This is a genomic window from Haloferax litoreum (assembly GCF_009674605.1).
Taxonomy (GTDB): domain Archaea; phylum Halobacteriota; class Halobacteria; order Halobacteriales; family Haloferacaceae; genus Haloferax; species Haloferax litoreum.
Genome location: NZ_WKJO01000003.1, coordinates 115,344 through 173,014 on the forward strand (window position 1 = coordinate 115,344; position 57,671 = coordinate 173,014).

Consider the following 57,671-nt stretch of genomic DNA (forward strand, 5'->3'; position numbering starts at 1 on the left):
ACCCGTCGGGTCGTCACGGTATTGTGACGAGGTCGTTCGAGTCCCAGCACCAAGAGACGACCTAGTCGCCTACAAAGACGCACTCGTGGAGATTGCCGCCCGACCAGACGTGAAGACGATCGTCCCAACCCGTGTCGAAGATGGGTACGTCCTTTCGAAGTACTACGACGAGTTCGACGAGTACGTCGACTTGGTCGTCCAACCGTTCGAGACGCTGCACGAGGCACACGATAGAATCCGACTCTTCGATGCCGCACAGGCGGCGGGCGTTCCGATGCCGCGCACACGACTGCTCAGTGACGTGGAGGAGTTCGACACACCGGCAATCATCAAGGCGCGGTTCAACGTACTCGTCGGTGAGTACGTCGAAGGATACGGCCCGGGTGAGTACGACATCATCAAGGGACTCCACCACGTCAAACCCGGAGATGTCCTGGACCGCGACGAAATTACTCGCGAGATGAAACACGACCCAATCGTCCAAGAGTACGTCCCGTCCGCGGGAAAGTACATGTTTGCCGCACTCTACGACCACGGCGTACCGGTCGCAACCTTCCAACACCGACAGATTCGCGGGAACTCGTACACCGGTGGCGGCGGCGTCTACCGCTCGTCCGTCTATATTCCAGAGCTCGAAGCAGTCGGACGGAAACTCCTCGAACACATGAACTGGCACGGCCTCGCGTGCATCGAGTACGTCAAAGACGCAGAGACGGGAGAGTTCAAACCGATTGAACTCAATCCACGAATCTGGCAGTCGATGCCGTCGACGGTTCGCGCCGGTGCCGACTTCCCGTACTACTACTGGTTACAGGCGACGGGGCAGAAAGAGCGCGTCGAACCCAAATACGAACTCGGTGTGGGAAGTCACTTCCTCTGGGGAGAACTTGGCTACTTGGCGAGTGTCGTCAAAGACGAGTCCCCGTTCGTTCCGCGTCCATCACTCGCGTCGGCCGTGAAAGAAGTCGTTTCGTCGATGATCTCCGAACCACGGTTCGATTTCGTCCGCCTCGACGACCCGTTGCCGTTCGTCCATTTCGTCTACCACATCTTCGTCTCGAAAGTGGTCACACTCCGGTTGCTGAGTACTGCGAAGGGAGCGTTCGTACGGAGTCGAAAGACCAACTGACCAACTGACCAACTGACCAACTGACCAACTGGCCAACGCTGTTACGAACGCCGTTCTACATCGTTACGTGTCGACATCTGGTTTCGAAACTGTCATAGTTACTACTCTATTTTGGAATTTTCAAGATTTTCGCGGGTTGTGACCACTCAGGAATCGTGTAGGAAATGTCGTGATAGTTCAGAAATAATATGTATCAGAGTTAAGTACATTCTGAATTAACTGATTGGTTTACTATACAATCAACTAATTGAGAACGTAGTATACAGACATTTATATATAAATATTCCAGATAGTAGAAATTCATTTGCTGTTTGTCGTGATTAACAAAGCATCCGACAGTCCAATAGAGAGGCGGAAGTATCGATGTCACTACGAACACAGCCCCTCGAGTCAGCGAGTCCCTCGCTGACTGATATTCGACGTACCTACCCACGATTACAGGAGGGCCACGATGTATCACGGTAAGACCGTCGGAGTCGTCGTCCCCGCCTACAACGAAGAGCGATTAGTTGGAGCAGTCATCGACACGATTCCAGCACTAGTCGATCGGACTTACGTCGTCGACGACCATTCGAGCGACGGGACGTGGGAGGAAATCAAGACCCACGCAGCACGAGCAAACAACCGAGCAGCAAACGCATACACAGAAGACGGTGTCAAGTTAATCTCCGCAGACGGTGGCGTTTCGCCGGAAATGCGGGTCGTCCCGATTCGTCACCCGGCTAATCGCGGCCGTGGCGCTGCGGTCAAAACCGGCTATCGGCACGCGCTCGAAGACGATATCGACATCATCGTCGTGATGGACGGAGATGGCCAGATGGACCCCGATATCCTCACACACATCATCGACCCAGTCGTCTACGGAACCGCAGATTACGCAGTCGGTGACCGATTGGCCGGGCCGTTGTACTGGCGTGGGATGCCCCCGTGGCGGTTGTTCGGAAACGGTCTCCTGTCGGGACTGACACGCATCGCCAGTGGCTACTGGCACATCCGCGACCCACAGAACGGGTACACGGCAATCTCGGCAGAGACCCTCGAAGACCTCGACTTCGACCGTCTGTACGACCAGTACGGGTTCCTGAACGACCTCCTCGTGAAGTTGAACGTCGCGGGGAAACGAGTCGCGACAGTGCCGATGTACGCCCGGTACGGTGACGAAGAAAGCGGCATCAGGTACTCGAGTTTCGTCCCGGGCCTCTCGTACCTCCTCCTGAAGAACTTCTTGTGGCGCCTGCGCGCCAAGTACCTCTCGGGACGTGCCCACCCCGCAGCGATCCTCTACATTCTCGGCGCTGTGAGCGTCTTTCTCAGTGTATTCCGTCCCGACCGGAAACAGACCTCACAGGCGCCGTACGGTCCGATATCGAAAATTGCCGTCGGTGTCGCTTCGCTCGTCGGTGCGATGCTCCTTGACAAGCGTTCGAACGAACACTTGCGGATAGAACTCGACGTCCCCGACTCATTCAAAACTGAACGGGACAACGCAGAAGCAGACGCACAGGAACAGGGTTAGTACGTATGTACCGCTCGAAAGCTGTGAGTGAGGAGCTCAATAACAACACCCCTAGCCAACACATGTAGCTACTGATGGGTTCCACTTCACACAATAAAAGTCTGTTAAACCGTACTCTCGGGGAACTTTCACTCGACGTCCCCATCGTGATGACAGTTGTCATTATGAGTTACGTGTTTGCGTACTTACAACCCGGCACCCTCGTCCGGACAATGGTTGGCGTTCCGATTCTCCTGTTCCTCCCGGGGTACTCGCTACTGCTCGCACTGTACCCAGGAAAAGAGGAAAAACATGAGAGAACCAGTCCCGACTTCCGACCTACCAGGAGGGGGTCTGGCGTCAGCGTCCTTGAACGTCTCGCACTCGCGTTCGGTATGAGCATCGCACTTCTCCCAATTGCGGGGCTTGTCCTCCTTTGGAGTGGGTTCGAGTTGAACCTCACAACTGTTCTCAGTTCCCTTTCAGCGATTATCGTCGTCGGAATCGCGGTTGGAGAGTTTAGGCGACTTCGACTAGATCCAAACGACAGATTCCACATCCCGCTTCGGTACTGGTACAATGAGGTCACCGAGTCGTTCAATCGCCCCTCGAAATTCGACTCGGTATTGAACGTCGCCCTTGCAATCGCGGTCGTCTTTGCAGTCGCGAGTGTGGGGTACACGGTCTTCACCCCGAGCGGGGGCGAAGCGTACTCAAGCATCACTCTGCTCACACAGGACGCGTCCGGCGAGTACGTTGCGTCCGGGTATCCCTCCTCGCTGTCGACAGACGAGTCGACAGAACTCTACGTGAGTGTCAGCAACTACGAGGGAGAAGAGACCACATACACCTTGGTCGCAGAGTTACAGCGCCTCAATTTAGATGGAGAGATGGCTGTTGTTGAGCGCCAACAGCTCGGTCAGCGCTCCGAGACCATCGGTGACGGTGAGACCTGGCAAACGCGGCATTCGTTCACACCACAACTAACCGGTGAGAACTTCCGTCTCACGTACTTCCTGTACAAAGGAGACGCACCAGAAGACCCGAGTGTCGAGACAGCATACCGTTCGACCTACATCTGGCTTTCCGTCTCAGACGCCTGATATTTACCCCACGCTAAAGCGCGAGGATTCCCGATTGAGTTGAGATATTGTGGTTTACGACGTTACTTGTTCTTGAGGTGCGAACGCACCGGTTCCCTTGTCAAACGAGAACGATGATGGGTGGGCCAACCAGCCGTTACTCCTATCCTCGAAAGGATTCGGAGATACTTTCTGCCGAAGGTTCTCAGCACCGTTCGCCACCGCTCCACACTCATCACACACATACAGCCCGCGTTCAACACGGTTCGCGTCACGCTTGCGCCACAACACGAACACGACTTCGACGTATCACGCTCGGACACCTGCTTGACCGTGATACCTTCCATCTCCGGTTTGTACTCAAGCAGCAAGGTGAACGGTCGAACACCCATCGATCAGTAGACGGGAGCCAGTCCGACTTCGCCCAAGGCGCCTAGAACAACCATTTCGGACACTGTGGTCAATTTCGGTGGCCGATACGACGACGTCCCCCGAGATGCACGCCATGGCCATACCGTTCGGATAGCACACAACTATCCGGTGGATTTGATCCGCTGGACGCGAGTCTCCGAACTCAATCAGCCAAGGGAACCCACCGAGGGACCTGCTCCGGGCATTAGGGGTTCTGGGTACTTCAAAGCCTTCACGCCTCGAAAGCTGACTCACCCAGATGCTACCATCGCCGCCTTTCGCCTCCAGAGAATTGCAGGATAGACGAGCAGCAAGACAGCGTGGTATACGTCTCTTATCAGCCAACCACCCAACTCGTGTGACCACCCTCTAGCAGTGATTTGTCAGTCCGTCGATTAGCGGCCTGTCGTGCAATCGGATATGTAGCAGTTAACAAAGTATTTGTCACCGGATAGTTCACTCGATGAAGAATCACAGGAGTCGAACAGATGGAAGAACGTTTGAAATGGAGGATTACTAACGTGTCAAAAGTAGGTAAGAACCGCCGACAGCGCCCACTTTCGGTGGGCATCCTCGGTATCGGGAACATTGGGATGGTTCACCTTCAGTCTGCGCTCGCAATGAGCGACGTCGAGGTCAGTGCCGTTGCTGATGCAGTCCCCGAGAATAGGGAACTGGCCCATCAGTGGGGAGTACCCACCAGTTACGATGACTACGGTGAGTTGCTGGAATCGGAGTCGCTCGACGCCGTCATCGTTGCCCTCCCGCCGTCTCTCCACCGCGATGCCGTCGAACAGGCCGCAGCGAACGGTTGCGACGTCTTCGTCGAAAAACCATTCGCACGCTCAGTCTCGGAAGCAGACGCCATGATCGCCGCCGCTGAGGCTGGGAATATCACACTGGGCGTCGACCACACCATCCGCTACATGCCGGACGTAAAGCAACTAAAAGACAGGTACGACAGCGGGAGGATCGGACACGTCCCATACGCTACGATTTCACGGGTCAACAGCGGTCCGTTCGACCGAGTACCAGTAGAAAATTCCCCGCCGTCGTGGCCACTCAACCCCGAAATCGCCGGGGGAGGCGTTCTGCTCGAACTTGGCGTCCACCTCTTCGACGTCCTCGAGTGGTTCTTCGGTGATTTGGAAGTCATAACGGCAGATATCGGGTCACAACTGTCAATTCCAGTCGAAGATGCCGCGACCGTTCTCCTTCGCTCTCAAGAGACAGGGACAGTCGTGACCATGCACTGTGGGTCGTATCAATGGGAAGAACTCCCGGAAATCAACATGTCGTTCCGACTCGATGGCGTCGCTGGCGTCCTCGATAACCGGGACTATGTTCCGAAGAACTTCTACGCGAATGCCGCGCGTTCAGCCACAGAAAACGTGTTCAAACGACTCCGTGGTGAACATCCGAACCACTACGGTCCAACGTACTATCTTCAGGCACACTACGAAGCGCTCGATGATTTCTTCGGCGCAATCCGTGCCGGTGAAAAACCGCCAGTCGATGGTGAGGTTGGTCGGCGTACCATCGAGTTAGCAGAGTCAGCGTACGAGGCGGCGAGCGCGGCGAGTACCGAACAGCCACTCTGGAGGGTTCGGCAGTGACGGATCGACGCCCCATCAGGGGTACCCGACCACCGTCCCTCAGCCACGACGATGTCCGCGAGACGGTTCGAGACCGAATCACGACTTACCGCGCTCAGCTCTCCGGGAGAGAGTCAATCATGGTTCTCCCCGACTCACACTATCCGCACCACCCGACAACCGGCATGGTGACACACCCGGCAGTGGTCGCAGGAGTGGTCGACGGACTCCGTGAGATTGGCATCGAATCCATCACAATCGCCATCGCGAGTGGGCGGCACGCGACTGGAACGCAGTGTGCCAACTACCTTGGATACGAATCCCTGGCCGAGGAGTTGGACGTTGAGACGCTAGTACTCGACGAGGCAGAGCAGGTCGATATCACGGCGACAGTCAACGGACAGCGTGTCCCGGGGTTGATGCCGAAAGCACTGCGGGACCATCCAATTGTGAACGTACCGACCGCACGATACGGGTTGAAGACGCCGTTTGCTGCAGCGGTGGCGAACCTCGCGAGGCCATGTTCGGTCGCAGAAAGACCCGCCATCGAACTCGCTGTCGCGGCGAAAGCAACCGACGTTCCAGTGACAGTCGTCGACGCCATATACACGTACACCGGAGTTCCAAACGCGACGGGTCTGCTACTAGACGGAGAGGGCGTCGTTGACGTCGATATCGCAGTAGCCACGTTATTCGGCGTCAATCCAGAAAGCGAAGAGTATCTCCGGATTCTGAGTCAAGGGGCACCGGCCGAGTGTCTGGTCGAAGGAGTCTCCCTCGCGGACGTCAGAGCGGAACTTCCGTTTAGACCGAGGCCAAAGTCGGACAAACCGCACCACCTCGTGACAGAGGCGTACAAGTTGTACACGCGTGTGAGCGGCGACGCGTTCCCCCCACAGCTGCTCGGGAATCAGACCTAAAATGAAAGATAATAACCAATACATCGAGGGGAAAACAGCGTTCGTTACGGGGGCGACAGGCTTCCTTGGCCAGCACCTCTGTACGATGTTATGCGAGCGAAACTGGACAGTTCACGCGCTCAGGCGCCAAAATTCTGACCTCGGTCGCCTCGAGACGCTCGATATCAGCTGGCACACCGGTGACGTCCTCGACGATTCGTCAGTTCGAGCGGCTATCTCCGATTCAGACCCTGACGTGGTGTTTCACCTCGCCGGTATCGGCCTCGCCTCTGCCGACCCAGAGACGGTCCACGAGGTGAACGTGGAAGGTACTCGAACGGTACTGAACGCCAGCCTCGACGCCGACGTCGACCGCGTCGTCTTCACGAGTACCGCCGGAAACCGACGCGCCCGAGGAGTCGCTGTCGAGCGTGACCTCGCGCCGGCGGTCGGTGCGTACCAGCAGTCGAAGACTGAAGCCGAACGCATTGTACACCAGTACGTCGATCGAGGCCTCGATGTCGTAACGGTTCACCCCACGTCTGTGTTCGGGCCCGGCGACACGACGTTCACCGCCCGTCTCATCAAACTCGCCACCGATCCGAAGTTGGTTGCGTACCTTCCGGGTGGTGCGAGCATCGTCAGCGTCGACGACTGCGTGAACGGAATTTGTCTCGCTGCAGAGCGGGGAAAGGCCGGCGAACACTACATACTCGGCGGGCAGAACCTCACGTATCGCGAGGTAGTGGCAATCATCGCCGAGGAAGCAAACGGCTACCGCCCCGTAGTTCCCCTCCCTCGTCCGGTCGTCCTCGCGATGGGTGTGGTCAGCAAAGGTATCGGAGAACTGCTCGGGATGCGTGTGTTCCCGTTCAGTCCAGAGATGGCGCGTCTCGCGACGAGTGAACTGTTCTACAGTTCGGCGAAAGCACAGACAGAACTAGGGTACACGTATCGTGGACTCCGAGAACATGTCGGAACTTCGATTTCCTGGTACGAACGAACCGGCACACCGGACGAAGACGTTATCCATGCCGATAGCACAGTGGGTGCAGAGCGTCGTGAAAAACAAACACAGAGGCTGCAGTAAGTCTCGTAATCGCCTTCTCGGTTTCTGTTCAGTCAATCTCCCTGGCATCGAGGGAGCCACCCAAACCGAGATGCGTAGGAACCGATGATACTTTCCTCAGAGTGCGTCCCTAAACGCACACCCCTCCGTGTATGACACGTTTTGAAGTGAAAGACTCCCTCCCCGTGTTCGCGTCGGAGTACCGCTCACGTTGATAGTAGAGTTGGCTATCGAGCACTCTTCGGCCCCCTCGACGAGGACACCGTCGACGTTTCCATTCGGAAGGTAAATGCAGCTGTCGACGATTTTCGACCCGTTACGATTTTCGCCGATGACAACTGCTGAGCCGAATGGTTGTTCGGAGCACTGGCCTGTGATAGTGACGTTCTCGAGGGTCATCCCCCACGGCGTGTCAGTTTCGCTTGTGTCGACGGAGTCGGCATGAATCGTCTGAATCGACGTATCGTTCTGGATGCGACAGTTGCGGAGCGTGAAGCTACCGTGGCCACCCCACGAGGGGGGTGACGTCGAGATGACGCCACGCCCCGCAGGACTCGACTTGTAGATGAAGTCACAGTCCTCGATGAGTAGTCCAGAGTATCCGTTGCCCGTCGAGTCGACCAGGAGACCCGAGGGACTGTGAAGTCTATCACCCGGTTGGGCGTGTTCGTTGAGGTTGTCGGCGTCGACGACCATCGTCGCACCCTTAATCCACGACTGCTTCGACGGGTGGTCACCGCCGGAGATTCGCATGTTGGTGTTGTCGTTGTTTTTGAACAACCCGCCCTCGACGCGGAGCACACCCCGCGTGTGCGTCGCGCGGAACGACGACGACCCACGCTGTTCGATGTGACAGTCGATCATCTTGACCTCGCCGATGGAACGTCCTGTGATGCGGATACCCGCGACACCGTCGGGGTACCCCGGTATTACTGCACCTTCACGCATGTACACGCGGCGAGCAATGTTGACGCCGTCGACTGAGGTACAATCGAACAACAACAGTTGGTCGCGCGCATTATCATCAGAGGGGGTTCGGCCGAGCCACTCGACGTCCTCGATGAGTGCCCCATCGTCGTTCGCGAGCCAAATGTCGGCACTCGTGGTGTCGTCGTCGGTCTGCTGGATGGAGAAGTTCTTCAGGACGTGGTGGTCCCCACTCGTGATTCGAAGCATCCGGAACTCCTCTCCGGGCCCATTGGGCGGGAAGACAAACTGCACATCCTTGTGAGAGTCGCCGAGCCCCACCAATTGGAAGTTCGAGACGCCACGGTCCCAATCGTGTTTGCGGGTGATGAGGTACTCACCTGGCGGAAACTGGACAATCGTGTCGTCCCCGTAGACGTCGTCCAATAGATCGTCGATGGGGTCTTGCCCGGTTGGGTCCATTCCGATGTCCTCGACCGCATCGTACACCGTTTCCCGCGGTTTTGGTTCGGGAGTTGTCGTCGTTTCTTGGGGTGTCGAGAGTGTCGACGTCTCTTCTTCCCTCGGTTGTCCACAGCCCGCGAGGGAGGCACCAACACCAACCGAACCAAGTGTTTTGAGGTAGGTTCGTCGATTCACCACTCGGTACCTCGTTTGGTGTGGGCCGAGGATATCGTTTGCCCCTGAATGCGTCGTCGTTCGCGTGAGCAGAACACGTCGCCGTGAGTTCGACTCCGGAACTCACGGGCACACCGGTCGTCACTACCGCCGGCGTTCACGGCGAGGAGACGACGGCATCGGAGGGGCGATAGACAAGGCCGCATAGACATTTACTCGTGAGATTGTACTCGCGTGGAGTTTAGTAAGTGGTGTGTAACCGTGGAAAGAGCGTTGTAACATCGTGTACAAACGTACAGGGGCCACCCGAGTCACCGGATGGGAAGCCAGTATGAACCACCACGAGGGACGTTCCCGCGACTATCTTCTCGTGAGTACCGAGAACTCGTACTGGGCACGCAGTCGATGAAACGTGGAGTGAAATCAAACACATCGCACGGGGACGAGAGCAATCTGTCGCCGCTCGAATCCCACAGAAGGGCGGTCTACGTGTCGGTCGCTCTCGTTGTTGTAGAATGAGTTCAGATTGATACGTCTTGAGTAGTCTATGCTGCCGTCGGTACGTAAGACGTGCTCGACACCAAACTGCCGAAAACCCGTCGAGCAAAGGAGAATCAGCCAGCACAGGTGTGCGACACCCCCGCTCAACGTGGTGAATTCAAGAATGGTGCTACGAGACTACTTGACGACCGGAGTCGTCACAGTAGCGGTCGAACGGGAATCGATGTTACCCGTCGTTGTCTTCGAACACGAGCGATGCGTCGCCAGCTAGAGTCAGTTGCGAGATGTCACCCGAGAAGCGGAATGCGTCGCTGTCTTCCGTGACAGTACCTCTGACTCTGTCGTCGGACACGGTGTCCGCACTCTCGATTGCGCCGACGAGGGGGTCGTTCATGATTTGACCCGACACCTTGAGGTTGTACTTCGTCTCTGTGCCATCTCCATTGACGACGAGGCGGTTCGGCAGGGAGAAAACTTCGGGGTCCACCTGCGTCCCGTTGACGTAGACATCAGCCTGACCTTCCAGGAACGAGAACGAGGTGACGTCGCCAGTGAAGTTGTAGACGTCGGCGACGCCGTCGGTGGTGACCCACCCCGTCGCCGAGGTGCTGGAGACGTCGTCCCACGACTCGATCGTGCTGTCGACCGCCTGCAGCGAATCACTGACCGCAAACTCGTACTGCGCCTGCGTCCCCGTTCCGACGATGCGAAGCTCGTTCGGAAGAGGTTCGTCAGTCGACGAGTCCGTCGATGAGTCCGTCGCGGAGTCGGTGCTCGAGTCCGTCGATGAGTCCGTCGCGGAGTCGGTGCTCGAGTCCGTCGACGAACTACCACTCGTCGCATCCGTGATGGTACTCACCGTGACCTGCTGCCCGTCGACGTAGAGGTCGGCCTCACCACCAAGCCACGAGAACGAGGTGACGTCGCCAGTGAAGTTGTAGACGTCGGCGACGCCGTCGGTAGTGACCCACCCCGTCGCCGAGGTGCTGGAGACGTCGTCCCACGACTCGATCGTGCTGTCGACCGCTTGCAGCGAATCGCTGACGGTGAACTCGTACTGCGCCTGCGTCCCTGTTCCGACGATACGGAGTTCGTGCGACGTAGAATCACTCGTCGAGTCCGACGTAGAATCACTCGTCGAGTCCGACGTAGAATCACTCGTCGAGTCCGACGTAGAATCACTCGTCGAGTCCGACGTAGAATCACTCGTCGCATCCGTGATGGTACTCGCCGTGACCTGCTCACCGTTTACGTAGATTTCAGCTTCGCCCTCGAGGAACGAGAACGACGACACGTCACCCGAGAACGTGAACGTGTCCTCGGAACCGGCGGTCGTGATCCATCCGGTTGCCGACGTACTGGTCACGTCGTCCCACTCTTCGACAGTACCATCTACTGGCTGGAGCGCGTCAGTGACAGTGAATTCGTACTGCGTCTGCGTCCCCGTCCCGACGATACGGAGGTCGTTCGGAAGCGGCTCCGTGGTGGAGTCCGTCGTCGAGTCTGTCGTCGAGTCCGTCGAGGTGTTATCGGACGTCGAGCTATCGCTCGTGCTACTGTCCGCGCTCGGCAGAGGACACGAGTCGCTGCTGGTGATGTTGCTCGTATCGACGTCTGCACTGTTGAACACCGTCGCCTGACCGGTGACGTTGATGTTCGTGTCCACGATCTCACAGTTGGAGGAGTCGTCGATGCGGACACCGCTGACGTCGCCGTTCGGGAGGTGGATACAACTGTTCTGAATGGTCGAGCCGTCACGGTTAGCGTCGAGATGGACTGCGGCACCAGCCGGCTGGGAGGTGGCATCCCCCGTGATGGAGACGTTTTCGAGGTTCACACCCCACGGCGTGTCAGTTTCGCTTGTGTCGACGGAGTATGCCTGAATCGTCTGGAGCGACGTGTCGTTCTGGATGCGACAGTTGCGGAGCGTGAAGCTGCCGTGGCCACCCCACGAGGGGGGTGACGTCGAGATGACGCCACGCCCCGCAGGACTCGACTTGTAGATGAAGTCACAGTCCTCGATGAGTAGTCCGGAGTATCCGTTGCCCGTCGAGTCGACCAAGAGACCAGTCGGACTCTCAAGTTGGTCACCGTCGCGCGCGTGTTCGTTGAGGTTGTCGGCGTCGACGACCATCGTCGCACCCTTGATCCACGACTGCTTCGACGGGTGGTCACCGCCGGAGATTCGCATGTTGGTGTTGTCGTTGTTTTTGAACAACCCGCCCTCGACGCGGAGCACACCCCGCGTGTGCGTCGCGCGGAACGACGACGACCCACGCTGTTCGATGTGACAGTCGACGAGTCGAATCTCACCGACAGAGCCACCCTGGACACGGATACCCGCGACACCGTCGGGGTACCCCGGTATTACTGCACCTTCGCGCATGTAGATGCGCCGGCCGACGTTGACACCGTCGACCGACGAACAGTCGTACGCGAGGAGCTGGCGGCGAGCGTAGTTGTCAGAGGGGGTTCGGCCGAGCCACTCGACGTCCTCGATGAGTGCCCCATCGTCGTTCGCGAGCCAAATGTCGGCACTCGTGGTGTCGTCGTCGGTCTGCTGGATGGAGAAGTTCTTCAGGACGTGGTGGTCCCCACTCGTGATTTGGATGAACCTGAACTTCTCACCGTTGTTTCCTGGCGGGAAGACAAACTGCACGTCTTTGTGCGAGCCGCCAGTCCCGACCATCCCGAAGCGCGAGACGTTGTCGTTCGCGGACAACGTACTGGTGACGAGATACTCTCCGGGAGGGAATTCGATGAGCGTCCCGCTGCCGTAGGCAGCGTCGAGTTGATTGTCGATCGGGTCGTTTCCGTTGGGGTCCATTCCAAGGTCGTCCACCGCGTTGACGACGCGGTCCCATTGGATACCGAAGCGCTCCTCTGGACCAGACGCAGCCGACGCGACGCCGGCAGGGAGGGCGGCTGATGCTGCTGCTGCAGCACCGATTTTGAGGTAATTCCGTCTGTTGAGTTGCGATTCGAGGATGGAGTCGGAATCTTCGGCAGATTCGTCGTCGCCTCCATCTGTTAATCGTACCATACACGAGGAAAGCCCTCGTTAACACGATAATCATTATTACGAGGTAGAAATGGATTCGCTGCATTTGTGTACAGAACCGGTCCAGATGTCCATCAGTTGTATATCAGTTGCTCATTAGTCTCACACATTGGATTCGGCAGATTAATTGTTTGAAGAATGAGATAGGACGACCGTCTTACGAGCAAAATAACATTCTCTTAATCATAATTATCCCGGTTAATCAAGGTACACCATTTCCATCCATATTCAAAGTCTGTTCTCTCCCATCCCAAGATAATATATACAGAAACTGGTAATTATTCTCCCTGTGAGTCTTGCGGCGGCACTCATTCTGTCGAGGCGACACGTTCTGGACAGACACAACGATTCAATTCACATTTGACGTTCAGGTACCAATGAAAGTCAGCCGAATCGAGTGAGGAACTCGGCGATGAATCAATTTGGGAGGCCCCAGGTCTACTTCGACACGATAGAGGCCAGATCTTTCAGATTCTGCTTGACTCGCCAGTCGAAGACGCTCATGATGGACACTGCACTGACCACGTACGCGAGGATTCCAGTCAGAACCAACACGAAGAATTCCAAGAGCGGAGACCCAACCTGGTTCTGGACTGCAAGCACCGCGATGGCCATCAGACCGGTTGCCAGTAGCGGAAACGACATCTCACGAAGGAAGCGGCGGTAGGTAGTCCCGAGCGTCTTCTTCATCTCGCGTGCGTACAACGGGACCATCGGGAACGCGAGGATGCCGGTGACAGCCAAGGCAGTCCCCTCGATACCGAATGAACTCGTCATCGGAACGACGATGATGGCGAGGAGCACCACGCGAAGGACACCAAGTTTTGTCTGGATATCCGGACGACCGACCGCTCGCCAGACAGGATTGAACGTCGCAAAGAGGGTCCGAAAGAGCCCGTAGGCGACGAGAATCTGCATGGTCGTGACCATCGGGAGCCAATCGGGACCGAGGAACGTCCCGACGAACGACGGCGCGACGAGGAGGATCCCGATAGACATCGGCAGTGCCACGAACGCGGTTAACCTGAACGTGCTGAAGAACGCCTCTCTGAGGGCGAGTTGTTCCTCTTGGAGTTTCGAGTACGTTGAGAACATCACGCTCGAGACGACGACTGCAATCTCAGTAGCCGGCGCGTTAGATATTCGGTAGGCCAGCTGGTAGTACCCAAGCGAAGTCGCCGTGAGAATCCACCCGACGATGGCGTCGTCTCCCTGACCGTAGAGGAACTCGACGATAGACGACCCAGTTACCCACTTCCCATAGCCGATGAGTTCGGCGGCGTGGCTCCGATTGAGCGCCGGACGCGGACGGTACGGGTGAAGGAAGTACGTACTAAGCGCGCGAACCGACGCGTCGGCGAGGTACCCGAAGACGAGCGCCCACACGGTCGGGCTGACTGCGGCGTAGCCGAGAGCGACCACGACGTAGGCGGCAGTGCCGCTGACTCGGTAGGTGAACTCCTTGTGGAATTGGAGATCCTTCTTGAAGTAGACCATCCCGGGGTTACGCAACCCGAGGAAAATCGGGACGAGCGCAATTGCCCGGATGAGGTCTCTCGCCGCAGGTTCACCGAATAGCGACGCGAGAGCCGGTGCTGACAGGTAGAGGATTGCGCTCATCGTGACTCCTCGGAGAATCTCCAGCGTGAACATCGTGTTCAGATACTCGTCGACGTCGTCTTCGATACGCTGGATGAGCGCCGCATCGATACCGAGGTTCGTGAGGCTCAGCAGTGCCGAAATCGTGAGAAGGGCGATACCCATCAACCCGATGGCTTGGGGGCCGAGCAGTCGGGCGAGCACGATGAACATGACGACCTTTAGCACACGGTCGAGGATGTTCATCGCCGAGACCCACATTCCGCTCTTCACCGTCCGCTCCGCTAGTCCACCACCACCACCAGGAACGAACCGTCGTTGGATGGTCCGAATTGCCGAGCAAATCTTATCAATCATTTCAAATACATTGTGTCAAACCGAGTGAGTTCCGCTTTCACTCGCGCTCACGCGATTGTATCCATACGTTCATCCGTCCACGAGGTGATTAATTATTAGCTGGCTACTAGTTCGAAGACTTCCGGTAGGTGCTGCTTGCACGAATACAAAATGAAGCTACTTCCAGAAGTGGATGGCTTACCTCACACTGTCGGGTCGGGGACCGAACCTGCCCTACCACGAGTATCAACAGCACGAGAGTCGACAGCACCTGCCCCGACCCACGGGGTGGACGGGGGGTCCTTGCTAAGGAGGGTTGTCTTGCGTCACTCGCTAATATAGTATAGGTCGGCAGCACCGTTCGAGATGACGCGGTTGACCTTCGGTTGGTTCTCGACCGCAGAGAGGCTCTTCTCGGAGTAACGGAGCTCTCGATACGCGATTACTTCTCGGTCGTAGTCCGTTTGAGACACCATCAAGTATCTCGGGCCATCGTAGTACGCGGGTAAGTCAGAGAGCGCTTCCTCTGGAGTCCTGAACCCAAGAGCCGGGGGTTGGCGTTCAGGGAGCGCGTCAACGAACCGACCGGGGTTGTCTCGGATTCCAACGAACCGAATGTCTTCGTCAGCCACCGTAAACGCTGAATCGTGTGCCTGGAACTGTTGTTCGGGGACGTGGTTCGACGGGAGGTAAATGTACGGTGACGGGAACACCACTAACAATGCAACCGCGAAAACCACGAGTCCCGGCACTGGTGCACCGCTCTTTAGTCGCGTGCCGTACGTGCTTGTCGAGAGCGCTCCAAAGACGTAGTACAGGCCAACGCTTCCCACGATCGTCGACAGTGCCATCGCGAATCCCACGTGGCGGAAGAAGAAATTCGTCTCAGAGATGGACCCGAAGAGGTTTGCGAAGAAGTATGGGACTAACACGGCGAGTCCGAACGTCAGCGTTCGTAAGATGAAGCGGCCACGCTCGTCGACATCGCTGAACCGTCCGAACAAGAGGCCCACGAAGACACCAAGCGTGACGAGCGCGTACACTGCTTTGAGGAGGAACAGTTTGACGAAGACCTCCAAGAGGCCACCACCAACTGCTGAGACTGATTCGGTCCGCTGGGAAATCGCGGTCCCAGTTCCCGAGTCGCCCGAAAACACGCCGAGGATGGAATCGATGAAGAGCCCGCCGGTGGAGAACCCGACCGTGTACTGCGCCATCCAGAGAGAGAACACGAGTGCGAACGCGACCGTCAGCCCGTAAACTGGACGTTGTGTCAACACGTACGTCTCTGTCTTTCGAGAATAGACGAACTGGAGTACCGACGCCACAGCGAACAAGACGAGGAAGTTCGCAGCGGCTTGAATATGGTACGTCACCAGAGCGACGCTCCCGATAACGAATAATACGGAGGTTGGCGTGACGTGGCGCTGCCACCCGACTTCGGCCTCGTCCACCGAAAACTGGTGCTTGAAGAAGAGGTACAGAAGTATCATTCCCAAGAACGTTGCCAGTGAGTACGGGAAGAACATGAGCTTGAACCCGTTGAGGTTCACCGGGAGGAACAAGAGCGCAGAGAACACACCAATGAGGACGGCTCTCCGGTCAGGGACGATCATGTGGACGATGAGGGGCACGAAGACGAGGTAGGTGAGCGAGAGGAACAGGACAACGAGCATCATCGTCTGTGTAATCTCGAGTCCGAGGACCGAACTGAACATCCCAGCCGAAATGTGGCCACTCGGGTAGATGGTTTCGACCGTCGGAATGGTCCCCGCGGACAGTCCCTTCGCCCAACCGAGGTGCGTCAACGAATCGTTGAAACCGTAAAAGTGGTACCGCCGGATGAGTGGGAGGGCTGAAACAGCAGTGATTGCCACCCCTGCAAGCGCGACTCCACCGACTGCGTAGCGGCTAGTCGGAGTACTGACAACGACGACAAGTGACACCGAGAGTGCGATAGCGACACCCACCCAAAAACCCACTGGCGTCGACTGGTATATCGAAACCTCGTAGCCACGCGCTGGCGACGCGTGAGCGACGAGAACAGAGATGACTACCGCGAGGAACCCGAATATAAGCAGGATCCTCGGAAGCCGTGAACTACGGTTCTTCATCCTCTGACAGATGGTGAGTAGCGTAGATTGTTATTGAGAATGTAATCGCAGGTCATCACGAAATCGAACCACGGACGCGAGTCCGCCGACTCCGACATCCCGGAGGCGAACTACATCTCAAGAATCCCTTGATCCCCAAACGGAGCTGTACGGCGAACAGACGTCCAAGAGTAGGCACAGAACCGACGTATCAGAGTACCTGAATATCACTCGCAACGTATAGGTGCGTGATAACAAAACCCGACGCACGCGGATATCTTGGTATCGATGTTATCCACAGCAGTCCCGACCCATGACGGTACACACCCGCACACTGAGGTGCGACCATGACAGGGTTCGTCGGTGGTCACCTCGAAAGCACGTCCCTCGAATCGTGTGCCGCCGAGTTGTACCGCGAAGACTGGTACGAACAAGCGTCGTTCCACACTGGTGACCTCGGATTGACAGCCCTTCACCACGGCGAGAAAGACCCGAACGGCTTTACCTCCTGGAAAGATGGTTCTCGTTCCGGAGCCATCTACGGTGTCGTGACGAACCTCGACGAACTCGGCCTCGACGTCGGGTCGTTGTTCGAACGCGTCCTCGACGAGCCACAGGCGCTGCTCCCAGAACTCGATGGGACGTTCCTCATCACGGCCATGGACGACGACACCGACCGCGTGGTCATCGCTAGCGACAAACTCGGGACTCGCCAGTGCTTCTACATCGACGGAGAACCATTCGCGTTCGGTACCGAAGTCGGCGCGCTGACCATGCTCCTAGACGACCCACAGGTCGACGAACGCGCGATCAGTGACTTGCTCATGATCGGGCACGTGTGGGGTGAAAAGACGCTCGTTCAAGGAATCAACTTCCTCCCGTCTGGCTCTATCCTTCAGTACGAAGCCGGCGACGGGTGCGAAATCGAGTCCTACTGGCACCACTCGTTCGTGCAGAGTCCCGACGACTCGTACCTCGACGACCTCACGGAGGCGTATCAATCGGTCATTGCGGACATGGCGGCGACCATCGACGGCGACATCGGTCTTTGGCTCTCTGGCGGGTTGGACAGCCGGTCGATGGCCGGTGAGCTGAGTCGATACCACGACATCACGACGTACACCTACGACTCGAACCCCGCGAACGGGAGCAATCTCGAACTCGCTGGCCGTATCTCAGATATCCTCGGTCTCGAAAATAAGCGGGTGAAGATAGAATCTGACCGGTTCGTCGATTCCTTCGAGAAGTCTGTGCAGTTGACGAGTGGGATGGTCGGGCTCTCGACGTTCACCAACCTCTCGACGGTGTTCAACATCCCCGACATGCCAGATATCATTATCGAAGGGTGCGGGCAAGGCGGAATGATGGGCGATGGAATCGGACAGGCAGCTATTGAACAGAGTAGTTCCCCCGAAGCAGCACTCTACCGCGCAAAGCACCGGGTCGATGTCGACGACGCACGGCGTCTCCTCCGGACAGACTTCGATCCGATGACCACGTATCGTGAGGAGGTCCGCAAGAGCGACCAGCCAGACCTCTTCAGTACCGCGCTGGACTGCTACTATCGCAACTACTTCCCACGGTGCGACTTCGCGAGCAACCCCATTGCCGAGAGTCAGGCTGGGACTCGCGTTCCGTTCAGCGACACGCAGTTCCTCCAAGCGGTCACGAGGATGCCGCTTTCCCACCGCGTCGCATCGATTCCGTTCACGAACGGGAAGATTCCTGCGGGAACCGCGTATCCGAAAGTGGAATTGGTCCGCCGACTCGATGAGCGATTGGCGTCGATCCCCTACGAGCGAACAAAAGTCCCCCCGTCCCGACCCATGTGGCAACACGCGGTTGGATTCGTGGTCGGGACCTCGGTCGACCGACTTCGTGGGCTCATCGACAGCGACATCCATACCTACGGCGGCCGTTCGATGGTCGGCACCTGGTACCGGGAGAACAGAGATGTCCGCGAACGAATCGACGACCTACTCGCTTCCGCGTGCGACCGCCCGTACTTCGATGCCGAAGAAATTCACCGCCTGCAGCGCGAAGAGATGACCGGAGAAGCCGAGCACATGAGCACCATCTCCGGTATCATCACTGGCGAACTCTGGGTCCGCAAGTACATCGACCGCGAGGGAGTAGACGAACGAGACGGCGAGTCTTCTGTTCGAGCGGCGGAAAATACCGCACAGACTGTCTGACCGAGACCACCGCTCCTCGGAGCCGTCTATTTTTCTGAGAACGACCGTCACTCGACCGATGAGCGTGTGCTGAAGTTGCCAGTCGAGGAGAGAAGAGGAGCTTAGTTTGCGTGGGCGTACATCTCCACCAGATCGTTCGCATTCGATTCCCACGAGTAGCGTTCTTCGATAAGTCGTCTATTTCTGCGGCCCATCTGAACCGCCTCGTCGGGGGTCGAGACGAGCCAAACGAGTGCCTGCGTGAGTTCGTCAGCGTCGCCTGGCGTGACCAGGATGCCATGCTCGTCGGTGATGACTTCGGGGATGCTACCCACGGGCGTCGACACAATTGCATTCCCACCGGCCATCCCTTCGAGCATCGCGATTGGGAGTCCCTCGGCGTACGTCGGCAACACGAAGACCGTTCCCCTGCTGAGGAGGTTACGTTTCTCTTTCTCAGAGAGGAACCCGAGGTATTCCACGTTGTCGTACGCTTCAGCGACTGCTTCGGCCCGTTCCGCGTAGGGGCCACGACCACCGATGCTCACCTTGAACGAGAGGTCTGGCATCGCCTCTAAGGCCTCGATGGCGTCGAGTAACTCGCCGATTCCCTTCCGCTCGATGAGGTTCGAGACGAAGACGATGTGGACGGGGTCGGCCCGGAACGTCGGTTCGTACTCGGCGGGTTCGACAGCATTCGCCATGACGTGAACCTTGTCGTGATTCGCCCGCTGAGAGACGAGACCGCGCCAGTATTCCGAGAGGACGACGACGTCGTCGACAGTGTCGAAGACAAGTGACTGAAGTCGACGAATGAGGAGTGAGTCAGTTTCGAGGAACTCGTCGAACGACGACCCGTGGATGTGGAGGACGACGGGGACCCGCCAGACGTATGCCGAAAAGAGGACGAAAAAGGCCGAGCGATAGAACGAATACGTATGTGACGAGTGGACGTGGACGATATCCGGACGACGCTGGAACGGAAACAAGAGAATCGCCAGAATCGACGAGAGAATCATCCGAACTGCGCGTTCGAGACCCTCGCCCTTCGGAGCAGTGTACCGCGTGTATAGCCGCACGATCATTCGGTCTTCAAGATATCGACGTTGTTCGGTGATGTACTGGTCGATGCCGCCGGTCCCTCGTGGACCGACGATGAGGAGTTTCTTTTTTTCGTTCATAGTGAGGGGTATAGTCGAGACGCATCTCGGTGCGTCAGTCGATACAAAAATTGGGCCGTCGGGTGGTTAGTTATGAGTCGATTGACCGTGTATTACGCGTGTGCGCCACGGAACCGTCTCCGGGAAACCCATCCCAACCAAAAGAAGGCGTGGCTCGTTACACCGGGACGGTGTGCCGCGAGAGTGACTCGACAGTCTCGACAGACCCGTAGTTCAACGCGACCTGAACGATGACGTCAGTCAAGTTGACCTTGTCAGCGAGGAACTCGTCTCTGCGGGTTTGATAGCGCTGCTTCGTCCCCTCTTCGGTGAGCAGCGTCTCCGCCTTCTCTAGTACCTCTTCGAAGGATTCGAGGTTGGAGATGAGTCCCTGACGTTCGAGTTCGACGAAGTTTCTCATGTCGTTCTCGCCGACGAACGAGTTCGACCGGATTGCGGGTGTCCCGAGAAGGGCTGCTTCCGTCACCATCGTCTGTGAATCTGCGACGAGCAGGTCTGCTTCGGCCAATACGTCGTGAACGAGCGCAGGGTGGAAGTCGACCGAACGGGCCTCACCGTCGTCGCGCCGTTCTTCGCTCTCATCGAGGACGAAGACAGTGGCGTGCTCACTCAGCATCTCGAGCAGTTCCCGTCGACGCTCGGGAGTGAACCCCTGGTGACCAACGTCGTGGTGGGACCCAAAGGCGTTGAACCGGACGACAACGTATCGCTCGTCGGGGCCGAGACCTAGTTCGTCTCGAACGTCGAACGAGGGTTCGTACACGTCGGGATGTAAGTATGCCGTCTCTTTGAACCCGTGGAACTGGTAGTGGTTCTCCGAGATTTCCTTTCCAAACGTGTGCGGCGTCAGTATCGCCTTCGCGAACGGGCGTGACACGATGTGGTCGAGCGAATCCGGTTCAGAGTCGACGACGAGGATAACCGGCGTCCTCGACAGTGCGCCAGCGTGGGCGGCGTACCCACCCATCCCGAAGATGAGGTCGGGCTTGAACCGACGCACTTCTCTGAAGATGTTCACGTAGTGGAACGGCAGTGAGGTGAACACCGAGTACTTGGTCGTCCCACAGGACCCGTAAATTCGGTGTGGGAGGTCGTAGTACTCGAGGAGGTCTTTGGTACAACCATAATCACGACCAAGGATGAGTACGTCGTGGCCCCGTCGTCGAAGTTCTCTGACGGCATACTTGTAGAGGTGGACTTGAGCAGGTGTGTTGGTGAAGAACAGGTAGCGCATATTCTCTATCGGGAGGGGACGCCACGAGCAAAAGTAGTTATTCGGCATCTACTAGCCAGTAGTACCCAAGTTAGTACTGTTCCAACGGGTCAGCGTGGGTAACTCGCCCGTTACAGTCGGCATAACAAAACGACCGAGTGGCTTTCTGTCTCACGACGCTGCTGCTGTGCACCGAACCGGGATGCTGTCGTCTTTGTCACCGGCGACGCGCAGCAGTTCACAGCAACAACCACATGTCCCCAACAGACACTTCGCACACCACCCTGCGCGCGTTCACGCTGGGTTCTACCCGTCCTCGAACGAACTCGACGACCGACCGCGGAGGAGACACGTAGATGTGGCCGTGGGAGCACGTCGCCGTCGGGTACCTCCTCGTCTCGGTGTGGTCGCGCGTGGCGAAGCGCCCCCTCGATAGCCGTGCCGCAATCGCCGTTCTCGTCGGAACGCAGTTTCCCGACCTCGTAGACAAACCGCTCGCGTGGTCGCTGGACATCCTCCCGAGTGGTATCTCGGTGGCACACTCGATTTTCGTCTCGGTTCCACTCTCGATTCTCGTCGTCCTCGTCGCTCGGCGGTTTGAGGTGACGACAGTCGGTGTCGCGTTCGCCCTCGGATACCTCTCGCACATCCCCGCAGACCTGTTCTACAGCGGGTTCTTCTTCGGGAATTACGGTGCCCTCGGGTCGTTCCTGTGGCCCATCTCGCACGGGCCTGACTCGTCGGCAGCGGGATTGTTCACACAGACGTGGTACTACTTGAGTCGATTCCTCGTCTACCTCCGCCAACCCGAGGCGTGGGCGTACCTCCTCTTCGAAGGTATCTTGCTCGGGAGTGCCTTCCTCGCGTGGGTCTCCGACGGACGGCCCGGTTTGAGCCTCGTGAAGCGCTCTATGAACGGAATTCGGCGAAGCGTTACGAGGTGACCACCAGCCCAAACTGGTGAGCAATCACTCCATAACAAAGCCATTACCGAGACTGATTTTCTGCAAGGCAGGCAGACTCCCCGCCGAGATACCATGAAAACGACAATTTTACCGCCGACTCGGCCCCCGCCGAGACGACACACTCGTTCACTCACGGCCGACCCACCGGAGGTGTCGGTCGATGAGCGTCGAACTGGGTAGTGAATCGAACGTCGACGACGGCGTCACGATTGGCTACGGTGACGGTGAACGCCCCGTAATCGGGGCGCGCGCCCGGATTCGGTCCGGGAGCATCATCTACCACGACGTGACCATCGGCGACGACTTCGTCACCGGACACAACGTCCTCGTTCGAGAGCAGACGACTATCGGCGACCACGTGCTCCTCGGAACCGAGACTGTCGTCGACGGAACCACGACTATCGGGTCGCGAGTCAGCATCCAGACCAACGTCTACATTCCCACGCACACCCGCATCGGCGACGATGTCTTCGTCGGTCCGGGCGTCGTGATGACGAACGACCCGTACCCCATTCGCACCGACGCCGAACTCGTTGGTCCGACCATCGAGAACAACGCCTCCATCGGCGCGAACGCGACACTCTTGCCGGGCGTGACAATCGGCGAGGGAGCGTTCGTCGCCGCGGGTGCCGTCGTAGTAGACGACGTACCGCCGCGCACACTCGCAGTCGGTGCACCCGCCGTGCATCGCGAGTTGCCAGAACCACTCACAGGAGACAACAAGATTGGACGATGACTGACGAGCACATTTCCATCGCCGCACCCCAACTCGGTGCGGAAGAGAGAGACCGAATCGAAACCGTCCTCGACAGCGGCATCATCGCCGACGGCCCCGAAGTCAGAGGCTTCGAGCGAGAGTTCGCAGGTTACTGTGGGGCCGACCACGGTGTCGCAACGTCGAACGGAACCACTGCCCTCCACGCCGCACTCCACGCACTCGGCATCGGCCCGGGAGACCGCGTCCTGACGACGCCCTTCACGTTTATCGCGACGGCCAACGCCGTCACGTTCACTGGCGCGGACGTGGGGTTCGTCGACATCGACCCCGAGACGTACAACATCGACCCGGACGCACTCGAAGCGCGACTTCGGAGCGGCGAACAGGTCGATGCGGTCATCGCAGTCCACCTGTACGGCCTCCCGGCCGACATGACTCGACTCACTGAACTCGCAGAGACCTACGACTTCCTCCTCGTGGAAGACGCCGCGCAGGCGCACGGGGCCGAAGTCAATGGCCAGCGCGTCGGGTCGTTCGGAGACGCGGCGTGCTTCTCCTTCTACCCGACGAAGAACATGACCACGAGCGAGGGTGGGATGATTACCACGAACCACGCCGACGTCGCAGAACGCGCCGCTCGGTTCGTTGACCACGGCCGTGTCTCAGGATACGAACACGGGGAGGTTGGTCACAACTTCCGGATGACGAGTATCGCCGCCGCCATCGGACGCGCCCAACTCGAAAAGCTCCCTGATTTTACCACTGCTCGGCAGCGGAACGCCGCCGCACTCACGGAGTACCTCGAAGATGCTCCGGTCACGACGCCGGTCACTCCACCGGGCAGAACGCACGTCTTCCACCAGTACACCGTCCAGTGCGACGACGTCGGGCGCGACGCGCTCAAATCGTACCTCGATGCGAACAACATCGGAACGGGCGTGTACTACCCCAAGCCCGTTCACGAGCAAGCACCCTACAAGCACCTCTCGGTGTCCGCACCGGTCGCCGAGTCGGTCGCAAAACGCGTCCTCTCGCTTCCGGTTCACCCCGGGCTCAGTGCAGAGGACGTCGAACGCGTCGGCAAAACAGTCACGAACTACCTAGAGGTGACGACATGAGACGCTCCGTTGCTGCCGGCGTCATCGGGGTCGGTGCCATGGGAACCAATCACGCTCGTGTCTACTCCGAACTTCGCGGTGTCGAACTTGTCGGCATCGCCGACGCCGACCACGAGCGTGCTACCGCAGTCGCGGCAGACTTCGGCACCGAGGCGTTCACCATCGACGAACTGCTCGAACGAGTCGACGTCGTCACCGTCGCCGTCCCGACGCCGTACCACGCGTCCATCACGAGACAGTGCATCGAAGCGGGTGTCCACACCCTCGTCGAGAAACCGTTCGTCGACGACAAACTGGAGGGGGAAGGACTCATAGCCCTCGCCGAGTGGAACGGCGTGACCCTCCAGATTGGTCACATCGAGCGCTTCAACCCCGCGATTCGCTCACTCGAGAAAATCCTCGACGACGTCGAACCAATCGCCATTACGGCGAATCGACTCGGTCCGCCACTGAACCGTGACGTCGACGACGGGGTCATCATGGACCTCATGATTCACGACATCGACGTCGTCCTCTCGCTCGTCGATTCAGATATTACGACACTCTCAGCGACGAGTGCGGCAGACGAACAGTACGCGACGGCCCAGTTGACCTTCGCGAACGGAGTGGTCAGCACGCTGACCGCGAGTCGAGTGACACAACAGAAGACGCGCACGCTCGACATCACGGCTCCTGACCGCCTCATTCGGGTCGATTACGTGAACCAGTCGGTCCAAATTTTCCGCCAGTCGCGTCCCGACTACCTCCGCGAGAACGGGAACATCCGCTTCCGCCACGAGGTAGTCATGGAGCAGCCGATGATAGAAGCAGGCGAACCACTCAAACACGAACTCGAATCGTTCATCGAAGCGGCGATAGAGGGCAGTCCGGTAATTGTCTCCGCCGCCGATGGCCTCCGTGCAGTCGAAATTGCACAGCGTATCAAGGCCGCAGCACACGCGAACGAACAGACCGTCGAAGTCTCTGAGGAGGCACGATGACCACCAGCAGTTCTGGCCTCTACAACTCGACGCGGCCCCCAGAGGGACAGCGAACGGCCCTCACGGATGGGGCTGTGCCCGTCGCCGTCTACGGGCTTGGAAAGATGGGCCTCCCCTTGGCCGCCGTCTACGCACAGGCGACGGGAAACGTCGTCGGCGTGGATATCGACCCGGACGTGGTTCGAACCGTCAACGACGGAGAGTGCCACGTGGCGAAAGAACCCGGTCTACCGGAACTCGTCGCAGCACAGGTCGAACGCGGTGCGTTACGGGCCACGACCGATAGCGTCGCCGCGGCCGAAGAAGCGGCGATTCACGTCATCATCGTTCCGACGCCGTTGACGGACGACCGGGAACCCGACCTCGCGGCGTTCGAGGCGGTTCTAGACAGTATCGCTGCGGGACTCGCACCCGGAGATATGGTCGTCGTCGAGTGTACCGTCCCACCGGGAACGAGTCGTGACCTCGTCGTCCCGTACCTCGAATCCGAGAGCGGTCTCTCACGCACCGAGTTCGGTGTCGCGTTCTGCCCCGAACGAACGTCGTCGGGGCGAGCGTTGCAGGACATCACCGAGTCGCATCCGAAAATCGTCGGTGGCGTCGACGCGGAAGCGACCCGAGCAGCCTCGCTCATCTACGGCGAGATAACGTCGAACGACGTCATCGCCGTGAGTGACGCCACGACTGCGGAGGCCGTGAAGTTGTTCGAGGGCGTCTACCGAGACGTCAACATCGCACTCGCGAACGAACTCGCTCGCATCCGCGACGACCTCGGCATCAACGTGACGGAAGCCATCGACGCCGCCAACACGCAACCGTACTGCAACATCCACGCACCCGGCCCCGGCGTCGGTGGTCACTGCATCCCGTGGTACCCGTACTTCATCACGAGTCGTGTCTCGACAGAGACGCCGTTGATTCTGACCGCCCGAGAGGTCAACGACAGTATGCCGGCGTTCACTGCGGACACACTCCGTGACGAACTCGCGAACGCTGGCCGTACCATCGATGGCGCGACTGTCGCAGTCCTCGGGGTGACCTACCGACCCGGTGTCGCCGAGACCCGGGCGACGCCGGCAGCAGGCATCATCGACCGCCTGAGCGAGTACGGCGCGACGGTCCTCGCAGTCGACCCGATGGTCGACGACGACGACATCGCCTCGTTCGGAGCGACGCCTGTCGCACTCGGTGACCTCCCGAACAAGTCGCTGGACGCCGTCGTCGTCGTCACGCCGCACGAAGAGTTCGGCGACATCGAGTGGGCCGACTTCGACGACCTGGTCGTCATCGACGGGCGTGGAACACTCGGTGACGTCGGTCACCGCGTGTACACGATTGGAGTCGGTCCCCGAGGAAGCGGAGTCAACCATGAGTGACCTGAAGATTCTGTCCGTCGTCGGTGCACGCCCGCAGTTTATCAAGGCATTCCCCGTCTCGGCCGCCCTGCGACGCGAACACGACGAAGTGCTCGTCCACACTGGCCAACACTACGACGAGTCACTCTCGGGCGTGTTCTTCGACGAACTCGACATCCCCAAACCGGACTACAACCTCGGTGTCGGCTCCGGTCCGCACGCCGTCCAGACGGCGGAGATGATGCATCGACTCGACGCAGTCGTGGCCGACGAAGACCCAGACGTGGTCCTCGTCTACGGCGACACGAACTCGACGCTCGCGGCGGCACTCGTCGCGTCGAAGCGCGACCCACTCTTGGCCCACGTAGAAGCGGGACTGCGGAGTCACAACTGGGAAATGCCCGAAGAGGTGAATCGCGTCCTCACCGACCACTGTTCGGACCTCCTGTTCGCGCCGTCGGAATCGGCCGCTCTGACGCTCGAATCCGAGGGAATTCACGACGGCGTCTACGTGACCGGCGACGTACAGTACGACGCCATCTTACAAGTCCGAAGTACCGCACGAGACCGGTCGACGGTGCTCGAAGACATGGGCCTCCGCGACGGAGAGTACGTCCTCGCGACAGTCCACCGCGCCGCCAACACGGACGACAGGTCGAGACTGGAAGCCATCGTCTCCGGACTCGCGGACGCGGGTCGACCAGTCGTCTTCCCGGTCCACCCACGAACCGAGAACGCCCTCCACGAGGCAGGCCTCTGGGAGCAAGTCACAACCAACGAGAACATCCTCCTTGTAGACCCGGTGGGCTACCTCGACTTCGTCCGCCTCCTCGACGGCGCAGAACGCGTCGCGACCGATTCGGGTGGCGTCCAGAAAGAAGCGTTCTACCTCGACAAGCGCTGTGTCACCCTCCGTGGCGAGACGGAGTGGGTCGAGACAGTCGACGCGGGGTGGAACACACTCGTCGGTGCCGACGCCGTCGCAATCAGAACGGCACTCCAGACGGACGACCCACTCCCGGAGAAACCCTCTCTCTACGGTGACGGGACTGCCGCGGCGCGAATCGAAGACGCACTCTCGTCGTACGACGATGAGTGACTTCGCCCTCCTGTTGACGCACGACGTCGACCGGCCGTACAAGACGTATCAGAGCCTCTTCTACGCGACCAGAGAGCGACCGGCGTATCACCTCCGGACACTCCTCTCCCGCGAGAATCCGTACTGGCAGTTCGAGGACATCGTCGAACTCGAACGCGAACTCGGTGTCCGGTCGTCGTTCTACTTCCTCGACGAACCGAGTCTGCTCCGCACGGGGTCGCTCACAGACTTACTCGACCCAGCGAACTGGATAGAGCACTTCGGGCGGTACGACATCACGTCTGACGAACTCGTCGACCTCGTCCAGGACCTCGACGCCGGCGGGTGGGAAGTCGGAATGCACGGGTCGTTCCGGTCGTGTGAGGACATCGACCGACTTGACACCGAAAAACGCGAGTTGGAATCGATTCTCGGCCACGAGATTCTCGGCGGCCGGCAGCATCACCTCAAACTCGGTGACAGCACGTGGGAGTTCCACCGTGAGATAGGACTCACGTACGACGCCAGTCCCGGGTCAAGCACTGACGTTGGATTCCAGCACGGTTATCAGCCGTTTCGGCCCTTCGACGACGAGTTCGTCGTGTTCCCCCTGACGCTGATGGAAGTCGCACTTCCCGACCCCGGCGTCTCGTTCGACGCGGCGTGGGCCGAGTGTGAGCGACTCCTCGTCGAGGCCGAAGCGAACGACGCGGTGATGACGGTCCTCTGGCACCCGCGCTACTTCAACGAAGACGAGTTCCCCGGCTACCGACGACTCTACCGACAGCTCGTGGAGTGGGCGCTCGAACGAGGTGCATGGGTCGGCCCCGTCGCCGACTACTACCGAGCGTTCCTCGAAGTCGCCGAGCCCACACACGGTAACGTAGTGACGACCGAATGATGACGCCCGAACAGGAGCGGCTAGCACTCTGGCACGCGATATTCGCTGTATAACAAAGCCACCTGCTTGCCACTTCTCGATAGCGAATACTCACCACGAGCGGTATTTCTCCAACTCATGAACCAGCACTCACCGATACAGTATCACCACGAGACTGCCGTCGATATCGACCGATTACAGCAGTACGTCGACGTTCTCGACGACGTTCTCGAATACGCACGGGACCGCGACTACTCGGGATGGGACTACGGAGACGGGATGAGCAGTCGCGTGCTCCACACGATTCCCTTCGACAACAAGTGGTTCAACCTCGCCGTCCAGGAGTTCATCAAGCGGTCCCCGGTCAACGTTCGACCGCTGTTTCGCGTCGAACAGCGGCGAAACTTCAAGGGCATCGCACTGTTTGCGATGGCGAACCGAACGCGTGCACAGATAGCACCCTGGTTCGATGGTGCTGGCGACCCCGAACGCTACCGAAGCGATGCCGCGTCACTGACGGAATGGCTAGTCGACCACCAGGTTACGGGGTACAGCGGGTTCGGCGGCAGTCACCGACACAGAATCCAGCACCCGTCCGGCCGGAGTGGTCCCCGAGAGACGGTCCCGAATCAACCGAACCTCGTCTCGACCTCCTACGGAGTCAAAGCCCTCCTCGCGGGTGCTGAGTTCGACTCGCGCTACCCGGGTATTGCGAAGTCAGCGGTCGACCTCGCCGTCGAGGACCTCGACTACCGTCCGACAGACGACGGCGCAGTGATGGACTACTACCTGACCCACCCGAAGGACAGTTACACGCTCAACGCACTGGCTATCGGTGCCCGGTACTTCATCGAACTCTACGACCACTTCGGCGACGAGGAGGTACGCGAACGCGCCGAGAGCGTGTTCGATTTCGTCGCGTCGAAACAGACCGAACGCGGCGGATGGTACTACCGCGAACCGCCGACCTCGTCGCACCTCTCGATGGACAACCACCACAACGGGTTCATCATCGAGAGTCTCCTCCGCTACGAGCACATCGTCGGAAGCGGCCGGTACGACGACGAGATTGCACGCGGATTGGACTTTTACGCCCGCGAGTTGTTCGACGAGGACGGCGCTCCGAACTTCGACGAAGAGAACGCGTATCCGAGAGACATCCACGCGACAGCACAGGGGATTCTCGTGTTTACCTACGCAGGCCAGCACGAACTCGCTGCGCGCGCCATCGACTGGGCACTCGAAAATATGTACGTACCCGAAGAAGGTCGCTTCTACTTCCGAAAACATCGGTTCTACACGAAGCGCACGACCCTGATGCGCTGGTGTCAAGCGTGGATGGCCTACGCACTCTCCGAGTTCGTCGCGTCGACGATTGCCGGCGAACCCTCCCACGGGTACGGTATCGACACCCTTCGTGCAGCGACAGAGACTGCCTGAACGTCCCTCGACGTTCCTGTTTTCTGTATAGTCGCTTCATAACAAATCTCCACCCTCACGTCAACACGAATCGAGAATGTCTTCTGAGATGATATGCGCGGGGACGCCCCACTCTGGGCACCGTGTCACCGCCGGGGTGACCGCAGTCGTCGGAAGGGCGGCGTCTCGGACCCACGATGGCAACGGCCACCGGACGTATCGAGCGACCCCACGCGTCGAAGACATCCATACCTGTTCACAACCATGACAATCCAAATCGTAGAGTTCGACGAGAGTCGACGTGACGAGTGGGACCGATACGTCACGCGGTCGGGCGACGCGAGCATCTTCCACCAGTATCGTGCCCTCGAACTGCAGGCGAAGCACTCGAACTCGACACTCCATCCGCTGGTCGGGTTCAAAAACGAGCAGGCAATCGGACTGTATCCGGTGTTCGAGTTGCGGAAAGGACCCGTGAAGACCGCGTTTTCACCACCACCAGACCTCGGTGTCCCGTACCTCGGACCCGTCATGCTGGGTGCGGACAACATCAAACAGCGAAAGCTCGAACGCCGTCGAAATCAGTTCATCGAGGGGTGTACCGGCTGGGTTTCGCGTGAGATTACGCCGATATACACCCACCTTCGGGTCGGGAATTACTACACCGACATGCGAATCTTCCAGTGGGGCGGGTCTACGGTGACGCCGAAGTACACCTACAACGTCGACGTGGACCGCAGTGAAGACGACTTACTGCTGTCGTTCAGTCGGAGTGCCCGCCGGAACATCCGCGACGCGGAAGACATCTCGTCGAACATCTCTGTCGGGGGAGGGCAGACGTGGACGCGATTCTCCAACTCGTCGAAGACCGATACGACGAGCAGGATTTAGCGTTCGACGTGCCTCCAGCGTTCGTCCGCGACCTGTACGACGACCTGCCGGACGGACAGGTCCAGCCGTACGTGTTCAAAAACGACGGTGAGTTCGTCAGTGGCATCATCGTCTTGAACTACGGACAGACGACTTACCGATGGCTCGGTGGTGTCCGTCCCAAAGAGGACTACCGAGTCGACGTCAACGACCTCCTCGACTGGCAGATTATGCGCGATGCGAAGCGCGACGGGCGAGTTCGATACGACCTCGTCGGCGCGAACAACCGCAGACTCAATCGGTACAAGGGGAAGTACAACCCCGAACTGGTCACGTTCTACCAGATAGAACACGGGTCACTCCCCATCCGTGCTGCCGCACACCTCTACAAGAACGGTGTCGGGTCTGGAATCGCTGCACTCACACAGTCGAAGCGCCCGATTAGTCCGGCACGGTTGGTCTCAGGAATCGCCCCGTCGATGATGACGGCCCAACAGCGCGAATCAGTCCCCGGAGACACCGTCTCCGGCGAAAAGTAACCCTCTCAACACACAGATGTCACAACTACGACTCGAACAGATGAACCTCGACGAATGGGACGACGCACTCCCATCGTCCGGGGTCGAAGTATTCCAAACATCCGCGGTCCTCGACGCAATCGACCAGCACTTCGACGGAGAGATGCGCCTCCTCGGCGCGTTCAAAGGACAGGAACCTGTCGCGCTCCTCCCAGTGTTCGAGCGCAAGAACCCACTCGGGCGCGTCGTCGTCTCACCTCCACCGTCGATGGCGATACCCTACATCGGCCCGATACTGATGCCGAACAGTCCGAAACAGAGCGCCTACGAGTCGGTGAACAAGGAGTTCGCCGAACTGGTGATGGACGAACTCGGTGTCAGGTCGAATCGGGCGTTCGTCCGTATCCTCTGTTCACCCTCGTATCTCGACCCGCGGCCCTTCGAATGGTCTGGGTTCGCAATCAAACCTGCGTTCACCTACCGCATCGACCAGTCCACGCAGTCGCTCGACGACGTTCAGAGTCAACTTAGCCGGAGCCTCAGGCGCGAAATCCGACAGACGCAAGACCTCGACGTCACCGTCAGCAGGGAAGGAATCGACGGTGCAAAACTCGTGTACGAAGACGTGGTCTCCCGATACGACGAACAGGACGAGCCGTTCGGGATGCCGTGGGAGTTCGTCGAGACACTCGTTCGAAACCTCGACGACCGATGCCGGGTCTACGTTGCACGTGACCCAGACGGGGAGTACCTCAGCGGAATCATCGTCCCGTACTCCGAGGAGACTGGCTACTTCTGGCTTGGTGGGGCACGCGGTGTGTACGAGGGGCTGAGTGTCAACAACCTCCTCCACTGGACGATTCTCGAAGACATCGCCACCGACGAGGCCCTCGATTCGGTCACGAAATACGACCTCGTCGGCGCGAACACCGAACGACTCTGCAACTACAAATCGAAGTTCGGCGGCGAGTTGGTCCCGTACTACACCGTCGAGTCGACGGGTGTCGGAATGAACCTTGCAAAACGAACGTACCAACTCCTGAACAAGAGTGGCGAGCGGATTCCCACGAAGTAACGGACCCTGCACGCTCTCGGCACCTCCTACGCCATCTGTTTGCTCTCGATGACCTGCCAGATACCAGTTGCCTCGTTGGTGATTCCGTAGACGCGTCCTTTTTTCCGGTCTTCGGGGACGAGGAGTTCGACCAGCGAGCGTTCTCTAAGTTCTTGGAGTGCCCGGGAGACGTGCGCAACGGGACGACCAGAGTCTGCTGCAATCTGCGTCGGTGTCGCGGGACTCTCGTCGAGGCGTTCGAGAACGTCGACCCGATACCGCGAACTGATGACGAACCCGACGTCGTCCCACACAACGTCCTCGGCCATCGCACTGGCAGAACTCATGCTACACACACCTCCGTCAAGTCGTGGTACATACCCAGACGGCCTGCGGCCGGGTGAGACGGGGGCGGACGAACAGGAGAAGATTCCGAGACAGACCCCGAACAGTGCGAGGCCGGTTTGGACACCCATATTCGACCGATTAACGTCATATTAACGACTACAGTACCGGGTACCTGAATTGCCGGTCGCACTCGTTTGGAGCTCATTCGTTCGTTACTAAGAACTTAATTACATAAAGTCACCGTTGTAATAATTATCATGAGTTCGTGAACGTCAAGAAGAAACGAATAACAGTGCGAACAGAACGTTTGCAGACCCACGAGTGTCCGTGTTTACGTGTCTTTTTTCGTACAACACGGGGTGAGAGACAGTCCCGACGACTGGGCGACCCTGATGTGTCGAACGTTTCGGCGGCCGATGGTCGTCTGGGGCGTGCCAGATACAGGGCGCGTATCAGTCGCTGTCCCGGTGCACTGTCACTCGTCCTGTGTTTCCTTCAAGTCGAGTCGTGGGGCAAACGATTCGTACGTCTCGTCGCTCGAGACGATGGTGTCGCCGTCGGACTCGACGAGGTGAAGCGCGTCGAAAGGCGTGAACCCGTGGTCTTCGACGTAGGTTGCGGCGGCGACGACGGTGTCCACGTCACCGCGGACGTCCAGCAATGCAGTCGTGTTCGAGATGACGCGTTCGGTGTCTCGCCCTTCACGATACGCGACCATGAGGAGTTCGATGAGCGTGAACTGAGAGGTCCACAGGTCGTCGCGGTGCTCACGGTACACTGCTTCTGCAGCGTCACCCAGCCAATCTTCGTCCTTGATGAGGGCGAGAATGAAGTCCGTTTCCACGTACATTCAGCGTCCAGCCTCGTCGAGCGCTGCCTCGCGTGCGTCTCGGCGGAGTTCTTCGGCCGTCTTCTCGACGTCTGTGAACTCCGAGCGCAGGGCATCGAGTGGGTCGTCCTCGATTGGAATCAACTTGATACCGTCGTGAAGTTGGACGATGTGATAGTGTTCACCGTACCGCTCTCGAATCTCTTTCGGGAGCGTGAGTCGGCCACGACTGTCCAGCGTTGCCTCGGACATGTGCTCGTCTACGGTGGGCAAATACAATAATTTTCCCCGAGCTGGCGTTCTCACCCATTCAGTCACTGCGTTCGCTCCCACAGGCCGTTCCATCGGCATACAGCACACGCGTGTACTCACTCAGTCGACGGGGCGGCCACCCACTACCACGCCCTGAGACTAGAGGCGAGACTCATAACGGCGGTGGTGGTACTCACACATATGTCACCCAAGCGTCTGCTCGGCGTCGGTGGGATAGTCCTCCTCGGCGGTGTCGCGTTGGCCCTCGCAAGTCGCGCTCAGCGTGTCGCATCGAGTGCCCGTCTCGTCGGTGAACTCCTCGCAGACAGGGCCTCGACGCCAACTCGAACCGTTCGGTTCGAAGATATCGAGGGCCTCCCCAAGCCGATTCGGCGGTATCTCGAACACGTTCTGACAGAAGGTCGGCCGTACGTCCACACCGCACGACTGCACCAAGACGGTGAGTTCCGCCTCGGCGACGCGTCCGCCCCGTGGAAACCACTCGAAGCGACGCAACACTACACCGTCGAACCGCCGGGTTTCGTCTGGGACGCCCGCATCGATATCGTACCGTCCGTTCCCATTCGCGTCGTCGATGCCTTCGTCGGCGGGGAAGGATTGCTCGTCGCGAAACTGTTCTCGCTCGTTCCGGTGGCGGAAGCCGACCCATCGCAGGAACTCGACGAGGGCGAACTCGCGCGGCACCTCGCCGAGATGGTCTGGTTCCCGACGGCATTCCTTCCCGGGCAAGGCGTCGAGTGGGACGCGGTTGACGCCCACTCGGCCCGGGCGACTATCGAGTACGACGGGACGAGTGCGTCAGTCGTGTTCCACGTCGACGACGACGAAATCACGCACGTCACCGCGGACCGCTGGTACGAGATGGACGACGGGTCCTACGAGTTGCAACCGTGGACCGGATACTTCCACGACTATCACGAAGTCGATGGACTGCGCGTCCCCAGTTCGGGGGAAGTCGAGTGGAACCTCCCGGACGGCGACCTGTCCTACTGGCGGGCGGACATCGACGGCGTCGAGTACGAACCGTGAGTACGTCGAAATTGTCATCTGCCGGCGGGTTGTGGCCCCTTCGTTCGGCGCCGAGAAGGAAATCCGGAAACTCTACCACTCGTCACAGTAACCAGCGAGATAGATGAGCGACTCCGCCTCCCCGCTTCGAATTCTGCTCACCAACGACGACGGTATCGACGCCCCCGGCCTCGCCGCGATGCGCGAAGAACTCACCGCCATCGGAGAGGTGACCGTCGTCGCACCCGCGGAGAACCAAAGCGGCGTCGGGCGCGCCCGCAACGAACACGCCATCCGCCGAGACCACCCGTGGGGGTACGCCCTCGAAGGAACGCCCGCAGACTGTGTCGCGTACGGTCTCCGTGGCCTCGACGCGGACTTCGATATCGTCGTCTCTGGTATCAACGACGGCCCGAACGCCGGTAACTACGTCGTCGGCCGGTCGGGGACGGTCGGCGCAGGAATCGAATCGGCATTCCTCGGCACGCCGGCACTCGCAATCTCCAGTTACCACGCACGGGACTTCTTCTGCCACCCGCCAGAAGAGTACGACTTCTCTCGACCGGCCCGCGTCGCTCGCGCCCTCACCGAACGCGTCTGCGGGGCCGGAATCTTCGACGACGTGGACCTCCTCAACGTGAACGCCCCAATCGACGTTCCGAACCCTCGCATGCGCGTGACCCGCCCACTCGCAGACTACGACCAACAGGTCGACCACCACGACGATACCACCTTGCTCCCCGACGGTGACCGCGAAGACGGACTCGGCGACGACGAGGTTCTCGTCCGTCTGCGCGACGTGTCGTGGCCCGATACCGTCGGATACCAAAACCCGTTCCCACCGAACGACGAGTATCGAGCACGCTACCCCGTCGGAAGTGACCGCCGCGCGATGGTCGACGGCGAGGTGAGTGTCTCACCCCTCGCGGTTCACCACGGGCACACGGAAGACCCGAAACTCGCGAGTGTCGTCGAGAGTCTCTCCGAGCACGTCGAGTGAAGTAGCGACGAGTGCGTTCGGTCACCTGATTCGAGGGCTGGACCTCGCCCGGGAACAGACCGCACGTGACGACAGTTCCGAATTTCTCCTGATTTCGACTGTGTTAGCAACGCTCGCGTCGGTATCGCTAACCGCTAGGACCGCTAACATCTTCCGATGAGTCTCCGCGGGTCCACCCTCACCCTCGCCGTCGTCACGATGCTACTCCTCACGAGCGTCGGCCCGGTTACGGCGGTTCCTAACGCCCGAATTACCGTGAGTGACGCGACGGTCACACCGACCACACCCGTCGTCGGCGAACAGGTCGTCGTCTCAGTCACTATCTCGAACTCGGTCGGCAGTCCCTCTGCCGCCGAAATCGAGGAGGTCAGACTCACCGACGGTGCGGACGATAAAACCGCCCGTGCTCAGCGACTCGGCACGCTCTCTCCCGGAGATTCGGTGACCGTTCCGCTCGCGCTGACGTTCGAGACGGCAGGACCACGCAAACTCTCGCTCACCGTCACTGGAACAGACGAAGACGGAGACGACGTGCGAATCGAACGACCGGTCCCGATAGCCGTCGAAGATGCACCGCCGCTGGTAGACGTCGAAATCGAAGACGCCGTCGTCGACGCCGAAACGCGTGTCGCGGTGTCACTCTCGAATCCAACGACAGCAGACATGCGGAACATCGTCGTCTCTGTCGCCGAGTTCGGCGGCACGACACCGGTCAGAACGGCCTCGGTCGCGACCCTTCCAGCGGGTGCGACGGAGGTCCGAAATCTCACCGTCGTCCCCGCCGAAGTCGGTGAATCGACGCTCGAACTCGGCGTCAACTACACCACTGCGTCCGGGACCGAACGGACACTGAGTGTCGACACTCCCGTTCTGACGGCCGCGTTCGCCGACGACGTACAACTCACACTTAGCCCCGTCCGCGAGGGCGACGACGGTGCCGCCGCACCCGATATCGTGTCACTCCTCGCTGGAGGTGGTGGCGCAGGTGCCGCCCTTGGTGGCGGCGTGACGGACGGTGCGGACGACGAATCCACGGAGTCGACCGCCCGTTTCGACGTCGTCGTCACGAACTTCGGGTCGGCACCGATTTCAGACGTGGTCGTCGAACCCACGACACAGGGTGCAGTGCTCCCGAGACTGTCGATTCCGGGGCCAATTCCCCCGGGTGAATCGGGAACTGCGACGCTGGACCTCTCGGAAGTGCGTGAGACTGGCCCCCTCACACTCCGGGCCACGTATCGTGTCGGCGTCCAACCCGGAGAGACCACTCGCACAATCGAGTATCGACCCGCTGTCGCTGACCTCGTGTTTACGGACCTCGACGTATCCGTCGAAGACGGTGACCTCCGAATCCTCGGGAACGTCGCCAATCAGGGTCGTGGAGACGCCGAAGGCGTGGTCGTCGAACTCGCCGAATCAGACACCGTCACACCGCGTTACCCACAGCGAGATTACTTCGTCGGGCGCATCACCCCGAGTGACTTCGCTCCCTTCGAACTCACCGGCAGCGTCGCCGACGACACGACAGACGTGACGGTCACTGTTCGGTACACCGTCGACGGCGCGGAAGTCGTCCGCGAGACGGTGGTCGACGTACCGAATGAGGACCAGTCCGGTGGGTTCTCCGTGAGTGGACTGGGAGGCGGGGAAGCCGGTGCCGTATCAAGTGGTGTCGACCCGACTGGGTTGTTCTCGGGACTCGATCCGACGGCGAGAAGTATCGTCGTCGTCGCACTCGTGGTGCTTCTCGTCCTCCCGGTTGCAGCAGTGATACGTATTCGGCGTGACGCGAGATGAGTCGCCTCACTGACACACTCGTGGGGGTTGGGTCGAACCCCGAGGGAGTCTTAGCGTCGGTGTACCTCGCCCGCAGAAACCTCGCACGGAACAGTCTTCGGTCGACACTCGCCATCCTCGGAATCATCATCGGGGTGTTCGCAATCGCCACGCTCGGTATCCTCGGGAGCGTCATCCAACTCACCGCCGCAGACGCACTCGGTGGACTCGGCGACCAGGTTATTGTCTCACCCAATGCCGACGCCGGAATCGAACGGCTGACCGACCGTGACGTGACGACGATAACACGGGCCGTCGGCGAGGATGCGACGGTCATCCCCGTCGTCACTGGAGGCGCCCTCGTCGAGCGCGGAGAAGCCAGAACCTTCGCCGCACTCTACGCCGTCGAACGGCCGGGAGACCTCTTCGCCGCGGAATCGGGAGAACTTCCAGAACGACACCGCCGCGGTGCTATCGTCGGGAGCGGCGTCGCCGACGAACTCGACGTCGAAGTCGGGCGGACGATTACCATCGAGGGCCGCGAGTACCGTGTCGTCGCCGTCCTCGGCGAGTCAGATGGGTTCAACCTCCTCCAACCAGACGGTGCTGTCTTGATTCCACGAACGGCGTTCGCAGACGAATCGTACACACAGGTCATCGTCCGCGCCGAGTCGGGGAGTCAAGCAGCGACGGCAGCGGACGCGATTCGAGCGTCGGTGAACGCCCGCGAAGAGCGTGTCAGCATCCTCGAACTCTCGCGCATCGTCGACCGTATCGACCAGTTCTTTGGCTTGTTGAACGCCTTTCTCATCGCCATCGGTGCCGTCTCACTCGTCGTCGCCGGCGTGAGCATCCTGAACGTGATGTTGATGAGTGTCTCCGAACGACGCGGCGAGATTGGTGTCCTCAGAGCCGTCGGAGTTCAACGGAGAGACGTTCTTCGGACCGTTCTCGTCGAAGCCGGGTTACTCGGGTTCGTCGGCGGCGTCGTCGGTGCGGTCATCAGCGGCCTCGTGGCGCTGGGGTTGTATCTCGCCGTCCCTGAGGTGACGCTTCCGGTCGTCGTCAACCCCAGAACCGCCGGGTACCTCGTGTTCGCCGTCCTGTTCGGCATCGTCATCAGTTTGGCGAGTGGCCTCTATCCCGCGTGGCGTGCGGCGAACGAACGTCCGGTAGAAGCACTTCGCGTCAAGTGACGCCGAGAGGCGGCGCGCTTTGGAGACTGTGCTGGAGGTCGAGAACGTCGACGCTACGTCGTGGTCAAGGTGCCTGCTTGCGAGAGGTACGCAGCGAGGTCTGACGTCGTGATGATGCCGATGACGCCCTCGTCGTCGTCGACGACTGGCATGTGGTGGAACCCGTGTTCGGTCATCGACTCGGCGACGTCGGTGATTGGGTCTTGCGCGTCCGCAGTGATGACGTCGGTGGTCATGTAGCGTTCGACCGTCGTCTGCGCCTTCGGTTGACTCTTGGCGACGATTCTGACGAAATCGGTCGTCGTCAGGATACCGTCGAGGTGGTTCGATTCGTCCACGACGACGACCGAACTGATGTTGTTGTCGAGCATCAACTGGGCCGCGTCCTCCACGAGCGTGTCGGCCGTGACCGTGTGGAGATTCGTGGACATGAGTCTCGCAACAAAGATATCTTCCATAATAATTCCAGACAGAGTCAATGTATAAATGTTAGCTTCCATCACGTATTTGGTGGGTACTTCTGCAGAGCGGCGAATTCGGTGACGTGAGGTGGGCAGGTACGGTGGTAGTACGCGTCGAGAGCGCGTAGATGCGACCCGACCGAACCCGACGTGGTGCGACCTGAGTAACCTCGCCGCCCGCGACATGGCGTGTCTTCGATGCCGACCAGACTGCTCACGTCGCGGGGCTTAATTTCTTCCCGACGTAACCGTACCTATGGAACCTGCGCAGACGGCCACGTTCGGTGGTGGATGTTTCTGGTGTATCGAAGCAGCGTTCAAAGAACTCGATGGGATTAGCGACGTTACCTCGGGGTACGCCGGTGGGACCGTCGAAAATCCGACCTACGAGCAGGTCTGTTCCGGTACGACTGGTCACGCGGAAGTCATCCAAGTCGAGTACGACCAGAACGTCGTCGACTACGACGAGTTACTCGACGTCTTCTTCGCCGTCCACGACCCGACGCAACTCAACAGACAGGGACCCGACGTCGGAACCCAGTATCGATCTATCGTCCTCTATCACGACGACGACCAACGCCGCCTCGCGGACGCATACGTCGAGGCCCTCGACGACTCCTACGACGACAACGTCGTGACGGAGGTAGAACCCATCGAGACGTTCTACGAGGCCGAACCGTACCACCAAGACTACTTCGAGAAGAACCCGAACGACGCGTACTGCCAGTTCCACGCGAGTCCCAAGATAGAGAAGGTGCGCGAGAAGTTCGCCGACAAACTCGCAAACTGAGTATCACCACGCACCACTACGAGGTGCCTGTTCCGCGAATTCTGCTGCGTCTTCCGTCTCACCTCAACCGCGATTTCGATACTTGGTGAACAGTTCACGACAGCCAAGCATTGTACAAATTTTAGAATTTGTAAGAATTGGAGTGGTTCAAAAGCGGGTTCACATCCCCGGATTCGTGCTCGATACGAGCCTCGGACTCAGGTTCATCTGTTTCGCTGTCGAGTCCGCGTTCGAACACCACTGTGTCCGCAGTATCGTCACACTAGACTCCGTGAGAGTCACGAATTCAAGAATATCGCGACGACCAAAGTGGACACACCAGAGAGTGAGAGAACAGTGAAAAGTTTGTAGAATGTTCAAAATTTGTGAAAGTTGTAGAATGCTCGCGAGGTGGAGATTGTCGACGAGTTATACACGTTGGAGAATGTGTGGTGTGGTCTGGACGGGCAGTCGAACCCCGGTCAGGGACGAGGACCTTTGACGAAGACATCGAACAGTGTGCCGAATCGTACGCGAAGAAGTGTGGGTCGAAAGGTGGTAGGACTGAGCAGTGGGTCGACGTAGCGAGTTCGACCAACGTCACGGATACATCCACGAACACGACCCACAGTCTCCAATTTCCTCACAGTGAGCAACGTGGAGTATGGGGACACTTCCGAGACGGTTCTCGCGGTTCGGACAGCGTCCACTGGGCAGAAGTGGCACACCGTCCACAGAGTGCCCACCGTGTGCCAATTGAGCACAGCTCAAAATCCGCAAACAGTACACAAATTTTAAAAATTTTGGACATTCTGGAAAGTGCATACATTTCCAACTGTCTTGACAGTCTAAAAGTCGTGAATAGGATTATGTACGAGTAGGAAGAACGTGATTTCGAGCGCCGAAATGCCCACACAGTCCACAATTCAAACGAAGTTTGGAGTGTCCGCACAGCCAACACAGCTCACAAATTGTACAATTTGTGGAATGTCTGCGGTTAGAGAGGGCCGGTAGATGTCGAGAGCAGTGAGCGTTTCACTTCAGAAAGGTGGCGTCGGGAAGACGACGATTGCCATCAACCTCGCAGACGCGTTAGCCGCACGAGACAACGACGTCCTCCTCATCGACCTGGACCAGCAAGGGAACGCAACCGAAGGGGTCGGAATGAAAGACGCCTACGAGTCGGCAGACCCGAACATCGGCGACGTCCTCACAGACGACGACCCAATCGACGTTCGAGAGACGATTCACACACGCGAGAGTTTCGACGTGATACCCGCGCACGTCGACCTCGACGACATCGAAGACCGAGTTCGAAACTCCACGTTCGGCGTCCTCTGGGTGCGCCGTCGCATCGTCGACCCACTACTCGACGACGACTACGACTACATCGTCATCGACTCACCACCGAGTCTCGGACCACTCTCGGATGCAGCGCTCATTGGAACGGGACACGTCGTCGTTCCCCTCCTCATGAGCGAACCCAGTGTGAGCGGGTTCGAACGGATGTTCGAACAGCAAATCGGGCCGATTCGTCGCGAAGTCGAACTCGAAATTTTGGCAATCGTCCCGAACGACCTCACAGGGAACAACGAAGAGCGGCGAATCATTCGTGACCTCGAAGAGTCGCCCTTCGAGAAGTTCATTCCCGAGTTCGCTCGTTCGGACCTCTTCGACGACCCCGAGTCCAAAGGTCCCGGAATCCGTCACCGAATCGCGTTCAGTCGGGCGTGGCGTGACGGAAAGACGCTCCGGGAGTACGACCCGTCGAACGACATGCTCGACAGACTCGACGAACTCGCCGCAATCGTCGAGCGAGGAGGACCGGAAGATGCCTAAAGAAAACCGGTTCGCCGGTCTCGGAGAAGCGATGGAGTCTACCGCGGACGACGACGAAGACGAGTCCGTGGAGGCCGAGGACACGGAAGAAACCGAAAGCGAGCGTACTGAAGAAGCCGAAACTGAGCACGGTGCCGAAGGGACGTCCACGGCCGAAGCAGTGTCGGCAACGGAGACGGCGTCGACTTCGGATACTACGTCAAATTCGGGTACTGCGTCGACTTCAGACACAGCCTCGGAAGATAGCGATGGAAGTGAAATCGAGACGAACCACAGACCGTCGGAAGCGGCGACGCCTTCAGAGTCGAATGCAGGAGACACCGACCCAATACCACCAGCAGATGTCGTCGCGGAATCGACACCGACGACCGACGGCAGAAACACCGGCGACGAGAGCAGTGCCGACGGCGACAACGAGGGCCACGACGAAGATAGCTCAGCGAGCGAGGGGAGTCAGGCCGAAGAGCAGCAAGTCGCATCGGTAGACGGAGATGGTGGGCCCGCGTTCGAGTTCGAAGCGACGACCGCAAAGAGCATCTACGTCCGGACCGAGACACTCGACCGGATGGACGACGCCGAGTTCGAAGTCGAGTCACTACTTCGCCGCGAACACGACATCCGCGACTTGACCGGACGCGAGTTCCACGATGCCCTCGTGCGAATCGCAGCGACGTATCCCGACGAGATTGCCGACGCAATCGTTCGAACGCGGGACGAGTAGACACACACCGTCGTTTTACTCACGTGATTCCCGTCGTCGAGAGACGATGAGTAACTGACGGGGCTTCGGTAGTCGACGGCGTTCCGGTGACCGATGGCACCAACGTGTCGTCAAAACAGCGGACATGAAGGTGTTCGGGTCTCTTCTGTGTTCCACAGTTGCCCCCTCGGTGTCGTCCAGAACACGTCGGTTTCTGAATTGCTCGGAGACGGACCGTCGACGTGTGAGACTCGAAACGGTGGACTTCCCACCGAAGGCGGAGGTTTCGGACCCCATCATGTCCGGAGTAATCGAGGAGTACCGTGGATGGAAGCCTCGATTGTGTACGGACCCATGGATAAGAGTCGCGAAAGTGCAGGTTGCTTCCGAGACGGGAACTCGAGACTCCAGCGGAGTTCAGACAGCGAAGTTAACGAGGAGACACGGGGGCTAACCCCCACGAGACGCGGTAACAGAGACACCACGATGTCCGCAGTTCACGGGAGAGGCGAAGCCACAGAGTAGAGAAACGTGAGAGAGTTCCGAACACGGTGACTGACCGCCTCACTAACGGGTCGAAGGAGACGAACACTCACACCACTTTGTCCGCTGTTCTCGGGTGAAAACGGTAGGGGGAGTGAAACGGTGAGAGGTGTTATGTTAGTTGCACGAGTCGGCAGGTAATAAATTAATTACAATTGGCTATTCTCAGTTTTAGTCCTTCTCCACTACGGATTTGGTTTAACATGTACTAATATAAATCTTTCTTAAATTAACTACTCTCAAACTCTGGCCCTTCCACCTTCGAGTGCTAGAACAGCGGACACAGTGGAGGGGGTGTGTTGCACCCTGAGTATATAAACAACGGGAACAGCGGACACTCCGGACGCGGTGGTTTTATCAACGAAGTGGTCGAATTGTGTGAGTATGCCCCTCTTCGAGCGAGACACCGAGATTTATCGGGACCGGGATGCCCTTCGGGAGGATTACCAACCCGAGGAACTCGTGGGGCGTGACGAGGAACTCCGGACGTTCCAGGCGGCGCTTCAACCGGTAATCAATGGTGAACAGCCGAACAACATCTTTCTCTACGGAAAGACGGGTGTCGGAAAGACGGCAGCGTCTCGATACTTACTCAGTCACCTCCGTGAAGACGCGAGTCGGTACGACGACATCCATCTGACCGTTATTTTCTTGAACTGTGATGGGCTGACGAGTTCGTACCAGATTGCGACCCGTCTCGTCAACGAGTTCAGGACCGAGTCGAACCAGATCAGTACGACTGGATACCCACTCGGGTCTGTCTACGAGATGCTCTGGCAGGAACTCGACAAGTGCGGCGGGTCGATTATCGTCGTCCTCGACGAGATTGACCACGTCAACGACGACAGTATTCTCTATCAACTTCCTCGCGCACGCGCGAATGGAAACCTCTCCGAGGCGAAGGTCGGCCTCATCGGCATCTCGAACGACTTCTCGTTCCGAGACGACCTCTCGCCGAAGGTGAAGAGTTCGCTGTGTGAACAGGAGATTCACTTCCCGGCCTACAACGCGAAGAACCTTCAGGCGATTCTCGAACAACGCGCCGAAGTCGCGTTTCGTGAGGGTGTCCTCTCCGACGAGGTGATTCCACTCTGTGCGGCCTACGGGGCGAAGGACGCCGGTGACGCCCGGCAATCTATCGACCTCTTGATGAAGGCCGGTGACTTGGCTCGCGACGACGATACCGACTGTATCACGGAAGAGCACGTCAAACGCGGGCGCCGAGCCCTCGAGCGTGGCCGAATCAAGGAAGGTATCAACGGCCTCACCGAACACGGTCACCTCGTCCTCTACTCGCTTTTGACACTCGAACTCGAGGGGGAGACACCGATTCGCTCTCGCGACGTTCGACCGCGATACACCCGCTTTGCCGAACTCGCGAACCGCGACCCACTCGTCCCGCGTCGGATGCGAGACCATCTGAGCGAACTCGCGATGCTCGGTATCGTCTCTGTCACCGAACGAAACGAGGGCCGTCGGGGTGGGACCTACCGCGAGTACGCCCTCGACATGGACGTCGGACTCATCGTCTCGGCGATGCGTGACACGATCGACCTCGTCGGTGTCCACGAGAGCGTCGAACCGTACCTCGAACCCGAGAAAGAGAGCACACTCGACGACTTCGTAGAACAGTAACACCCACGCGAGTGTGTCTCCGAGAGAGCTCACATCGTTCGATAACTGCGGACACAATGGTGTAGGAGTCGAAAGCGACCCGACTCAGTTCTGACGTGAGTGGACAGCGGCGAAAACGGTGAGCGGCAGATGGCGTATCTGCGTGTACTGAAGACTGTGGCCCAAATCGACGCGACGAATTAAACTATATGATTCAGCGATTCCGACGAGACGCTCACACCATCACGTTCCACTTGGTTCCAGAACTCCCTCCGTCGGTTCTCCGTCGAAACCAACACCACGATGTCCGGAGTAATCGGGAGAGTCCGTGAGTCGGGTGTCGTACCCCAGAGGGTTCGACGAGGTGGTGAGTCTTCGAGAGTAAGGACACGATTTGAGTGATTTGAGGGCAGAAAAGCGTCGATAACTGCGGACATGGTGGTGTTCTCCTCATCCCGAAACGGAACGGCCAACTGGATATTATATCGCCACATGAGATTTATTACTACTCCCATCCCTCCCCGTCCATTACAGCGGACACGTCGGTGTAGACGTGACTTTCCTGATGCTATCTCTCCACGTGAGGTGTGGTAACTTGTACATCCTATGAGTTATCCGTCTCGGCGTCTGAGTAAACACGTGAGCGAAAATCAAGGGCGTCGAAATCTCCGAATGCCCAACGATAACGAGCTGTTCGCGGTCGTCACCGAACACAACGGTGGTAACCACGTGCGAATCCGCTGCGAAGACGGCAAGAACCGAATGGGCCGCATCCCCGGCCGCATGAAGTACCGCACCTGGATCAACGAGGGCGACGTCGTCCTCGTCGAACCGTGGGACTGGCAGGACGAGAAAGCCAACATCGAATGGCGCTACACTGGCGAAGACGCGGACCAACTCCGTCGCGAAGGCCACATCCAGTAGACTGGACTCTCCCGAAAGGGATATTGGACACGTGAACTGGAAGCCGCCGATTTAGTCACGACTCTGTGTAGGACGGCTCCGGTACGACTTCTCTCCCGTACATAACAAATCCACCATCGACGTGCAACTCGAGTGTCGACAATCGCGTCGGAATCGACTGAACTATCCGAAAGATGGTCCGGTAGTGACCTCAAAAATACTTGGATTTTGATACTACTACCGTTCCTGACTGGATGCTGCCATCATGTAGCCTCAATATGTTGGGGGCGGCAATAGGTTTATCAAACTTGTAGGGCAAGTCTACACTAATGAATTACCAGTTTTATATCGGTTTTTTCGTCTCCTCGGCGCCATCGAAAATTCTGTCTCATTTCGAATACTTCTCGGCGTTGGTCAGGCCCGCGTCTGCGTCGCTTGGGCAACATAGGTGTTCCCGATGAGTGGGACGTCGAACCCAGAGAGACTTTCGACGGGTGTCGACGGACTCGACTCGATTCTCCACGGCGGACTAATTGCCGGTCGAAGTTACCTGATTCGTGGTGAGCCGGGCACCGGGAAGACGATTCTCGGCACACAGTTTCTGAAGGCGGGCGTCGACAACGGTGAGACTGCGCTGTTCATCAATCTCGAAGAGTCCGAAGCGGACATTCGACAGAATGCCGCGTCGCTTGGCATCGACTTAGCAGGCGTGGAGTTTTTGGACCTGAGTCCCAGCGCCAACGTCTTCGTCGAAGACCAATCCTACGATATCCTCTCGGCCAGCGATGTCGAGAAGGAACCATTCATCGATGCTGTCACCGAGGCGGTTTCCACGCTCGACCCGGACCGCGTGTTCGTCGATCCGATTACCCAGTTGCGTTACTTGACGCCCGACGAACACCAGTTCCGAAAGCAGGCCATCGGATTCATGCAGTATCTCACTGGGCAGGGGGCGACGGTGATGTTCACCTCGCAGAACACGTCTGAAACGCCTGACGACGACCTGCAGTTCATGAGCGACGGCACGATACAGATGGAGTCACAAGAGATGGGACCGACGATTACCGTTCCGAAGTTCCGTGGTTCGGACGCCGACCGAGGAACACACACGGTATCGATTACTGGCGACGGCATCACCGTCTTTCCCCAGATGAAACCACTGGAGCATTCTCGTGAGTTCAAAAAAGAGTCGGTCCCCTCCGGTGTCCCCGAAATCGACGAACTCCTCAACGGTGGTCTCGAACGGGGAACTGTTAGTATCATTAGTGGCCCAACCGGTGTCGGAAAGACGACACTCGGCACACAATTCATCAAGCAGGCGGCAGGAAGAGGAGAACGGTCGGTTCTCTACCTCTTCGAAGAGAGTTATTCGACGTTCCGCGAACGGAACGAATCGATAGGCGTTCCCATCTCACAGATGGAAGACCAAGGGTCACTTCACATTCGGGAGATGGAACCGTTGAACCTCTCCCCACAGGAGTTTGCACACCAAGTCAGAACCGAAGTCGAAGAACACGGGGCAGAAATCGTCATGATCGACGGCATTAACGGGTACCAACTCTCCGTCCAAGGCGGTCACGATACGCTCATCAGAAAGCTGCATGCCCTCGGGCGGTATCTCAAGAACATGGGGGTCACGGTCATCTTCGTCGACGAACACCAACACGTGACAGGCGAGTTCAGTGCGACTAACTCGGGAGTCAGTTACCTCGCTGACAACATCGTGTTCCTCCAACACGTCGAACTCAACGGCGAACTGCAGAAGGTCATCGGTGTGCTGAAAAAACGGACGACGAAGTTCGAACGAACGCTCCGGCAGTTCGAAATCACCGAACAAGGGGTGACAGTCGGAGAACCGATGACAGACCTTCGAGGGATTCTTTCGGGTTCGCCCGAATGGCGCGAGCCGACCAAGCAGACGACCGATGAGTAATCGAACGTGTAGAAAAAGGATTAGACACCACGATGCCAAACAATTCATCTAACTCTCCATCGTGGACCGCAGAGCGGCAGAACCGCTCTGCCGACGATATGCGACTGCTCATCTTGTTATCTCACGAACGAAACAGTCGCATTCTCGCAGAAAAACTCACGCCGTATTACGATATCTGCACTGAAAATTCTGCCCTGACGAGTGGCGAGTTCGACCTGTGTATCGTGGACTCGAACACGTTGAGACGATTTCGTTCGGAACTCGAAGCTCACACTCGCGCCGAAGAACCGGTCTTCTTACCGTATCTTCTCGTCGTAAACCGCGACGTTGACCAAGTCGACACCGCGGCACTCGAACTGGTCGACGAGGTTATTTCGATGCCGATTGTGTTGGAAGAACTCGCCCCCCGTCTCAAGTCACTCCTTCGGACTCGTCACCTGACATGGGAAATGAGCGAGCGCGATCAAGTCGAAGAGATGGCCGCTACCATCTCACATGACCTTCGGAACCCGCTGAACGTCGCCAGGGGGAACTTGGAACTGGGGCGTGAGACGAACGAAGACGAATTTTTCGAGACGACGGCAGACGCGCTAGACCGAATGAGTACGCTAATCGACGACCTCCTCTCGTTTGCCAAACAGGAGTACGCGACTCCTGACTTCGCTCCGGTCTCGATAGCTGACATCGCCACTCGGTCGTGGGACCTCCTCGAAACAGGTGACGCGACCTTCCACCTCGAACTTGACGACGATACCGTCATCGTGGCGGATCCGAGTAGGCTACAAGAACTGTTCTCCAACCTCTTTCGAAACGCGTGCGAACACAACGACGGACAACTAACCGTGACCGTTGGACCCCTTTCAGACGGGTTCTTCGTCGCGGACGATGGTGCCGGCATCCCCGTCGCGGACAGGGTGTCCGTCTTCGAGACCGGATACTCGACGAATACTGACGGGACCGGTTTTGGTCTCCCCATCGTCAAACGAATCTGTGATGCGCATTCGTGGACAGTGTCGGTCTCCGATAGCACGACCGGTGGGGCACAGTTCGACATCACTGGGGTCCAATTCATCGACGGGGTGTCTGCTTCGCCCGGAGGTGAGTAACAGCACCCGTGTCGAGTCGCTCACCACGTTCGTTCGACGAACGACCGTGCCGAATCGTTCTCCGCCTCGGCCACACCGAAAACAGGAACGTGATGGCGGATTGGATTCGTGAAGAGACGCCGCACACACCCGTCGTCGAAGGCGACGAGGGGTACCCGACGGGTGACCTCTGTATCGTCGACGCCGAGATGGTCACAGAACACTGGGAGTGGCTCCAGTCGAAAAAAGAATGCAGCCACCGGGTGTTCTTTCCAATCTTATTCGTCCACTCGGGAGAGAGCCAACGTATCACGGATTCGGTCTGGAACGTCGTAGACGAAGCAATCTCGACGCCGATTCGATTACCCGTCTTCGAACGCCGATTGAAGAACCTCTTACAGCGACGGATGCTCTCGGAGAATCTCCACCGTGAACTCGCAGTCACGAAAGACAAGTACAGAGCCGTCTTCGACGCGAGCAATGACGCAATCGTCGTCATCGACCCCGAACGCGACACAATCGATGATTCGAACCGACAGGCGAGTGAACTGCTCGGTTACTCGCGAGCGGAGTTGGCCGCGCTCTCTCCGAGGAATCGCCTCTTTTCGTCCGATTCCGACAGTTTCGATAGGTTCGTCGATTCAGTTCTCGGGACTGGCGAAGGCTGGACAGACGAACTCATCGTGACGAAACGAAGTGGCGACACCATCGTCGCCGAAGTCTCCGCAAGTGTCCTCGAAATGGACGACGATTCGGGTCGTACCCGACTCGTGGCCAGCATCCGCGACATTACCGAACGACAGCAGCAACAACGCGAACTGGAACACCAACGCGACCAACTGGACGAACTACACAGAATCAACCGAACGCTCCGAAAGACGACACAGGTCGTCGCCCGTGCGTCGAGTCGTCACGAACTGGAACGCGAAGTGTGTGAGCAACTCGCCCGCTCCGACAGGTACGAATTCGCGTGGATAGGAACCGTCGACGAAGCGACCAAAGATATCGTTCCACGACAGACCGCTGGCCCCGCTGGAGAGTACCTCGAATCCGTCACGATTCGGGCGGACGACTCACCGACTGGTCGGGGCCCCGCGGGAACTGCGGTGCGCGAATGCTCGGTCAGTATCGTACAAGAGATTCAATCTGACCCACAGTTCGAACCGTGGCGCGACCGAGCGGCCACGTTCGGTGTCCACGCCGTCGCTGGCGTCCCGATTCACTACGATGGCGAGGTGTACGGCGTCTTGGCTATCTACGCCAACCTCCCGAACGCGTTCGACCGGGTCGAACAGGCGGTACTCGCGGACCTCGGTGTGACCATCGGTCACGCCATCAACGCACTTCAGGCGCACACCGAAGTGAAACTCTTCGAAGAAGCGGTCGAACAGGCCGGGCACGCGATATACATCGCAAACGGGAATGGTATCATCGAGTACGTGAACTCGGCGTTCGAAGAGAGTACCGGGTACACCCGTGACGAAGTCATTGGCCGGCATCACTCACTTCTCCGCGTGGGTGAGGACGAACAGGCGTTCCCGCCGGACCTCTGGGAGACTATCTGGGCCGGAGAGACGTGGCAAGATGAGACCACCGGCCGCCGAAAAGACGGCCGACGCCAACACGTCGACCAGACCGTTGCCCCAATCTCCGGGACCGGTTCCAGTGAGGAGTACTTCGTCGCCGTTCGTATCGACATCACGGACCAGCGACGGAGACGTCAGCAACTCCAGACGCTTCACCGCATCTTCCGACACAACATCCGGAACGAACTGAACGTCATTCAGGGCTATCTCGACATCATCGACGAGGTGACGCCACCTGAGACGGCGGAAAGTCCGATGTCCAAGATTCGGGCATCGACGGAGGAACTGCTTCAAATCAGTACGCAAGCGCGACGCATCGAGCGGACGTTCGTCGGTGAAGACGACGGCAACACCGTGAACAAACGGTCGTTCGCCGAAATACTAATCCGACAATGCTCCTCGGCCCGGATGCAGTTCGGAGAGGCGACGGTGGAAATGACCGTTCCCGAAGTCGGCAACGCGATGGTCGATGCCGAATTCGAAACCGCGCTCGAAGAGATACTCACCAACGCGCTGCGACACAACGACAGCGAGACTCCCCGCGCAGTGTGTGAGGTGACTGTCGAAGAGACGACACACGATGTCACACAGGCGGTCGTCAGCGTCCGGGACAACGGCCCGGGAATCCCCGAACACGAGCGTCGAGTTCTCAGTGAGGGTGAAGAGACGCCACTGCTTCACGGGAGCGGACTCGGTCTCTGGTTGGTCAACTGGATCATCAAGGAAATCGGCGGGGAGATACGTATCGACGATATCGACCCCCGCAGCACCATCGTCACGCTTCGACTGCCGCTGTACCGCCCCTAAGTTTCTTCCGAACCGTTTTCGCAGTACCGGCCGTAGCTCGGATACCGTCCGAATGACTCTCTCACGTGTGTGTTACGACTGCGGTGCGCGAACGAATGCACCGGTCGCGCGATGCGACTGCGGTGAACCGATGTGGCTCGAAACAGACCCCGAGGGCTTCGACTGGGACGATTGCTCGGACGAACCGGGGATGTGGCGATACGAATCTCTCTTGCCAATCAGTCGACCGGGTGGTATCGCCGACGCAGCAGGAGGGACACCGCTCGTCACCGATGCCGCAATCGACGCGTTCGCGGGGACGAACGTCCACCTCAAACTCGAAGGCGAACACCCGACAGGAAGTTTCAAAGACAGAGGGAGTGCCCTCGGAATCGCTGCCGTGGCCGCTGGCTTGGCAGGCGACGGTTCCGCTGTCGGAACCGTCTCGCACGGGAACATGGCGATGAGCACTGCTGCGTTCGCCGCCGCCGCAGACCTGCCGTGTGTCGTCTTCGTCCCCGACGACATCCCGTCCGAACGTCTCGCCGTCATCGACCAGTTCGACCCGTCGCTCGTGACAGTGGCGGGCGAGTACGGCCGTCTCTACGACGAGACACTGCGACTGGGCACAGAACACGGCATCGTCTTTCTCAACTCCGACGTCCCTCTCCGCGTCGAGGGGCAGAAGACTACCGCACTCGAAATCTGCGAGGCCTTCGCTCCCGACGTTCCGGACGCTATCGTGCTGCCGGTGAGTAGCGGTGGCCACGCCAGCGGTGTGTGGAAAGCCCTTCGAGAACTCCACGAGGCGGGTGCCATCGCCGACGTTCCGAAACTCTACTTCGTGCAGGCCGCCGCCTGTGCCCCCATCGCCGAGGCGTTCGATGCGGGCGCTGACGAGGTGACGAGTGTCGTCGCCGGCGAGACCATCGCCTACTCGATTGCGAACGCGGACCCACCGAGTGGGACCAGAGCACTCCGCGCCGCACGTGAGACCGGTGGTGCGGTCATCGCCGTCTCCGACGACGAGATTCGCGCCGCGCAGCACGCCTTGGCCGTCGATGCCGGCATCACCGTCGAAACCTCTTCGGCCACAGCACTCGCAGGAACCAAACGGGTGGTCGAAGAGGGAACCATCGACCCGTCCGACCACGTCGCCGCCGTGTTGACCGGCACGGGTTTGAAAGAGGCGTCTACGGCAGGTTCACCGACGAGCGGAGACCACGTCGAACTGCCCGCTCTCGGCGAGTACCTGACCGAATTCACGGGCCACGCCGACTGAATCGCGACTGTCGGAGAGCGTGTAGACCGACAGACGTGTCGGTTTTTCTGCGGTGAGAACAGCGGACATGGTGGTGTTGATTTCGGTCCGGTGCGCTCACTCGAACACGTCGACGAAACGAGGATTCGACAGTGTTCGTAATCGTTCTGGCGTCAGTCTGAACACCGCCTCTGGAGTTCCTGCGGCGGCCCAAATCTCCTCGAACGTGTCGAACGTCGGGTCTGCGAGAACCGGACAAACCGTCGTGTGGCATGTCGGTGGCACGCCGCCGATACTCCATCCAGTCGCCGCTTTGACTTCCGATGCGTTCGCACTCCGGACGGCACTCGGGTCCGCCTCGAATTCGGCCGCTAATTTCGCCTCGTCGACGCGGTTCGCACCGCTCGTGAGGACGACGACTGTCTCGTCGCCGACGCGCATCACGATGCTCTTGACGATTTGCGCGACGTCGCACCCGATTGCGTCCGCCGCGTCGTCCGCCGTCTTCGTCCCCTCGGGAAACTCTTCGACGACGGCGTCGAAGCCGTATTCGTCTTTCAGTTGGTCAGCGAACGTCTGCGCCGTGGGATGCATACCCACGGCTTCTGCGGCTTCCATTATGAACGTTCGCCGACGAGGGGAATCGTGCCGCAGTCACCGAACGAAGTGACGATACTCGACCTGCGAGGATTACCAGTGGTCGTCGAGTCCAGCGAGCAGTGCCTCTACGTCGGATTCGTCGTTGAACGCGTGGAACGACGCTCGAACAGCGTCGGGTTCCGGAATCGTTCGAACGACGACGCCGTCCGCCGCGAGTCGTTCGACGGCCAACTCGGAGTCGTCCACGGTGAACGAGACCAACCCAGATTCAGGGTCGGGTGGGCTGACGAGTCTCCCTTCGGGGACGGCGTCCACGAACTGCGCCGTCAACGTCGAAATCTGTCGTTCGATGCGGTCGAAGCCTATCGCTCGATTGAGGTCCATCGCCTCGCGGAGTGCGACGTGCGGCGCGGGGTTCGTGGTGCCGATTTCGAAGCGTTTGGCACCGGGTTCGAACTCCATGGTATCACTCGTCGGTTCTTTCACACCGCGATAGCCGACTGCGTGTGGTTCGAGCGACTCGGCTACCTCTCGCTGGACGTACAGATAGCCGGCACCCCACGGGCCGAGAAGCCACTTGTGGCCGGCGGCGGCGACGACGTCGGCGCCCCACTCGCGTACGTCGACGGGGAATTGGCCGATTGCCTGCACTGCGTCCACGAGTGAGAGTGCACCGGCGTCGCGGGCGATGTCGGCCATCTCGCGGACGGGAAGTCGCGTCCCGTAGTTCCAGGTCACGGCGCTGAAACAGACGAGGTCTGCACCCTGGACCGCCTCGGCGTACTGGTCCATATCGAGGCGTCCCCTTTCGCTCTCGACGACGCGGACTTCGACGCCCTCCTGTTTGAGACGACGCCACGGGAGGATTCCGGCGGGGTGTTCGAGGTCGGTTCTGACGACCACATCACCGGGTGACCAGTCGAGCGTCGTCGCGAGGCGATTGATTCCGTCGGTCGTACTCTGTGTCAGCGCAATTTCTTCGGTCTCGGCCCCGAGGAACGCGGCGACGTCCTCTCGAACCTCCTCGTAGGCGTCGAACGCGGTCGGATATGGCCCTTCTTCGGATGGTGAGACGTACTCGTGGTATTCGAGGAACTGGGTCGCCCGGTCGACGACGCGTCTTGGGCTTGGGCCGTGGGCACCGGTGTTCAGATAGACTGTCTCGTCGAGGGCGGGGATAGACGCACGGAGTTCCGCTGGAGTCATGGAGAATCGTCACCAGATTTGGAACCGCAGGGGATAATAGTGTTTAGCATTCCCACATCTGTGGAATCGAACGTCCCGGTGCCGGTGTCGAGTCGACAGACGAGTTCGCCCGGTAGTCGGGCGTACACTTCTGCGTTCCCGACGAGTGCATCGACGGTCGTGAACTCGTCGATTGCGTGGACCGTGTTCGTCCCGAGGCCGAACTCCACGGTGGGGACCCCGGTGTTTCGCAACCGCTTCGCGTCGCCGCCGCCGGTGGCACTTCGACGGAACACTCGCTCGCCAGTGACGTCGCCGGCGACGGCCGAGACGGCGTTCGCCAACGGGCCATCGGGGTCTTCGAACGTCCCGATAGACCAACTTACGTCACCAATCTCCACGTCGTCGTGGGTCGAGACGACGTCACGGACCGTGTCGAGGACGCGAGGCGTATCCACACCCGCCGTCAGGCGAATGTCGAGGTGTGCTTCGGCGACGTCGGGGACCACGTTCACGCTCTCGCCGCCCGCGACGACGCCGAGGTTCACCGACGGTCGTTCGAACAACGCACGAGATGCCGCCGCACCGAACGTGGGTTCGTAATACTCCACGGACTCGTCGACGATGGCTTGGACGACCGGCGGGAGGTCGAACTGCATCTCGTGGAGTGAGGACTCGATGTCGTCGATGGCCCGACAGAGACAGCGAATCGCGTTGGTCCCGAGCATCGGTCGCGACCCGTGTGCCGACGTTCCGGACGCCTGGAGCGTCAACCAGATGCTGCCACGGTCTGCGACCGTCGTCGAGTACCGACCGTCTTCGCACGTCGTTTCACCGATGACACAAGCGTCTGCATCGAGTGGGTTCCGTTCGAGGAGCGTCGGAAGTCCCGCGTCGCCTGCGACTTCTTCGTCGCTCACGAGGGCGAAGACGACGGTGGATTCGGGGACGGTGTCGGTTTCGACGTAGGCCTTCGCGACGGCGAGCATCGCCGCGACTGCACCTTTCATATCGGTCGCTCCTCGCCCGTATATTCGGTCGCCTTCGCGCTCACCGAGTGGGTCGTACGTCCACTCGTCGGCGTCGAACGGGACCGTATCGAGGTGTCCCTGAAGGAGGAGTGTCTGGTCAGTGGAACCGGGGAGTGTTGCGACCAAGTTCGGTTTCTCGGGGTCGGAGACGACTCGTTCCGTCTCGATACCGAGGTTCGAAAAGAACGACTCGACCCAGTCGACGACCGCTCGCGTGTCACCCGGCGGGTTCTGCGTATCGTACCCGACGAGTGTGAGCACGAGGTCTGCAATCTCCTCGCGATGCGCACGCAGATACGTGACCGCCGGCGTGGTGTCGGATGTCGACATGGTAGTCTCTGGGTGGATGGTACGAACCGACACTGGATAAGTTTGTTCTCGATGCGCAATACTGTAGAATGGTGGTGTGTGAGTGTGTCAACCGTCGAAAATGGAGGTGGAAGGGTTCGACCCGTCGGTTCACGGGTCAGTCGTATCGTGGTTAGGCGCGTGGACCGGTCCACTTCTGGAGGGTCGCAGACGACGACCCAGATTCGGCGGTCCAGACGATACGGAAGGTACCTGCGCCGAGGTCGTCGCTGGTGGAGTTCGCGAGTGCGGTCACCGTCGTTCCGGCGGCGATGTCGTCACTCGCGCCGACACCTGTGAAGTTGCTGAACGAGTGGGAGTTGAGTGGTGGGTCACCGCCGCCGTCAGTCGCGTTGAACCCAACCGTACTCGATACAGTGAGTTGACTCGCCGGGATTCCGTCGCCACTCTCGTGGGTAATCTTCAACTCGTCACCGTTGACGCTGTCGTTCGTGTACTCGAAACTGAAACTCGCCTGTGGTGCCGTCTCACTGACCTGGTCGCCGAGTCCCAGTACGAAGGTGCCGATGACGGCGGCGAGGATGACGGTGATAGCGACCATCAGAATGACGCCGATGACCGGTGATACTGCACGTGACTCTGTGAGGAATTTTGTGATTTCCATTGGTGTTCTCCAAGGTAGACCGGCCGACTGCGGGTGATTCGAAAATACTGTTCACCGTTCTGAGCGCTCGTATCCGGTACCTATTGGATATCATGACGTTCTGGAACTATATAAGTTCACACTGACATTATCGTGCAGTACCGTTGTTTGACCGCTGGTGTGAGGAACTCGACTGTTCCGCCGTGAATGCAAACGAGAGCAGTCGCTCAGCGGTCGAAAAACGAGAGATGGGGGGCCAGAAGGTCGTCAGCGGTTCAGTTGTTGTAGGTGTACTTCTGGAGGGTCGCAGAGTTAGCACCCGACTCAGAGGTCCAGACGACGCGGACGGTGTCGCCTCCTTCGAGGTCACCGTCGAAGTCTACGACGATAGTGTCGCCAGCGTTGAACGTGGAGTCAGCGCCGGTGTTCTTGTCCACTGCGGAGTAGGTGGTGTCAGAGGTGACCGACACGTTGAGTTGGTCCACCGAGATACCATCGCCACTCTCGTGGGTGATGGTCAGGTTGTCATCGGTCGAGTTGTAGTCGAAACTGAAACTCGCCTGTGGTGCCGTCTCACTGACCTGGTCGCCGAGTCCCAGTACGAAGGTGCCGATGACGGCGGCGAGGATGACGGTGATGGCGACCATGAGGATGACGCCGATGACTGGGGAGACTGCACGGGATTCACTGAGGAATGTCTTGATATCCATTGTTCTATTCAGGACCGGTCTCGACGCCCACATCGTGCCCCCGTATACGGGACTTCGAGCGGCTTCTCAGGCCGATTCCTGTTGGAATACCGTACGTTCTGTCTATATTTAATTTCAAGTAAAATAACCACTCCATTTGGCTGGTTTATCGGCGGTTATCTGGCTCCTAACGCCTGAATTCGGGACTTCAGGGGGGCCGAGAAAATTGATTGGGGATTTGTCATTAATAGACAAGACCACTTCGCCAACACACAAGCACTCACCGTAGATTACTGCGGACATGGTGGTGTCCATGGCACCGATGGACACCGCCTCTCATATCTCTGCTCTGCGGGCCTTCGGGCCGGTCTGACTCGGCGAAGTTCGGTCTCGTCGCCGGAGAGAAACGCGTGGACTGCTGAGGCGACCGAGTCGGTGTCGGGACGTCGCAGTCGTGTTACTGGGGGGCCTGCCAGAATTCCGGCGTCGCCTCGAAGTCGATTTCGGCGTCGGAAGGTGCGTGTTCGTAGAGTGCGTCGTGGACTGCCTCGTACCCTGCGCGTGCCCCCTCTTGTGCGAGTTCGGGGTGGTCGCGCGTGTCGAAGACGATGTTCCACTGCCCGTTCGAGAGGTGCAATCCGAGGATGTACTTCCCGCGAACGTTCACGAGGAGTTGGTACGCGTGGGGGATGGTCTCGCCGTCGCGTTCGAGGTTGTATCCGCGGACCGCAATCGCTTGCTGGACTGCTTCCTGTGCTTCGAGTTCCTCCACGAACGACGCGGGAACGGCCGTCGGTGGGAGTGACTCGACGAGTTTCTCGCTCACGTTCGTACCTCCGTGTGCCGTAATCCGCTCGGTTCCATCGTACCGTATATGGTCGGTTCAGACGGTATAGGATACACGGTCTCGTCTCGTCGCCCAGAACGAAGCGCCTTTGCACGTCTGCGTCTGCACACGAACTATGA

Annotated in this window: 46 protein-coding genes and 2 pseudogenes (2 of these 48 cut by a window edge); 31 read left to right on the forward strand and 17 right to left on the reverse strand. The window is 59.0% G+C overall.

Annotated elements, in window-relative coordinates:
- The 3 genes from GJR96_RS17335 to GJR96_RS17345 all read left to right on the forward strand — a co-directional run.
- Positions 1-1,129, forward strand: the 3' portion of a protein-coding gene (locus GJR96_RS17335) for a carboxylate--amine ligase (RefSeq protein ID WP_225317790.1). Its footprint begins 119 nt before the window's first position; the window shows 1,129 of its 1,248 coding nt (coding positions 120-1,248); its start codon lies beyond the left edge, outside the window; the stop codon is at positions 1,127-1,129.
- Between the two features lie 451 nt (positions 1,130-1,580).
- Positions 1,581-2,645 carry a glycosyltransferase family 2 protein gene (locus GJR96_RS17340; protein ID WP_151164776.1) on the forward strand — a complete coding sequence of 355 codons (1,065 nt, stop codon included), beginning with the start codon at positions 1,581-1,583 and terminating at the stop codon, positions 2,643-2,645.
- A gap of 74 nt (positions 2,646-2,719) precedes the next feature.
- Positions 2,720-3,727, forward strand: a complete 1,008-nt coding sequence (locus GJR96_RS17345; RefSeq protein ID WP_151164777.1) for a DUF1616 domain-containing protein — start codon at positions 2,720-2,722, stop codon at positions 3,725-3,727.
- Between the two features lie 54 nt (positions 3,728-3,781).
- Here the strand turns inward: GJR96_RS17345 and GJR96_RS17350 are convergent.
- Positions 3,782-4,083, reverse strand: a pseudogene (locus GJR96_RS17350) (zinc ribbon domain-containing protein); the annotation flags it as partial.
- 555 nt (positions 4,084-4,638) lie between these two features.
- Between GJR96_RS17350 and GJR96_RS17355 the strand changes: the two are divergent.
- The 3 genes from GJR96_RS17355 to GJR96_RS17365 all read left to right on the forward strand — a co-directional run bounded on the left by GJR96_RS17355 (position 4,639) and on the right by GJR96_RS17365 (position 7,701).
- Entirely contained in the window at positions 4,639-5,733 is a 1,095-nt protein-coding gene (locus GJR96_RS17355; RefSeq protein WP_151164778.1) for a Gfo/Idh/MocA family protein, read from the forward strand.
- Between the two features lie 119 nt (positions 5,734-5,852).
- Positions 5,853-6,632, forward strand: coding sequence for a DUF362 domain-containing protein (locus tag GJR96_RS17360; RefSeq protein ID WP_225317792.1), 780 nt, complete (start codon positions 5,853-5,855; stop codon positions 6,630-6,632).
- Between the two features lies 1 nt (position 6,633).
- Positions 6,634-7,701: an NAD-dependent epimerase/dehydratase family protein gene (locus GJR96_RS17365; protein ID WP_151164780.1), complete on the forward strand. Its 1,068-nt coding sequence runs from the start codon at positions 6,634-6,636 to the stop codon at positions 7,699-7,701.
- A gap of 96 nt (positions 7,702-7,797) precedes the next feature.
- Here GJR96_RS17365 and GJR96_RS17370 read toward each other — a convergent pair whose 3' ends face one another.
- From GJR96_RS17370 to GJR96_RS17385, 4 genes are all read right to left on the reverse strand, one after another.
- The gene (locus GJR96_RS17370; protein ID WP_394349509.1) at positions 7,798-9,249 is read right to left on the reverse strand and encodes a twin-arginine translocation signal domain-containing protein; all 1,452 of its coding nucleotides are present in this window, start codon (positions 9,247-9,249) and stop codon (positions 7,798-7,800) included.
- Between the two features lie 703 nt (positions 9,250-9,952).
- The gene (locus tag GJR96_RS17375; RefSeq protein ID WP_151164782.1) at positions 9,953-12,769 is read right to left on the reverse strand and encodes a twin-arginine translocation signal domain-containing protein; all 2,817 of its coding nucleotides are present in this window, start codon (positions 12,767-12,769) and stop codon (positions 9,953-9,955) included.
- A 456-nt stretch (positions 12,770-13,225) separates the two neighbouring features.
- Complete coding sequence (locus GJR96_RS17380; RefSeq protein ID WP_151164783.1) at positions 13,226-14,743, reverse strand: lipopolysaccharide biosynthesis protein; 1,518 nt, start codon at positions 14,741-14,743, stop codon at positions 13,226-13,228.
- A 305-nt stretch (positions 14,744-15,048) separates the two neighbouring features.
- Positions 15,049-16,836 carry a hypothetical protein gene (locus tag GJR96_RS17385; RefSeq protein WP_151164784.1) on the reverse strand — a complete coding sequence of 596 codons (1,788 nt, stop codon included), beginning with the start codon at positions 16,834-16,836 and terminating at the stop codon, positions 15,049-15,051.
- Between the two features lie 326 nt (positions 16,837-17,162).
- Here GJR96_RS17385 and GJR96_RS17390 point away from each other — a divergent pair, with 326 nt between their 5' ends.
- Entirely contained in the window at positions 17,163-19,010 is a 1,848-nt protein-coding gene (locus GJR96_RS17390) for an asparagine synthase-related protein (protein WP_151164785.1), read from the forward strand.
- A 101-nt stretch (positions 19,011-19,111) separates the two neighbouring features.
- On the opposite strand, the gene GJR96_RS17395 is transcribed toward GJR96_RS17390, so the two are convergent.
- Together GJR96_RS17395 and GJR96_RS17400 are read right to left on the reverse strand one after the other, a co-directional pair.
- On the reverse strand, positions 19,112-20,170 hold the full coding sequence (locus tag GJR96_RS17395; RefSeq protein ID WP_151164786.1) for a glycosyltransferase family 4 protein: 1,059 nt from the start codon (positions 20,168-20,170) through the stop codon (positions 19,112-19,114).
- Between the two features lie 157 nt (positions 20,171-20,327).
- Entirely contained in the window at positions 20,328-21,404 is a 1,077-nt protein-coding gene (locus GJR96_RS17400; protein ID WP_151164787.1) for a DUF354 domain-containing protein, read from the reverse strand.
- 335 nt (positions 21,405-21,739) lie between these two features.
- Between GJR96_RS17400 and GJR96_RS17405 the strand changes: the two genes are divergently transcribed.
- From GJR96_RS17405 to GJR96_RS17450, 10 genes and pseudogenes are all read left to right on the forward strand, one after another.
- A complete protein-coding gene (locus GJR96_RS17405) occupies positions 21,740-22,327 on the forward strand; it encodes a metal-dependent hydrolase (protein ID WP_151164788.1) in 588 nt (195 codons plus the stop codon).
- 181 nt (positions 22,328-22,508) lie between these two features.
- Positions 22,509-23,084, forward strand: a complete 576-nt coding sequence (locus GJR96_RS17410) for an N-acetyltransferase (protein WP_151164789.1) — start codon at positions 22,509-22,511, stop codon at positions 23,082-23,084.
- The gene (locus GJR96_RS17415) at positions 23,081-24,184 is read left to right on the forward strand and encodes a DegT/DnrJ/EryC1/StrS family aminotransferase (protein WP_151164790.1); all 1,104 of its coding nucleotides are present in this window, start codon (positions 23,081-23,083) and stop codon (positions 24,182-24,184) included. Before GJR96_RS17410 ends, GJR96_RS17415 begins: the two co-directional genes overlap by 4 nt.
- Positions 24,181-25,164, forward strand: coding sequence for a Gfo/Idh/MocA family protein (locus GJR96_RS17420; RefSeq protein ID WP_151164791.1), 984 nt, complete (start codon positions 24,181-24,183; stop codon positions 25,162-25,164). The genes GJR96_RS17415 and GJR96_RS17420 overlap by 4 nt, the downstream gene beginning before the upstream one ends.
- Positions 25,161-26,540, forward strand: coding sequence for a nucleotide sugar dehydrogenase (locus GJR96_RS17425; RefSeq protein ID WP_151164792.1), 1,380 nt, complete (start codon positions 25,161-25,163; stop codon positions 26,538-26,540). Before GJR96_RS17420 ends, GJR96_RS17425 begins: the two co-directional genes overlap by 4 nt.
- Complete coding sequence (gene wecB, locus GJR96_RS17430; RefSeq protein WP_151164793.1) at positions 26,533-27,618, forward strand: non-hydrolyzing UDP-N-acetylglucosamine 2-epimerase; 1,086 nt, start codon at positions 26,533-26,535, stop codon at positions 27,616-27,618. The genes GJR96_RS17425 and wecB overlap by 8 nt, the downstream gene beginning before the upstream one ends.
- The gene (locus tag GJR96_RS17435; protein ID WP_151164794.1) at positions 27,611-28,498 is read left to right on the forward strand and encodes a polysaccharide deacetylase family protein; all 888 of its coding nucleotides are present in this window, start codon (positions 27,611-27,613) and stop codon (positions 28,496-28,498) included. The genes wecB and GJR96_RS17435 overlap by 8 nt, the downstream gene beginning before the upstream one ends.
- Positions 28,499-28,615: 117 nt before the next feature.
- On the forward strand, positions 28,616-29,917 hold the full coding sequence (locus tag GJR96_RS17440) for an antibiotic ABC transporter permease (protein ID WP_151164795.1): 1,302 nt from the start codon (positions 28,616-28,618) through the stop codon (positions 29,915-29,917).
- Positions 29,918-30,160: 243 nt separating this feature from the next.
- Positions 30,161-31,233: pseudogene (locus GJR96_RS18515) on the forward strand (lipid II:glycine glycyltransferase FemX); the annotation flags it as partial.
- 88 nt (positions 31,234-31,321) lie between these two features.
- Positions 31,322-32,359, forward strand: coding sequence for a lipid II:glycine glycyltransferase FemX (locus GJR96_RS17450; protein ID WP_151164796.1), 1,038 nt, complete (start codon positions 31,322-31,324; stop codon positions 32,357-32,359).
- Between the two features lie 26 nt (positions 32,360-32,385).
- On the opposite strand, the gene GJR96_RS17455 is transcribed toward GJR96_RS17450, so the two are convergent.
- The 3 genes from GJR96_RS17455 to GJR96_RS17465 all read right to left on the reverse strand — a co-directional run bounded on the left by GJR96_RS17455 (position 32,386) and on the right by GJR96_RS17465 (position 33,767).
- Positions 32,386-32,685 carry a winged helix-turn-helix domain-containing protein gene (locus GJR96_RS17455; protein ID WP_225317797.1) on the reverse strand — a complete coding sequence of 100 codons (300 nt, stop codon included), beginning with the start codon at positions 32,683-32,685 and terminating at the stop codon, positions 32,386-32,388.
- 476 nt (positions 32,686-33,161) lie between these two features.
- The gene (locus GJR96_RS17460; protein WP_151164797.1) at positions 33,162-33,536 is read right to left on the reverse strand and encodes a type II toxin-antitoxin system VapC family toxin; all 375 of its coding nucleotides are present in this window, start codon (positions 33,534-33,536) and stop codon (positions 33,162-33,164) included.
- Positions 33,537-33,767, reverse strand: a complete 231-nt coding sequence (locus GJR96_RS17465; RefSeq protein WP_151164798.1) for an AbrB/MazE/SpoVT family DNA-binding domain-containing protein — start codon at positions 33,765-33,767, stop codon at positions 33,537-33,539.
- A gap of 201 nt (positions 33,768-33,968) precedes the next feature.
- On the opposite strand from GJR96_RS17465, the gene GJR96_RS17470 reads away from it, so the two are divergent.
- The 4 genes from GJR96_RS17470 (at position 33,969) to GJR96_RS17485 (ending at position 38,768) form a co-directional block, all read left to right on the forward strand.
- Positions 33,969-34,817 carry a DUF6544 family protein gene (locus GJR96_RS17470; protein WP_151164799.1) on the forward strand — a complete coding sequence of 283 codons (849 nt, stop codon included), beginning with the start codon at positions 33,969-33,971 and terminating at the stop codon, positions 34,815-34,817.
- 103 nt (positions 34,818-34,920) lie between these two features.
- Positions 34,921-35,796, forward strand: a complete 876-nt coding sequence (surE, locus tag GJR96_RS17475) for a 5'/3'-nucleotidase SurE (RefSeq protein ID WP_151164800.1) — start codon at positions 34,921-34,923, stop codon at positions 35,794-35,796.
- A gap of 156 nt (positions 35,797-35,952) precedes the next feature.
- Positions 35,953-37,593 carry a hypothetical protein gene (locus GJR96_RS17480; protein ID WP_151164801.1) on the forward strand — a complete coding sequence of 547 codons (1,641 nt, stop codon included), beginning with the start codon at positions 35,953-35,955 and terminating at the stop codon, positions 37,591-37,593.
- Complete coding sequence (locus tag GJR96_RS17485) at positions 37,590-38,768, forward strand: ABC transporter permease (RefSeq protein ID WP_151164802.1); 1,179 nt, start codon at positions 37,590-37,592, stop codon at positions 38,766-38,768. Before GJR96_RS17480 ends, GJR96_RS17485 begins: the two co-directional genes overlap by 4 nt.
- Positions 38,769-38,821: 53 nt before the next feature.
- On the opposite strand, the gene GJR96_RS17490 is transcribed toward GJR96_RS17485, so the two are convergent.
- On the reverse strand, positions 38,822-39,226 hold the full coding sequence (locus tag GJR96_RS17490; RefSeq protein ID WP_151164803.1) for a CBS domain-containing protein: 405 nt from the start codon (positions 39,224-39,226) through the stop codon (positions 38,822-38,824).
- Positions 39,227-39,485: 259 nt separating this feature from the next.
- Between GJR96_RS17490 and msrA the strand changes: the two genes are divergently transcribed.
- The 9 genes from msrA to GJR96_RS17535 all read left to right on the forward strand — a co-directional run bounded on the left by msrA (position 39,486) and on the right by GJR96_RS17535 (position 52,269).
- On the forward strand, positions 39,486-40,019 hold the full coding sequence (gene msrA / locus GJR96_RS17495) for a peptide-methionine (S)-S-oxide reductase MsrA (protein ID WP_151164804.1): 534 nt from the start codon (positions 39,486-39,488) through the stop codon (positions 40,017-40,019).
- 993 nt (positions 40,020-41,012) lie between these two features.
- On the forward strand, positions 41,013-41,837 hold the full coding sequence (locus tag GJR96_RS17500) for a ParA family protein (RefSeq protein ID WP_151164805.1): 825 nt from the start codon (positions 41,013-41,015) through the stop codon (positions 41,835-41,837).
- Positions 41,830-42,558, forward strand: coding sequence for a hypothetical protein (locus GJR96_RS17505; protein ID WP_151164806.1), 729 nt, complete (start codon positions 41,830-41,832; stop codon positions 42,556-42,558). Before GJR96_RS17500 ends, GJR96_RS17505 begins: the two co-directional genes overlap by 8 nt.
- A 906-nt stretch (positions 42,559-43,464) precedes the next feature.
- Entirely contained in the window at positions 43,465-44,715 is a 1,251-nt protein-coding gene (locus GJR96_RS17510) for an orc1/cdc6 family replication initiation protein (protein ID WP_151164807.1), read from the forward strand.
- A gap of 618 nt (positions 44,716-45,333) precedes the next feature.
- Positions 45,334-45,618: a translation initiation factor eIF-1A gene (gene eif1A / locus GJR96_RS17515; protein ID WP_013035036.1), complete on the forward strand. Its 285-nt coding sequence runs from the start codon at positions 45,334-45,336 to the stop codon at positions 45,616-45,618.
- A 436-nt stretch (positions 45,619-46,054) separates the two neighbouring features.
- Complete coding sequence (locus GJR96_RS17520) at positions 46,055-47,530, forward strand: ATPase domain-containing protein (RefSeq protein WP_151164808.1); 1,476 nt, start codon at positions 46,055-46,057, stop codon at positions 47,528-47,530.
- Between the two features lie 32 nt (positions 47,531-47,562).
- Positions 47,563-48,636, forward strand: a complete 1,074-nt coding sequence (locus tag GJR96_RS17525; protein ID WP_228717148.1) for a sensor histidine kinase — start codon at positions 47,563-47,565, stop codon at positions 48,634-48,636.
- A gap of 92 nt (positions 48,637-48,728) precedes the next feature.
- Entirely contained in the window at positions 48,729-51,008 is a 2,280-nt protein-coding gene (locus GJR96_RS17530) for a PAS domain S-box protein (RefSeq protein WP_151164809.1), read from the forward strand.
- 52 nt (positions 51,009-51,060) lie between these two features.
- Positions 51,061-52,269 (forward strand): threonine synthase, encoded by a 1,209-nt coding sequence (locus GJR96_RS17535; protein WP_151164810.1) that lies wholly within the window; start codon positions 51,061-51,063, stop codon positions 52,267-52,269.
- A 96-nt stretch (positions 52,270-52,365) separates the two neighbouring features.
- On the opposite strand, the gene GJR96_RS17540 is transcribed toward GJR96_RS17535, so the two are convergent.
- From GJR96_RS17540 to GJR96_RS17565, 6 genes are all read right to left on the reverse strand, one after another.
- Positions 52,366-52,842, reverse strand: coding sequence for a YbaK/EbsC family protein (locus GJR96_RS17540; RefSeq protein WP_151164811.1), 477 nt, complete (start codon positions 52,840-52,842; stop codon positions 52,366-52,368).
- Positions 52,843-52,938: 96 nt separating this feature from the next.
- Entirely contained in the window at positions 52,939-54,054 is a 1,116-nt protein-coding gene (locus GJR96_RS17545) for an aminotransferase class V-fold PLP-dependent enzyme (RefSeq protein WP_151164812.1), read from the reverse strand.
- Entirely contained in the window at positions 54,051-55,394 is a 1,344-nt protein-coding gene (locus GJR96_RS17550) for a M20 family metallopeptidase (protein ID WP_151164813.1), read from the reverse strand. Before GJR96_RS17550 ends, GJR96_RS17545 begins: the two co-directional genes overlap by 4 nt.
- A 151-nt stretch (positions 55,395-55,545) precedes the next feature.
- Positions 55,546-56,037, reverse strand: a complete 492-nt coding sequence (locus tag GJR96_RS17555; protein ID WP_151164814.1) for a type IV pilin — start codon at positions 56,035-56,037, stop codon at positions 55,546-55,548.
- A 254-nt stretch (positions 56,038-56,291) separates the two neighbouring features.
- The gene (locus tag GJR96_RS17560) at positions 56,292-56,726 is read right to left on the reverse strand and encodes a type IV pilin (RefSeq protein ID WP_151164815.1); all 435 of its coding nucleotides are present in this window, start codon (positions 56,724-56,726) and stop codon (positions 56,292-56,294) included.
- Between the two features lie 436 nt (positions 56,727-57,162).
- Positions 57,163-57,531, reverse strand: coding sequence for a hypothetical protein (locus GJR96_RS17565; RefSeq protein ID WP_151164816.1), 369 nt, complete (start codon positions 57,529-57,531; stop codon positions 57,163-57,165).
- 136 nt (positions 57,532-57,667) lie between these two features.
- Here GJR96_RS17565 and GJR96_RS17570 point away from each other — a divergent pair, with 136 nt between their 5' ends.
- Positions 57,668-57,671 carry the start of a VOC family protein gene (locus GJR96_RS17570; protein WP_151164817.1) on the forward strand. It continues 416 nt past the right edge of the window, so 4 of the gene's 420 nt are visible here — the first part of the coding sequence; its start codon is at positions 57,668-57,670; its stop codon lies off the right edge, out of view.

Coding starts and splice junctions, on each gene's coding strand:
- GJR96_RS17340 (WP_151164776.1), top strand. CDS start 1,581: ATGTATCACGGTAAGACCGTCGGAGTCGTCGTCCCCGCCTACAACGAA.
- GJR96_RS17345 (WP_151164777.1), top strand. CDS start 2,720: ATGGGTTCCACTTCACACAATAAAAGTCTGTTAAACCGTACTCTCGGG.
- GJR96_RS17360 (WP_225317792.1), top strand. CDS start 5,853: ATGGTTCTCCCCGACTCACACTATCCGCACCACCCGACAACCGGCATG.
- GJR96_RS17365 (WP_151164780.1), top strand. CDS start 6,634: ATGAAAGATAATAACCAATACATCGAGGGGAAAACAGCGTTCGTTACG.
- GJR96_RS17375 (WP_151164782.1), bottom strand. CDS start 12,769: ATGGTACGATTAACAGATGGAGGCGACGACGAATCTGCCGAAGATTCC.
- GJR96_RS17380 (WP_151164783.1), bottom strand. CDS start 14,743: ATGATTGATAAGATTTGCTCGGCAATTCGGACCATCCAACGACGGTTC.
- GJR96_RS17385 (WP_151164784.1), bottom strand. CDS start 16,836: ATGAAGAACCGTAGTTCACGGCTTCCGAGGATCCTGCTTATATTCGGG.
- GJR96_RS17390 (WP_151164785.1), top strand. CDS start 17,163: ATGACAGGGTTCGTCGGTGGTCACCTCGAAAGCACGTCCCTCGAATCG.
- GJR96_RS17395 (WP_151164786.1), bottom strand. CDS start 20,170: ATGAACGAAAAAAAGAAACTCCTCATCGTCGGTCCACGAGGGACCGGC.
- GJR96_RS17400 (WP_151164787.1), bottom strand. CDS start 21,404: ATGCGCTACCTGTTCTTCACCAACACACCTGCTCAAGTCCACCTCTAC.
- GJR96_RS17405 (WP_151164788.1), top strand. CDS start 21,740: ATGTGGCCGTGGGAGCACGTCGCCGTCGGGTACCTCCTCGTCTCGGTG.
- GJR96_RS17410 (WP_151164789.1), top strand. CDS start 22,509: ATGAGCGTCGAACTGGGTAGTGAATCGAACGTCGACGACGGCGTCACG.
- GJR96_RS17415 (WP_151164790.1), top strand. CDS start 23,081: ATGACTGACGAGCACATTTCCATCGCCGCACCCCAACTCGGTGCGGAA.
- GJR96_RS17420 (WP_151164791.1), top strand. CDS start 24,181: ATGAGACGCTCCGTTGCTGCCGGCGTCATCGGGGTCGGTGCCATGGGA.
- GJR96_RS17425 (WP_151164792.1), top strand. CDS start 25,161: ATGACCACCAGCAGTTCTGGCCTCTACAACTCGACGCGGCCCCCAGAG.
- wecB (WP_151164793.1), top strand. CDS start 26,533: ATGAGTGACCTGAAGATTCTGTCCGTCGTCGGTGCACGCCCGCAGTTT.
- GJR96_RS17435 (WP_151164794.1), top strand. CDS start 27,611: ATGAGTGACTTCGCCCTCCTGTTGACGCACGACGTCGACCGGCCGTAC.
- GJR96_RS17440 (WP_151164795.1), top strand. CDS start 28,616: ATGAACCAGCACTCACCGATACAGTATCACCACGAGACTGCCGTCGAT.
- GJR96_RS17450 (WP_151164796.1), top strand. CDS start 31,322: ATGTCACAACTACGACTCGAACAGATGAACCTCGACGAATGGGACGAC.
- GJR96_RS17455 (WP_225317797.1), bottom strand. CDS start 32,685: ATGAGTTCTGCCAGTGCGATGGCCGAGGACGTTGTGTGGGACGACGTC.
- GJR96_RS17460 (WP_151164797.1), bottom strand. CDS start 33,536: ATGTACGTGGAAACGGACTTCATTCTCGCCCTCATCAAGGACGAAGAT.
- GJR96_RS17465 (WP_151164798.1), bottom strand. CDS start 33,767: ATGTCCGAGGCAACGCTGGACAGTCGTGGCCGACTCACGCTCCCGAAA.
- GJR96_RS17470 (WP_151164799.1), top strand. CDS start 33,969: ATGTCACCCAAGCGTCTGCTCGGCGTCGGTGGGATAGTCCTCCTCGGC.
- surE (WP_151164800.1), top strand. CDS start 34,921: ATGAGCGACTCCGCCTCCCCGCTTCGAATTCTGCTCACCAACGACGAC.
- GJR96_RS17480 (WP_151164801.1), top strand. CDS start 35,953: ATGAGTCTCCGCGGGTCCACCCTCACCCTCGCCGTCGTCACGATGCTA.
- GJR96_RS17485 (WP_151164802.1), top strand. CDS start 37,590: ATGAGTCGCCTCACTGACACACTCGTGGGGGTTGGGTCGAACCCCGAG.
- GJR96_RS17490 (WP_151164803.1), bottom strand. CDS start 39,226: ATGGAAGATATCTTTGTTGCGAGACTCATGTCCACGAATCTCCACACG.
- msrA (WP_151164804.1), top strand. CDS start 39,486: ATGGAACCTGCGCAGACGGCCACGTTCGGTGGTGGATGTTTCTGGTGT.
- GJR96_RS17500 (WP_151164805.1), top strand. CDS start 41,013: ATGTCGAGAGCAGTGAGCGTTTCACTTCAGAAAGGTGGCGTCGGGAAG.
- GJR96_RS17505 (WP_151164806.1), top strand. CDS start 41,830: ATGCCTAAAGAAAACCGGTTCGCCGGTCTCGGAGAAGCGATGGAGTCT.
- GJR96_RS17510 (WP_151164807.1), top strand. CDS start 43,465: ATGCCCCTCTTCGAGCGAGACACCGAGATTTATCGGGACCGGGATGCC.
- GJR96_RS17520 (WP_151164808.1), top strand. CDS start 46,055: ATGAGTGGGACGTCGAACCCAGAGAGACTTTCGACGGGTGTCGACGGA.
- GJR96_RS17525 (WP_228717148.1), top strand. CDS start 47,563: ATGCCAAACAATTCATCTAACTCTCCATCGTGGACCGCAGAGCGGCAG.
- GJR96_RS17530 (WP_151164809.1), top strand. CDS start 48,729: ATGGCGGATTGGATTCGTGAAGAGACGCCGCACACACCCGTCGTCGAA.
- GJR96_RS17535 (WP_151164810.1), top strand. CDS start 51,061: ATGACTCTCTCACGTGTGTGTTACGACTGCGGTGCGCGAACGAATGCA.
- GJR96_RS17540 (WP_151164811.1), bottom strand. CDS start 52,842: ATGCATCCCACGGCGCAGACGTTCGCTGACCAACTGAAAGACGAATAC.
- GJR96_RS17545 (WP_151164812.1), bottom strand. CDS start 54,054: ATGACTCCAGCGGAACTCCGTGCGTCTATCCCCGCCCTCGACGAGACA.
- GJR96_RS17550 (WP_151164813.1), bottom strand. CDS start 55,394: ATGTCGACATCCGACACCACGCCGGCGGTCACGTATCTGCGTGCGCAT.
- GJR96_RS17555 (WP_151164814.1), bottom strand. CDS start 56,037: ATGGAAATCACAAAATTCCTCACAGAGTCACGTGCAGTATCACCGGTC.
- GJR96_RS17560 (WP_151164815.1), bottom strand. CDS start 56,726: ATGGATATCAAGACATTCCTCAGTGAATCCCGTGCAGTCTCCCCAGTC.